Source organism: Paenarthrobacter sp. 10L420, assembly GCF_056395385.1.
Map to the genome: position 1 here is coordinate 1 of NZ_JBFTJK010000011.1, position 57671 is coordinate 57671.

Consider the following 57671-nt stretch of genomic DNA (forward strand, 5'->3'; position numbering starts at 1 on the left):
TTGTGTGTGGTGTAAGTTGTTGGCCTATTAGTACCGGTCAGCTTCACGAGTCTTTAGTCCTCGCTTCCACATCCGGCCTATCAACCCAGTGGTCTGGCTGGGGGCCTCTCACACAAATTGTGTATGGAAATCTCATCTTGAAGCGAGCTTCCCGCTTAGATGCTTTCAGCGGTTATCCCATCCGAACGTAGCTAATCAGCGATGCACTTGGCAGTACAACTGACACACCAGAGGTTCGTCCGTCCCGGTCCTCTCGTACTAAGGACAGCCCTTCTCAAATTTCCTGCGCGCGCAGCGGATAGGGACCGAACTGTCTCACGACGTTCTAAACCCAGCTCGCGTACCGCTTTAATGGGCGAACAGCCCAACCCTTGGGACCTACTCCAGCCCCAGGATGCGACGAGCCGACATCGAGGTGCCAAACCATGCCGTCGATATGGACTCTTGGGCAAGATCAGCCTGTTATCCCCGAGGTACCTTTTATCCGTTGAGCGACGGCCATTCCACAATGTACCGCCGGATCACTAGTCCCGACTTTCGTCCCTGCTTGAGATGTCTCTCTCACAGTCAAGCTCCCTTGTGCACTTACACTCGACACCTGATTGCCAACCAGGCTGAGGGAACCTTTGGGCGCCTCCGTTACTTTTTAGGAGGCAACCGCCCCAGTTAAACTACCCATCAGGCACTGTCCCTGACCCGGATCACGGGCCGAAGTTAGATGTCCAAAGTGACCAGAGTGGTATTTCAACGATGACTCCACCCGAACTGGCGTCCGGGCTTCAACGTCTCCCACCTATCCTACACAAGCCACTCCGAACACCAATACCAAACTATAGTAAAGGTCTCGGGGTCTTTCCGTCCTGCTGCGCGTAACGAGCATCTTTACTCGTACTGCAATTTCGCCGAGTTTATGGTTGAGACAGCGGGGAAGTCGTTACTCCATTCGTGCAGGTCGGAACTTACCCGACAAGGAATTTCGCTACCTTAGGATGGTTATAGTTACCACCGCCGTTTACTGGGGCTTAAATTCTCAGCTTCGCCCTTACGGGCTAACCGGTCCTCTTAACCTTCCAGCACCGGGCAGGAGTCAGTCCGTATACATCGTCTTGCGACTTCGCACGGACCTGTGTTTTTAGTAAACAGTCGCTTCCCCCTGGTCTCTGCGGCCCACACCCGCTCCACAGAGCAAGTCTGTATCACGGGGCAGGCCCCCCTTCTCCCGAAGTTACGGGGGCATTTTGCCGAGTTCCTTAACCATAATTCTCTCGATCGCCTTGGTATTCTCTACCTGATCACCTGTGTCGGTTTGGGGTACGGGCGGCTAAAACCTCGCGTCGATGCTTTTCTAGGCAGCATAGGATCACCGGATCCCCCCGAACGGGGGTCCCATCAGATCTCAGGATCGTGCTCGAAACACACAGGAACGGATTTGCCTATCCCTGACCCTACATCCTTGGACCGGGGCAACCATCGCCCGGCCCGGCTACCTTCCTGCGTCACACCTGTTAATACGCTTACCTCCCGGGATCAGATCCCGCGCTCGGCCAAAACCCACACACCACAAGGGTGATAGGGCAGGCTCCGGGCGGTTAGTATCCCCCGCTTGGCATGGGCGGTTTTTCGCCGGTACGGGAATATCAACCCGTTGTCCATCGACTACGCCTGTCGGCCTCGCCTTAGGTCCCGACTTACCCAGGGCAGATTAGCTTGACCCTGGAACCCTTGATCATTCGGCGGACGGGTTTCTCACCCGTCTTTCGCTACTCATGCCTGCATTCTCACTCGTGTAGGCTCCACCGCTGGTTTCCACCGCGACTTCACTGCCCACACGACGCTCCCCTACCACTCCACACCCCTGAACCACGAAGGCTAGGGTATCGTGTGAAATCCACAACTTCGGCGGTGTACTTGAGCCCCGCTACATTGTCGGCGCGGAATCACTTGACCAGTGAGCTATTACGCACTCTTTCAAGGATGGCTGCTTCTAAGCCAACCTCCTGGTTGTCTTCGCAACTCCACATCCTTTCCCACTTAGCACACGCTTAGGGGCCTTAGTTGGTGGTCTGGGCTGTTTCCCTCTCGACTATGAAGCTTATCCCCCACAGTCTCACTGCTGCGCTCTCACTTACCGGCATTCGGAGTTTGGCTGACGTCAGTAACCTTGTAGGGCCCATCGGCCATCCAGTAGCTCTACCTCCGGCAAGAAACACGCAACGCTGCACCTAAATGCATTTCGGGGAGAACCAGCTATCACGGAGTTTGATTGGCCTTTCACCCCTACCCACAGCTCATCCCCTCCATTTTCAACTGAAGTGGGTTCGGTCCTCCACGACGTCTTACCGTCGCTTCAACCTGGCCATGGGTAGATCACTCCGCTTCGGGTCTAGATCACGCCACTACACTCGCCCTGTTCAGACTCGCTTTCGCTACGGCTACCCCACACGGGTTAACCTCGCGACGTAACACTAACTCGCAGGCTCATTCTTCAAAAGGCACGCCGTCACCAGAATCAGACTGGCTYCGACGGATTGTAAGCACACGGTTTCAGGTACTGTTTCACTCCCCTCCCGGGGTACTTTTCACCTTTCCCTCACGGTACTGGTCCGCTATCGGTCATTAGGAAGTATTTAGGCTTATCAGGTGGTCCTGACAGATTCGCACGGGATTTCTCGGGCCCCGTGCTACTTGGGATCCTCTCCAGGCGGTACACAACATTACGGTTACGGGGCTCACACCCTCTCTGGCCGGCCTTTCAAGACCGTTCACCTATGCCTGCACTACACACCCCACCAGTCCGGCAGAACCAGTACGGAAAGTCCCACAACCCCGCCCATGCAACGCCCGCCGGCTATCACACATGGAAACGGTTTAGCCTGATCCGCGTTCGCTCGCCACTACTAACGGAATCACTCTTGTTTTCTCTTCCTGCGGGTACTGAGATGTTTCACTTCCCCGCGTTCCCCCCACGCACCCTATGTGTTCAGATGCGGGTCACACAATCACCTCACAGCGTTGTGCGGGGTTTCCCCATTCGGACATCCTGGGATCAACGCTCGGTTATCAACTCCCCCAGGCTTATCGCAGATTCCTACGTCCTTCTTCGGCTCCTAATGCCAAGGCATCCACCGTGTGCCCTTAAAAACTTGACCACACAAAGATCAAAAACTTACTCGAGAGAACCACGACCACAAGGGCCAGGTTCATTCATAAGAAATTGCTGTAAGAACACACACAAGTGTGTGTTCTAGATGCTCGCGTCCACTATGTAGTTCTCAAACAACAACCCCATCAACCACACCCCACCCACCACAACCCACACACCCACACAACGCGGGGCAGGGRCTGATAACAGTGACCGGGACGCCGGAAGCAGGAACAAAAGAAACACCAGAAGATGCCCCCMTGCATTGCTGCAAAAAGGTCCTGTTGCCTCAGGACCCAACAGTGCGCCAAACACAACCCCACACCAGCCACGCCCCGGCAGCGTTCCACACAACACCACACCCCAAGGGGGCACGGGTTGCCGTACTGGCACCAGGACACAACCGGTAAAGGCCATGCCAAAGAAGTTTGATTCGTTGATGTTTCCACCCATGAGCACCCACCGCAGAACAGACGCCTGCGCAATGGGCAACACTGACAACCCGTCATCCACCCATGCAGGCAAACAACACAGCTGTTAGCAGCTCCTTAGAAAGGAGGTGATCCAGCCGCACCTTCCGGTACGGCTACCTTGTTACGACTTAGTCCCAATCGCCGGTCCCACCTTCGACGGCTCCCCCCACAAGGGTTAGGCCACCGGCTTCGGGTGTTACCAACTTTCGTGACTTGACGGGCGGTGTGTACAAGGCCCGGGAACGTATTCACCGCAGCGTTGCTGATCTGCGATTACTAGCGACTCCGACTTCATGGGGTCGAGTTGCAGACCCCAATCCGAACTGAGACCGGCTTTTTGGGATTAGCTCCACCTCACAGTATCGCAACCCTTTGTACCGGCCATTGTAGCATGCGTGAAGCCCAAGACATAAGGGGCATGATGATTTGACGTCGTCCCCACCTTCCTCCGAGTTGACCCCGGCAGTCTCCTATGAGTCCCCGCCATCACGCGCTGGCAACATAGAACGAGGGTTGCGCTCGTTGCGGGACTTAACCCAACATCTCACGACACGAGCTGACGACAACCATGCACCACCTGTAAACCGACCGCAAGCGGGGCACCTGTTTCCAGGTCTTTCCGGTTCATGTCAAGCCTTGGTAAGGTTCTTCGCGTTGCATCGAATTAATCCGCATGCTCCGCCGCTTGTGCGGGCCCCCGTCAATTCCTTTGAGTTTTAGCCTTGCGGCCGTACTCCCCAGGCGGGGCACTTAATGCGTTAGCTACGGCGCGGAAAACGTGGAATGTCCCCCACACCTAGTGCCCAACGTTTACGGCATGGACTACCAGGGTATCTAATCCTGTTCGCTCCCCATGCTTTCGCTCCTCAGCGTCAGTTACAGCCCAGAGACCTGCCTTCGCCATCGGTGTTCCTCCTGATATCTGCGCATTTCACCGCTACACCAGGAATTCCAGTCTCCCCTACTGCACTCTAGTCTGCCCGTACCCACTGCAGAACCGGAGTTGAGCCCCGGTCTTTCACAGCAGACGCGACAAACCGCCTACGAGCTCTTTACGCCCAATAATTCCGGATAACGCTTGCGCCCTACGTATTACCGCGGCTGCTGGCACGTAGTTAGCCGGCGCTTCTTCTGCAGGTACCGTCACTTTCGCTTCTTCCCTACTGAAAGAGGTTTACAACCCGAAGGCCGTCATCCCTCACGCGGCGTCGCTGCATCAGGCTTTCGCCCATTGTGCAATATTCCCCACTGCTGCCTCCCGTAGGAGTCTGGGCCGTGTCTCAGTCCCAGTGTGGCCGGTCACCCTCTCAGGCCGGCTACCCGTCGTCGCCTTGGTAGGCCATTACCCCACCAACAAGCTGATAGGCCGCGAGTCCATCCAAAACCACAAAAGCTTTCCACCCCCCACCATGCGATGAGGAGTCATATCCGGTATTAGACCCAGTTTCCCAGGCTTATCCCAGAGTCAAGGGCAGGTTACTCACGTGTTACTCACCCGTTCGCCACTAATCCCCCAGCAAGCTGGGATCATCGTTCGACTTGCATGTGTTAAGCACGCCGCCAGCGTTCATCCTGAGCCAGGATCAAACTCTCCGTTGAACCGGAGCAACTTTTCAAACTTACCGGCTGGATCTCTCGGAGTCAAATCGGCAAGCTTGACTTGATTTTTCCTTGCGGTTTCTTGTCAGCTTGGCGATCTCCACTCGGGGACCAGCGCGGGTACTAACTATACCCCTACTCAGCCGAGATGGCAAAGCCACTCAAAGAGGGGCACCTTGGCGCCACAACTACCCCGGAAACCCGGCTAAGCACCCAAACCCAACAACCCCCGGACGCAGTCAGGGAGCGTCCGGAGCATTGTTGCCCCGGACCCTCCCTGACCTTGAAGAACTGTTCGGCTTGAAGAACTACTCAGCCAGCGTGAACCAGGACGCGCCAAGCGGCGGGAGTGTTACGGTCAATGCCGCCGGCTGGCCGTCCGTTCCAGGTGAGGTGGCTTTCAGCGTTCCAGCGTTGATGACGCCCGAGCCACCGTAAGTCTCGGAATCGGTGTTCAGGACTTCAACCCACTCCCCTGCTTCCGGCACTCCCAGGATGTAATCGTTGTGCGGGCCTCCGGAGAAGTTCACTGCGCACACCAACGGCTTGCCATCGTGGTCCCAGCGAATGAAGGTCAGCACGTTGTGGTCGGCGTCTCCACCGTTGATCCACTGGAAGCCGGCAGGTTCGTTGTCGCGGACATGCAGTGCAGGCGTTGACTTGTAGAGGCCGTTAAGGTCACGGACCAGGAGTTGGAGTCCACGATGCGCCGGGATGTCAGCAAGGAACCAGTCGAGTCCGTACTGCTCGGACCACTCCGCTTCCTGGCCGAATTCGGTACCCATGAAAATGAGCTGCTTACCAGGGTGTGCCCACTGGTAGGCGAAGAAGGCGCGGAGGTTTGCCAGTTGCTGCCAACGGTCACCGGGCATCTTGCGAAGCATTGATCCCTTGCCGTGGACTACTTCATCGTGGCTGATGGGCAGGAGGAAGTTCTCCGAGAAGGCGTAGACCATGGAGAACGTGATGGTGCCGTGGTGCCAGCGGCGGTTGATGGGGTCTTCGGAGATGTATTTCAGGGAGTCGTGCATCCACCCCATGTTCCATTTGAGGCCAAAGCCGAGCCCACCGTGGTTGGTGGGTGCCGTGACACCGGGGAATGCGGTGGATTCCTCGGCAATGGTGACCGCGCCAGGGTGCGTCTTGTAGACGGTGGCGTTCACCTCCTGCATGAAGGAAATTGCCTCGAGGTTCTCGCGGCCACCGAACTTGTTGGGTCGCCACTGCCCTTCCTCGCGGGAGTAGTCGAGGTAGATCATGGAGGCCACAGCGTCCACGCGAAGTCCATCGATGTGGAATTCTTCGAGCCAATACAGCGCGTTGGCAACAAGGAAGTTCCGTACCTCGGTGCGCCCGAAGTCGAAGATCAGTGTGCCCCAGTCCGGGTGTTCGCCCAGGTTGGGATCTGAGTGCTCGTACAGTGCCTCGCCGTCAAAGCGAGCCAGCGCCCACGAATCCTTGGGGAAGTGGGCCGGGACCCAGTCCAGCAGGACGCCGATGCCGGCCTGATGCAGGGAATCCACCAGGAAACGGAACTCGTCGGGGTGCCCGAACCTGGATGTCGGGGCAAAGTAGGACGTGACCTGGTAGCCCCAGGAACCACCGAAGGGGTGCTCTGCCACGGGCATGAATTCCACATGGGTGAAACCGAGCCACTTCACGTAGTCAACCAGTTCCTTGGCCAGCTCCTTGTAGCCCAAGCCAAGGCGCCAGGATCCCAGGTGCACTTCGTAGACACTCATGGGTGAGTTGTGCGGGTCCTTTTCTGCGCGCGCAGTCATCCACTCGGCGTCCTTGAAGCGGTAGCTGGAGTCCACCACGCGGGATGCGGTCAGTGGCGGAACTTCCGTGCCGAAGGCCAAGGGGTCAGCCTTTTCCAGCCAGTGCCCGGACTTGCTCAGGATCTCGTATTTGTAGCACGCCCCTGCTACAACCCCCGGAATGAAGACTTCCCAAACACCGGACGAGCCGAGGGAACGCATTGCGTGGCTACGGCCATCCCAGCCGTTGAAATCACCCTTGACCCGGACCGCCTGGGCGTTCGGGGCCCAGACAGCAAAGGAAACACCATCTACTTCGCTCAACGAAGAGCGGTAGTGCTGGATGTGGGCGCCAAGGACATCCCAGAGGCGCTCGTGCCGGCCTTCGCCGATGAGGTGCAGGTCCACCTCACCCACGGTAGGCAGGTAGTGGTACGGATCATCAATGGTGACCGGTTCGGCGTCGTACACCACTTCCAGACGGTAGTCCGGAACATGGCCATGTTGCAGTGGATCCAGGACGACGGCCCAAATGCCGTTGGCCTCGTGCTCCATGGCAGCGCGTCCGGCCTCCGTCACCACCGTTACCGACTTGGCGAGGTGCTTCACGGTCCGGATGGTGACGTGGCCGTGATCGTCCAGGTGGGCGCCGAGCACGGAGTGTGGTGCGTGGTGGGCTCCAGCTGCCACGCGGGCCAAGGTCTCGGAGTCCACATGCAGGGGAACTCGGGGCCGTTCGGTGCGTGCAGAGCCTGTCATTTCATTACCTTCCGCTGTAGCCGCGGCGTGCTTGCCGCGGCTCGTGTTGTCGAGGATTTGCCGTGATGCGTTGACCGGAATGGACAGCCAGTCCGGCCGGTTCCGCAACTCATAGACCACCTCATATAAGGCCTTGTCCAGCCACAATGCCACAAAGAGTGGCGAGCGGCGGTCAATGGTTCCCGGCATGACTTCGCTGTAACCAGCCAGGAACGCGGTGGAGCAGTCGTCCGCCCATGTCGAGGGCACCTTGGCTTCGGCGTTCTCACGAACAGCGGCTCCTGCCGCGTAGTCGAAGGAGCGGAGCATTCCCACAACGTCCCGCAAGGGGAGATCGGGAGTGTTGCGCTCGTTAATGGTCCTGAGGGGCTCGCCTTCGAAGTCCAGGATGGCCCACCGACCCGGTGCCCCATTCTTTCCGGGAACCTTGAGGATCTGGCCAAGGTGGAGGTCGCCGTGGACGCGCTGCAGCTGACCCACATCGCGGGGATGCAGCGTGGCCAGCAGCTCTTCGAGATTGCCCTCATAAGGCCCGACGGCGGAAGCCGCTTCCGCCCATGACTGGCGGACACGTCGGGCCAGGGTACCAATGATGTTGGCGCCCTCCGTCTGGCCATCCAGTGTGCCGAAAGTTTCCGCGAGCCTGGCGTGGACCGTAGCTGTAGCAGCACCCAGTTCATGGGCCTCGTGTGTGAAATCGGCACCGGCTGCGGCCGCTTCGACAGCCAGCCGCCAGGCGTCCAGTCCGCGCAACAGGAATTCGTGGGCAACCGTGAGCTCGCCAGTGGCCGGACCGCTTGGGCCCTGGCTCTCCCAGGAACCCGTGATCCAGCCGAGCGTGGCCGGGACCTCGGTGGTCCCCGCCGCCGTCAGCGCGGCACCCAGCTCCACTTCGGGATTCCTGCCGGCCGCCAGCACGCGGAAGATCTTCACGATCGCCATTGAACCGCCGTCGTCAATGATGACGGACGTGTTGGACTGTTCCCCGGAAAGCACGCGGACCGAGGTGGGCCCTTCCGGAAGGGCCACGCGGCCACGCGTGAGATGGCCCGCGGCAAGACCGTCACCCACGGCGCCCTCGCGCCGCATGAGATCCAACCACGCGGTAATGAACTCGGGGTCGTAGACGGCGTCGTACACCAGTCGCAGCCCTTGTTCCGGGTCCGTGACCTCCCCCAGCAAAGCTGTGGGGGCCTCCGGCAACGGCTGGCTTCTGAAGCTCAACGGGACCTGGACAACGTCGGTCCGGTGACCGCCGTCGGCCGTCCGATACGTGACGGCGAGCAGTTCAACCTGCAATCCGGCGCTACCTTCCGGGTATGGGAGGTTGAAGCCGCCAACACGCTCCAGCGCAAAGTCGGGACTCTTCACCGGGAACCAGCGTTTGGTGGGAAGCCAGCTCCGGAGAAGACTTTCGATCGAGGGGTCAAGTGTTCCCTTTTTCATCTCATCCTTTGGTCGACACCACGGGAATCGCCTGGGTAAATGGCGATGAGGGGTTGGAAAACGCAGAGCGCAGCCGCAGCCAATAGAAGTTGTGGCTACCCAGCATGACCGTCAGTTGGCCGTTGTCCCCCACAGGCGGGAATGTTTGGCCACCGAAAATGTCGCGGAAGCCTCTGCCCGCGAATTCGGGCAGATCCAGCGTGGCGGCCACCGGGTGCTGCGACAGGTTGAAGACGCACAGAATCGTCTCTGCGTCCTCGCCTTCAGGATTGCCCGCCGGCAGTTCCCGGACATAGGCCAGAACAACCTCGTTGTCCGCTTCGATGTGGCGGAAACCTCCCAGGCCGAACACAGGGTGGTTCCTTCGCACGCTGAGGATCTGCCGGGTCCATCGCAACAGCGAGCCTGAATGCGCGGCCTCTGCTTCAACGTTGGCCATGCTGTAGTTGTAGACGAGGGACTGGATCACCGGCAGGTACAGTTTGCCCGGGTCCGCGCCTGAGAAACCCGCGTTCCTGTCCGGGTTCCATTGCATGGGGGTGCGGACGGCGTCGCGGTCATCGAGCCAAATGTTGTCCCCCATGCCGATTTCGTCCCCGTAATAGAGGAAGGGGCTTCCCGGCAGGGAGAGCAACAGAGCGTTAATGAGCTCAATCTCAGCCCGGGAATTGTCCAGCAGCGGAGCCAGCCTCCGTCGGATACCAATGTTTGCGCGCATCCTGGGGTCCGGTGCGTACCAGCCAAGCATGGCGGCGCGGTCGTCCGCACTGACCATCTCCAGCGTGAGTTCGTCGTGGTTCCGCAGGAAGGTCCCCCACTGGGCGCCCTTGGGAATCTCCGGAGTTTCCCTCAGGGTCTGGATGATCGGAGCCGCCTTCTGGTCCCGGAGGGCGTAGTAGAGCCGGGGCATGATCGGAAAGTGGAAGGCCATGTGGCATTCCGGGGCTTCGTCGGTGCCGAAGTACTCCACAACCTCCTGGGGTGGCTGGTTTGCCTCGGCGATGATCACGCGTCCGGGGTAATTGGCATCCACCATCCGCCGCAGATCTTGCAGGAAAGCGTGGGTGGCCGGCAGGTTCTCGCAGTTGGTCCCTTCCTCCTCGAAGAGGTACGGAACGGCGTCGGCGCGGAAGCCATCGATTCCCTGGTCCAGCCAGAACCGGATCACGTCATAGAGCGCCTCGATGACTTTGGGGTTCTCGAAGTTCAGGTCCGGCTGGTGGCTGAAGAAGCGGTGCCAGAAAAATTGGCGCCGGATGGGGTCGAAGGTCCAGTTGGATTCCTCCGTGTCCACAAAGATGATGCGCGCATCCTGGTATTTCTCATCCGTATCGCTCCAGACATAGAAATCGCCGTAGGGACCCGTGGGGTCCTTCCGCGATTCCTGGAACCACGGGTGCTGGTCCGAGGTGTGGTTCAGCGGGAGGTCGATGATCACCCGGACGCCGCGGGCGTGCGCCTCCGCCACGAGGCGTTTGAAGTCGCTGATGGTGCCAAACTCGTCCAGCACCGAGGTGTAGTCAGCGATGTCATAGCCGCCATCACGCAACGGTGAATGGAAGAACGGCGGCAACCAGAGGCAGTCGACGCCCAGCCATTGAAGGTAGTCCAGTTTCTCGATCAAGCCGTGGAAGTCACCGGAGCCATCCCCGTTGGCATCCGCAAAGGCCCGCACCAGTACTTCGTAGAAGACTGCCTTGCGGTACCAGTGCGGATCATGCTGGAGACCGGGGGCATTCAGCTCGAAGGTGTTCTTCGGAGTGAAGTACTGGCTCGGGTTTTGCGGAGAAAAACTCACTAAGGCTGCCTCCGGATGCTCAGGATGTGTGCGGGCTCCACGTGTGCGTCGAGCCTGACGTAGTTGTGTTCACCCCACCACCAGCTCTGCCCGCTGATCAAGTCATCCACCAGGAACCGGCCGTCCTCGTTGAAGTCCGCAGGGTCCAGCTGCAGGGCCGCCAAGTCCAGGGAGACCGTGCTTTCGCGGGCGCTGTGCGGATCCACGTTGACCACGATGATCAAGGTGTCCTTCGTGCCGTCCGGCAGCGTCTTGTGCTTGGAGTAGACGATCGTTGCGTCATCCGTGCTGCTGTGCAACGTCAGGTTCTGCAGGTCGCCCAGGGCAAGGTGGTCCTTGCGGATGGTGTTGAGCCTGGTGATGTACGGCGCGAGCGTGCGGCCGGACGCGGCAGCGCCTTCCCAGTCCCTGGCCTTGTACTCGTACTTTTCGTTATCGATGTACTCTTCCGCACCTGGCCGTGCCACGTGTTCGTACAGCTCGTAGCCGGCGTACACGCCCCAGAGCGGGCTCGCCGTGGCAGCCAGGACAGCTCGGATGCGGAAGGCCGCGGGACCACCGTACTGGAGGTACTCCGTGAGGATGTCCGGCGTGTTTACAAAGAAGTTGGGCCGGAAGAAAGCTGCGCTCTCGTGGCTGACCTCATGGAAATACTGCTCCAGTTCAGTCTTGGTGTTCCGCCAGGTGAAGTAGGTGTAGGACTGCTGGAACCCTGCCCTGCCCAATGCGTGCATCATGGGTGGACGAGTGAAAGCCTCGGCCAGGAAAACTACCTCTGGGTTCTTTTTGTTGATCTTTCCAATCAACCATTCCCAGAACCAGACAGGCTTTGTGTGCGGATTGTCCACGCGGAAAATCTTCACGCCATGGCTGATCCACAACTGGACGATCCTCAGGATTTCCTTGGAAAGGCCTGCGGGATCGTTATCGAAGTTCAGGGGATAAATATCCTGGTATTTCTTTGGCGGGTTTTCGGCATAGGCGATCGACCCATCCACACGGGTGGTGAACCATTCCGGGTTTGACGTCACCCAGGGGTGGTCGGGGGCTGCCTGCAACGCCAAGTCCAGTGCAACTTCGAGTCCGAGCTCGCGGGCGTGGGCAACAAAAGCGTCAAAATCTTCAAAAGTGCCCAAATCCGGGTGAATGGCATCATGGCCACCGTCCTTGGAACCAATGGCCCACGGCGAACCCGGGTCCTGGGGGCCCGGTGTCAGGGTGTTGTTGCGGCCCTTGCGGTGCTGGAAACCGATCGGGTGGATAGGCGGCAGATAGATGACATCGAAGCCCATCTCCGCAACGGCCTCCAGGCGCTTCGCTGCGGTGCGGAAGTTGCCCGAGGTCCAGATACCTGAGGCGTGATCCAAAACCGCGCCCTCGGAGCGGGGAAAGAACTCGTACCAGGAACCACGGCCCGCGAGGTCACGTTCCACCTGCAGCGGGAACGGCTCCGAAACCGTCACCAGCTCACGGATCGGAACGCGTCCGACGGCGGCCAGCACCTCTGGGCTGAAACCGGCGCCAAGGCGCTCCTCGGCAGATTTGGTGGTGTCGGCGAGGACGACTGAAGCGGCACGCAGGGTGCGCTTCTCCGCCGCGGTGCGACCGGCGTCGTCGTCGGCTGCTTCCGAAAGGAGGGCAGCGCCTTCGGCGAGCATCAACTCGACGTCAATGCCGGCGCCCACTTTGACTTCAGCGTTGTGGTGCCACGTTCCATAACGGTCGTGCCAAGCCTCAATGACGAAAGACCACGCGCCCGTGCCGGACGGCGACAGCAAACCCTCCCAGCGGTCCAAGCCTTTCCAGCGCTCATCCTTGGCCGGTGCCATGCGGACCCGCTGGCGCTCCTTGCCCTTGGGATCGAGCAGGACGGCGGAGACGCCGAGTTGATCATGTCCTTCACGAAAGACGGTCGCCCCGATGGCGAGATCCTCACCCGGAAGGGCCTTCGCGGGGAACCGGCCACCCTCAACCACCGGCTGGACGGCCGTGATGGGGAACCGGCCGAAGCGAAGTCCGGCGGTGATGTCCGTTTTCGTCTTGGATTTCAAAGCGGTCATGGTTCGCGAGGTATTCGTCACAACCACGACGTTAGCGACAAAAATCCAAGAATGCTAAGCACACGAGCCATCTTCACGACGCAAGATGACTTTTACCTAAAAGAAACCCAAACAAGTTCCGACTGCCATGTGAGTCCGTTAGTGTGGCGCTCGTGAAGGCAATTCGAAGATTTACAGTCCGTACCGTCCTCCCTGAGCCCATTCGGCCCCTGGCCCGCTTGGCGACCAACTTGCGCTGGTCCTGGCACCGGCCCACCAGGGAACTTTTTGCGAGCCTTAACCCGGCTCTCTGGGAGGCCGCGCAGCACGACCCCATCGCCCTCCTGGGGTCCATCAGCAGGGAGCAGCTGCAGGACCTGGCCAGCAACGGCGAAGTCGTAAACCGGGTGCAGGAAGCTGCAGCCGATCTGGACCGCTACCTCAGCGAGCCCCGCTGGTACCAGGGCCTGGGTGAAGAAGCCCCGGCCTGCATCGCTTACTTCTCGCCGGAATTCGGCATCACCGAGGTTCTCCCCCAGTACTCCGGTGGCCTGGGCATCCTCGCTGGTGACCACCTCAAAGCCGCATCGGACCTCGGGGTGCCGTTGATCGGCGTCGGGCTCCTTTACCAGGCCGGCTACTTCAAGCAGTCGCTGTCCCGTGACGCCTGGCAGCAGGAAACGTACCCGGTACTGGACCCGGACGGCCTGCCGCTGACGCTTCTGCGCCAGCCCTCCAAGGACGGCGCTCCGGGCAAGCCCGTGCACATTTCGCTTCCGCTTCCCAACGGCCGCGAGCTTCACGCGCACGTGTGGCGTGCCGACGTGGGACGCGTTCCGCTGCTGCTGCTGGACTCCAACGTCCCCTCCAACGACGAAGCCGCGCGCGGCATAACCGACCGCCTGTACGGCGGTGGCGGCGATCACCGCCTCCAACAGGAACTGCTGCTGGGCATGGGCGGCGTCAAGGCCCTGCGCGTCTACCAGGAACTGACGGGCACACCCGCACCGGAAGTCTTCCACACGAACGAAGGCCACGCAGGATTCCTGGGAATCGAACGCATCCAGGAAGCGATGTCCGACGCGACTGATCCCCTCACCTGGGACGAAGCCCTCGCTGCAGGCCGTGCATCCACCGTCTTCACCACGCACACCCCCGTACCGGCAGGGATCGACCGTTTCGAGACCCTCCAGATCAAGCACTTCTTCGAAGCCGGGCTCGCCCCTGCTGTGCCTGTGGACCGGATCCTGGAACTCGGCCGGGAAAACTACGACGGCGGCAACCCCTCCGTCTTCAACATGGCAGTCATGGGCCTGCGCCTCGCCCAGCGCGCCAACGGCGTCGCCAAGCTGCACGGCGTGGTTTCGCGGGAAATGTTCTCCGGCCTCTGGCCCGGATTCGACCACTCCGAAATCCCCATCACCTCCGTGACCAACGGCGTCCACGTCCCCACCTGGGTGGACCCGCGGATATCGACCCTGGCACGGCAACAATTCGGTCCAGAAGCCGAAGCCTTGGGCCGCTGGGACCTCGCCTACAACGTCAGTGACGAGGACGTCTGGGGCCTCCGCAAGCAACTGCGCACCCAGCTCGTCGAAGACGTCCGACGCAGGCTGCGCGCCTCGTGGAAGACACGCGGCGCCGCCGACGCCGAGCTTGGCTGGACGGACAACGTACTGGATCCGGACGTGCTGACCATCGGCTTCGCCCGACGCGTGCCCACCTACAAGCGGCTCACGCTCATGCTGCGCGACCCCGCACGTCTGAAGGCCCTCCTCCTGGACCCCAAGCACCCCATCCAGTTGGTTATCGCAGGCAAATCCCACCCCGCAGACGACGCCGGCAAGAAAATGATCCAGGACCTCGTCCGGTTCACCGACGACCCCGAAGTGCGCCACCGGATCGTGTTCCTCCCGAACTACGACATCGCCATGGCCCGCACCCTCTTCCCCGGCTGCGACGTCTGGCTCAACAACCCACTGCGGCCGCTGGAAGCCTGCGGCACATCCGGGATGAAGGCAGCCATCAACGGCTCACTCAACCTCTCCGTCCTGGACGGCTGGTGGGACGAAATGTACGACGGCGAAAACGGCTGGGCAATCCCCACAGCCAACAACGGCGCATCCGCCGACGAACGCGACGACATCGAAGCTTCCGCACTCTACGAGCTGCTGGAAACCCAGGTAGCACCGCGCTTCTACGGAACCACCGTGGCCCAAGGCGCCGGCGCAGCAGGACCCTCCGAATCCAGCCGCGAAACAGTTCCCACGCACTGGGTGTCCATGATCAAGCACACCCTGGCGAACCTGGGTCCGGCAGTCTCAGCCGAACGCATGCTCCACGACTACGTCAACAACCTGTACTGCCCCGCAGCAGTAGCCGGGCGTCGGGCCACCGCTGAATCGTTCAAGGAAGCCAAGGAACTCGCAGCCTGGACCTCCAAGGTCCGCAGCGCCTGGCCTGAGGTCGTCGTGGAACACGTCGACTCGGTCGGAGTGTCCGAAGAACCCCAGGTTGGCGACAGCCTGCAGGTCAACGCCTACGTGGCGCTGCACAACCTAACCCCCGACGACGTCTCCGTGGAAGTAGCGTTCGGACGCGCCGAGGAATCCGACGAGCTCGAGGACATCGTCGTAGCCGAACTGGAGTCCCTGGAGAACCTCGGCGGCGGACGCCACCTGTTCCACGGCGACCTGGTCATCAACCGCTCAGGCTCCTTCGGCTACACCGTCCGCGTGTTCCCGAAGCACTCGGCGCTGGCTTCCAAAGCTGAACTTGGGTTGATCGCGAACGCCTGATCCTTGCTTCGCCCGTTGGGCGGCCGTAACCCTCGGCGTGCTAGCTCGTTCCTCGCTTTTGACGCACGCTGCCGGGTCACGGTCGCCCATTGGGGTTTAGCTCTGCCGTGGTTCGCGGTCAATTCCGCTTTTGTGGCGCCTCGTGTCCTTCGGGTTCTCGGAGGTCCTTGCAGGAGTGTGCGGTCTTTCGTTCTTTAATTTTCGAAGACGGCGATGACGGCGAGGTCGCGGCCTGCGTAGCGCTCTGCGTCCTGCAGGATTTCGCAGACTACGGCGAAGGAGCGGTCCGTGCGGTAGGCCGCCGGGACTTGCCAGATCATCGTGACGGGAGTGCCGCCGTCGTCGGACAGGGCGTCGGCGAAGTCATGCAGGGAGTCATTGAGGGCGTCCAGGTTCACGCCGTAGTACTCCGGGAAGTCCAGGACCTGGGCGAAGACTTCCAGGACTGACTGCTTTGTTGCTGCCGGGGGGACCATCACGGTCCTGCGGCCTGCATCTGCTACCTGGTCCTGAAGTTCTTCGAGGGTCCAGGTGTCTGCGGAATAAATCTTCATGGGCTCCTACTTGCCTTCGACGATGAACTTGAACGAATCGTAATGGTCAGCGGTGTAGTACTTCGCCGTGTCCTTGCCAACAATGATTCGGCGGGCGCCGCGGTTGGACGCACCAGGTGTTTCGACTGTGTATTCCTTGTAGAAACCGCTGGATTTCTTGGGCAAGAGTCCTTCGAAGTTGCCGAAGTTTCCGTCGTCTTCCCGGTACGGGTAGGGGCCGCCTTTCGCGATCAGGGCAAGCGTCTGTTGCGCTTCCTTGGGCAGCTGCGAGGCGTTGATGGTGGGCAGCGCAGAGGGGTTTGCCACGGACGGCGGCGTTGACGCGGAGCCAGGCTCCGCCGTCGTGCTTTGCACGCTTGACGTTTCCTGAGGGGCTGTCAGCGGGCCGCCGCCCACCATTGCGACCACAAGCGCGACGACGGCAATCACCAGCGCTGCGAAGGCCAGCAGTTTACTGCTGCTCCGTTTCATGCAGGGGCTCCTAGGTGCGGTAAATGTTGATGGTGTTGGCTTGCAGGATATCCCGCTCGCCTGACGCCACCAGCGCACCCTTCCGGCGTTCATGCAGCACCGAGGTTGTGAAACGGAGTTCGAACATACGCTTGCCGATGCCCGTTTCACTGAGGATCTCGGGAAGCACCATCTTCACGTCCTGGTTGCTGCCGTTCACCACGACCAAGCCGCGGATTTCGCTGTCCTCGTGCCCCATCAGGAGCTGGATGGAGCGCGCGTTGGGATCATTCCAACGCGCGGGCGTCATGCGCTTTCCCTTGTCGTCGAACCACTGCAGGCTGGAATCATTAGTGTGGGCCGGGAAGTTCTCGGGCTGGTGGCGCAGGAACCACCGGCGGAGCCTCACAAGCTCCCTGGTGGTCTGGAACATGGCGTTGGCTTCCTGGGTACGGCTCCAATCCAGCCATGCCGTGGGATTGTCCTGGCAGTAAGCGTTGTTGTTGCCGTGCTGCGTGCGGCCGATCTCATCACCAGCGGTGATCATGGGAACGCCAATGGACAGCAGCAAGGTAGCCATCAGGTTCCGGACGGAAAGCGCGCGGGCCGCCACGATTTCCTCGTTCTCGCTGCGGCCTTCAACGCCATGGTTGTAGCTGCGGTTGTCTCCGTGGCCATCGCGGTTCTGCTCGCCGTTGGCTTCGTTGTGCTTGCGGTCGTAGCTCACCAAGTCCTTGAGCGTGAAGCCGTCGTGTGCGGTGATGAAGTTGATTGAGGCCAAACGTGTGCGGCCGGACGGCGCAAACAGGTTCGCCGAACCTGCCATCAGCTCAGCCAGCGACGCGACTGAGCCGCCTTGGCCGCCAGCCTCCATGGCAGCGCGATCGGAGAGCCAGAAGCGCCGGACGCCGTCGCGGAAATGATCGTTCCAATCGGACCATCCCTGCGGGAACCGCCCTGTCTGCCAGCCGCCGTAACCCACATCCCAGGGCTCGGCAATGAGCTTGACCTCTGACAGCACCGGATCCTCGGCAATGGCCCGCAGGAAGGGATGGTTGGGATCGAATTGGTTGCCAGCGTCCCGGCACAAGGTCACGGCGAGGTCAAAGCGGAAGCCGTCCACGTGGAAGTCGTTCACCCAGTACCTCAGGGAATCCAACGCCAGGTCCACCACCACGGGATCGCTGAAATCCAAGGTGTTGCCGCATCCAGTGGTATCCAGATAGCGCCCATGTGCATCGTGCCGGTAGTAGCGCTTCTCCCCGAGGCCACGGAAACTCAACGCGGGCCCGTCCGGTCCGGCTTCCGCGGTGTGGTTGTAGACCACGTCCAGAAGGACCTCGATGCCGGCCGCGTGGAGCAACTTAATCATGCCCTTGAGCTCGTCCTGCACAGCGTGGGGGCCTGCGTTCCGCGCAGCCTCCGTAGCGTAGTCGGAGTGAGGGGCGAAGAAGGCAGCAGTGTTGTAGCCCCAGTAGTTCGTCATGCCCAGGTCCTGGAGGTGGGACTCGTCCAGGTGGAAGTGGATGGGCAGGAGTTGCACGGCAGTGATTCCAAGCTCGGTCAGATGCTGGATCATCACGGGGTGTGCCATCCCGGCATAGGTGCCGCGGAGGTGCTCCGGGATATCCGGGTGGAGCATCGTCTGACCACGGACGTGGGCCTCGTAGATCACCGACGTACGCATGGGTGTCCGCGGCGGCGCGTCGTCTCCCCAGTCAAAATCCGATGCCATATGGACACTGGTGAGGAATTCGCCCCGCTGATCCACAGCGCGACCATAGGGATCCAGCAACAGCGACTGTTCGCCGTCGTCATCAACATCCAGTGCCGGTACTGACATCGGCAGCCCGCCCTCAGCTGGAGCGGCGCGGAAACCGTAGCGTGTGCCCGGCGGCATGCCGCTGACGATGCCAAAGTGCACACCATCCTCCAGGTTGGGAAGGGTGTGAACCCGCCAACCATCACCCGGTGCCTGGTACGCCACTTCAACGCGTTCCATGTCAGGTGCAAACACTGCAACGTTCACGTTGTCTGTCTGCTGCGTGACGGCATCAAAGAAGTCGGGCTGGGGCTTGCTCAGTCCGAATGGCCTGGGGCGCGATGCATCCAGGGCGGCTGCTGGGTCCAAAATAGGCATAACCATTGCTTGCAAGTTTAGTTCCATACAGGATGAGTGCTGAGTCAGCCTCCCGTGTGACGGCGCGCACCACGTCAAATTTCCGGTACGTACCGGCCGCGGTCGTAGTTCCGGGCCGCTCACGTGCTGCAACGCTTTGCCGGGGCAACAGCACATTCGTATCGGCTCCCCCGAATATGTCGCTGCGGCTGTAGGTTGACTGCAGCCTTGCCATACTGGGACTGACAGAACTGGAGGTTCAATCGTGCGCGTTGCACTCGCTCAAGTCATCACCGGCCGGGACCTGGCTGACAATCTGCGGCTTCTGGAAGAGTACGCCCGCCGCGCCAAGGACGGCGGCGCGGAGCTTGTTGTTTTCCCAGAAGCAATGATGCGCGCGTTCGGTAACTCCCTGACGGACATCGCCGAACCTCTCGACGGCCCCTGGGCGGGCCGGGTGCGCGAGCTCGCCAACGAATTGCAGCTGGTGATCGTGGCCGGCATGTTCACGCCCGGCTCTGCTTCGGACTCCGGTGGGCCCCGCGTGCGGAACACTCTCATGGTCACAGGCCCCGGCGTGGAGACCAGCTACGACAAGATCCACCTCTTCGACGCGTTCGGCTTCGCGGAGTCGGACACGGTTGAGGCGGGAACAGACCCAGTGACGTTCGACGTCGGCGGCGTCACCTTTGGTTTGGCCACCTGCTACGACATCCGTTTCCCGGCACTGTTCACAGCCAACGCGTTGCGCGGTGCCGTGGTGAACATCGTTGCGGCGTCGTGGGGAGCCGGACCGGGCAAGGCCGATCAATGGCAGCTCCTGTCCCGCGCCCGGGCGGTGGACACCACGACGTTCGTGCTTGCCTGTGGCCAAGGAGATCCTGCTACGCAAGGTGCTGAGGTCAAGGGTGCCGCGCCCACAGGAGTGGGGTACTCCGCTGTCGTGTCCCCCTTCGGGCAAGTCCTGGAAGCCCTCGACGGCGAACCTGGGCTCCTCTTCGCCGACCTCGACCCCGCCGTGGTGGAAGAAGCCCGTCAGAAGCTCCCAGTCCTGGCCAACCGCCGCGACTTCTGACGTTCTCTCACGTCCTGCGGCTCCTGGCCGGATCTTCTCTCACATCCGGCTACCTTTGGGGCCGATGCTCTCTCACATCCGCCCAAAGGGGACCGGACCCCCCGCGCCCGCGCCGGGTGCCGCCGTCGTCGTCATTCCTGAAGAACAGCAAACGCTCCCCCACGATGACGACGTGAGAGAGCGCTTGCCGAAACGGTCAGGAAGTGAACGAGCATCCGTAAAAAACCCGCGGGAAGCGATAGAGCATCCATAAAAAACCCGCGGGAAGCGATAGAGCATCCATAAAAAAGCCGCAGGAAGTGAGAGAGCATCCAAAGGCGGCGCAAGCGGCATCCGGAAGCGCGCGTCTAAGCGAGGAACGAGCGAGCGCGCGGAGGATGGCGCTTGCGCCGCCGCCCCGGGGGACTCGCTTGCGCCGGCCTCGGCGGACTGGCGCTAGCTAGCGCGCTGCCTCGACACCTCGTACAGCGAGATACCCACGGCCATGGATGCGTTGAGCGACTCCATGGCGGAGTCGATCGGGATCGAGACGATTTGGTCGCAGTTTTCGCGGACGAGCCGGCTCAGGCCCTTGCCTTCTGAGCCGACCACGATGCAAACGGGCTCGGTGGCTACCGTGAGGTCGGGCAGTGAGACGTCGCCGTCGCCGTCCAGGCCGAGGACGTAGATGCCCATGTTCTTGAACTGCTTGAGGGCGTTGTTCAGGTTGGACGCGCGGGCCACGGGTACGCGGACTGCTGCGCCGGCACTGGTCTTCCATGCCGATGCCGTGACGCCGACGGACCGGCGCTCGGGAACGATGACACCGTGGCCACTGAACGCGGAGACTGAGCGGATGATCGCACCGAGGTTGCGGGGATCGGTAATGCCATCGAGGGCAACGAAGATCGGGGCGTTGGAGATGTGCCCCTTCTTCCACTTGGCGATGGTGGTCTCGGCGAGGTCGTAAGCGTCCTCGTACTCGTACGGCGGGATCTGCAGGACCAGGCCCTGGTGGACTGCGTCCTCGGTCATGCGGTCCAGTTCGGGCTTGCCAGTTTCGAGGAGCGGGATGCCGCGCTCTGCTGCAAGCTTGAGGGACTCCTTGACGCGGTCATCCATTTCGATGCGGATCGCAACGTGGAGGGCCTTGGCGGGGATGCCGGCGCGCAGCGCTTCCACTACCGAGTTGCGCCCAGTGACCAGCTCTTCAGTTGCGCGACCCTTGGGGCCGGAGCGGGCGCCGGTACCCGGGCGTGCCGGACCGCGCTTAGCGGCCGAACGCTCCGAAAGCTGCTTGTTCTTGTACGCCTTGTGGTAGGTCCGCTCCTCGGCCTTAGGGGTTGGCCCCTTGCCTTCGAGGGCCTTGCGACCGTGGCCTCCGGTACCCGTGGAGGGGCCCTTCTTGCTCTTGCGGATTGCACCCGGGCGACCGTGGTTGGCCATTCTGTCCACCTTGCTTGAAATTAATGAGTCTGCATTCCAGTCTACTGACCCAATGCAATTCGGCGGTGGCGGCGGTTTGTCAGTCGCGTTTCAGGCTCCACGTAGCGCCTTCCGCACCATCTTCGACGACGACCCCGGCGGCCGCGAGGGTGTCGCGTATGGCGTCGGACGCGGCCCAGTCTTTGTTGGCTCTGGCGGCGGCGCGCGCCTCGAGTTGTGCTTCCACCAAAATCTCCAGTGCGGCATGTTCGCGGCTTTGCACGGCCTCCGGGCGCTTCACGGAATCCAGGCCAAGGACATTTGTCATGGCGTGGACGCTGGAGAGGGCGTCCTTGACGGCGCCCAGGTCGCCGGCGGCCAAGGCTGTGTTGCCCGCCCGAACGGTCTCGTGCAGCACACCCAGCGCCTGCGGGACGTTGAGGTCGTCGTCCATAGCAGCCACGAAGGCGGTGGGCATCGCGGCCTGGGCACCCTCGGTGTAGCTCGTCGGCTCACCGACCTGCTGCCCCACCTTCGCCGCGGCCTTGGCAATGAAGCCATCAATACGTTCGACGGCGGCGGCTGCTTCCTGAAGCGACGTAGGCCGGTAGTCCAGCACCGAACGGTAGTGGGCCTGCCCAAGGTAATACCGGACCACCCGGGGCGAGGCCAACTCAAGCATTTCGGCGGGACTCACCGTGTTGCCGATGGACTTGGACATCTTTTCGCCCTCGTAGGTGACCATGCCGTTGTGCATCCAGAAATTGGCGAATTCGTCGCCTGCAGCCTGGGACTGGGCCATCTCGTTTTCGTGGTGCGGGAAGCGGAGGTCCAGTCCCCCACCATGGATGTCGAAGCGCGTGCCCAGATATTTGGTGACCATGGCGGAGCATTCGAGGTGCCATCCGGGTCGTCCCGCTCCCCAAGGGGATTCCCATTTGGCGGTGACGGGTTCGCCGTCCTTGTAACCCTTCCACAGCGCGAAGTCGCGCGCATCGCGCTTGCCGCGGGGGTCGGCGTCGGGCGCTCCCTGCATGTCATCAATGTTCTGCCGCGTCAGCGAACCGTACTTGCTCCAGGAGCGGACGTCGAAATAGACGTCTCCCGAGTCGTCCAGTGCGGGGTAGGCATGGCCGCGGTCGATCAGCCGCTGGATCAGCGCGTGCATTTCCGGAATGTGCCCGGTGGCACGGGGCTCGTACGTCGGCCGCTGGACGCCGAGGGATTCGTAGGCGTTCTCGAATTCCTGCTCGTAGCGGTAAGCCAAAGCCCACCACTCCTCGTCTTTCCGCGCCGTCGGCTCGGCAGCCCAATCGGGGCCGAAGGATTGCTCGGACTTGGCCAGGATTTTGTCGTCGATGTCCGTGACGTTGCGGACTACTGTGACGCGGAGGCCACGGAATTCGAGCCAGCGGGTCAGTTGATCAAACGCGATTGCGGACCTGACGTGCCCAACGTGCGGCATGCCCTGGACAGTAGCCCCGCAGTAGTACACGCTGGCCTTGCCCTGTTCGAGGGGAACGAAGTCGCGGACTTCGGCGGAGGCGGTGTCATAGAAGCGCAGGGTCACCGCTCCAGATTAGCCGATGACGCGGCGTGACTTGCCTACTTGCAGTACTCGCCGATTTTGTTGAAATGCACGGTCAGTTGTTGTTGCTGTTCCTGAGTGGTTGCTCCCAGCGAGGAAGCCGCCGCTTTGTCCATGATGGCGGCCATCTCCTTGATGGGATCGCCGATTTCCGGAGCCAGCTTGTCCGCGATCTCGTGATAGTGGGCAGCGATCTGCTTGGACTGCTGCTGTTGGTTGCCGTCGGGCTTGAAGGTGTCACTGTTGAGAAACTCGCAACTGGCCTTCACATCCATCTTCGGCGTCCCTGCACAGCCGCCAAGCAGGAGCGCAGCAGCCACACTCGCGGACAAGAGTACGGCGGAACGCACGACGCCGGAACGCACCTTAGTCATTCAGCCCACCTTCAGTGGAACCGGGCTGGGTTTCTCCTTGGACGGGGTAGACGAGGGCGGTGGCAATCGCAGAAATCCCCTCGCCGCGGCCAGTAAATCCCAAACCATCGCTGGTGGTGGCTGTGACGCTGACTGGTGCGTTCGCGGCTTCGCTCAGGACCCTTTGGGATTCTTCGCGGCGGGGGCCGAACTTGGGGCGGTTGGCTACAAATTGGACGGCGACATTGCCGATCTCGAACCCTGCGCCCCTGACTATCCGTGCAGCCTCACCGAGGAGCTTTACCCCGGAGGCGCCGGCGAACTCGGGGCGGTCAGTGCCGAAATGGGTGCCAAGGTCACCAATTCCACACGCGGAAAACAGAGCGTCGGCAGCCGCATGGGCGACGCAATCGCCGTCGGAATGTCCTGACAGCCCCTGCTCACCTTCCCAAAAGAGGCCACCCAACCAGAGCGGCTGGGGATCGTCCTCCGGTGCGAATGCGTGCACGTCGATGCCGATTCCGGTACGAGGCAGGACCAGGTGTCCGGGAAGGCCTGCAGCTTGCGGAGCCGCCATCAGCCTTCCACCCAGCGCATTCCGAGAGGGCCCTCCAGGAGGCCTTCGGCAATGATGAGATCCAGGGGCGTAGTGATCTTCAGCGACTGGCTGGCCCCGCGGACGGCATGGACTGGAACGCCCAGAAGCTCAACCAGCATGGCGTCATCGGTGACGGCGGCGGCCTGCTTGTCATCGAAGAGCTCAGCGGCGTCGTGGGCGCGCCGCAACGTGGCGAGGTCGAAACCCTGGGGAGTCTGAACTGCTCTGAGCTGTTCTCTGGGCGCTGTTCCCGTGACTACTTCCGGGGCGATGCCAGAGTCTGAAGCGCTGGTCTGGGCCACCGTCTTGATGGTGTCCACCACAGGCATGGCCGGAATAACGGCCTTGGCGCCGGAGGCCAAAGCATCGGCCACGCGCTGGAACACTCGCTCGGGAGTCAGGGCGCGGGCTGCGTCATGAACGAGCACGGCTTCCGTCCCGTCCTCCAAAGCAGCCAAAGCCGCGCGGACGGAATCAGCACGGGTGGAGCCGCCGTCGACCACTGTTATTTCAGGGCCACCATCTACCAGTTCAACGGTGAACCCGGCAATCAGTTGGCGGAGTTCCGTATCCCCCTTGGGCACGGCGACGCAGATCTGGCGCGCAACATCGGCAGCGACAACGCCACGAAGGGCGTGCATCAGGATGGTTTCGCCACCCAACGGAACTTTGGCTTTGGGCATACCGTAGCCGAGGCGCTCGCCCGAGCCGGCAGCCACCACGATCACCGCCGTAACAGCGCGCTTGGAAGGAATACTCATGCGCCCAAGGTTATGCGGAATGTGCATGGAATACCCACATGCCCGGTAATTCCGCGCAGCTGCGGCTGGCTTGTGGCAAAAAGAAACCCGGCGGCGCTTTCGCACCACCGGGTATCAATTCTTAGGAAGCCAAGACTTCGTCGAGAACGCTTGCTGCCTTCTCTTCGTCTGTCTTCTCAGCCAGGGCCAGTTCTGAAATCAGAATCTGCCGCGCCTTGGCCAGCATGCGCTTCTCACCTGCGGAAAGGCCGCGATCGTGATCACGACGCCAAAGATCGCGAACGACCTCCGCCACCTTGATGACATCGCCCGAAGCAAGCTTCTCCAGGTTTGCCTTGTAACGACGTGACCAGTTGGTAGGCTCCTCAGTGAACTCGGCGCGGAGAACGTCAAATACGTGCTCCAAGCCTTCTTTGCCCACTACGTCCCTGACCCCAACAAGGTCAACGTTCTCTGCTGGAACTTCAATGGTCAGATCACCCTGAGCCACCTTTAGCTTGAGATACATCTTCTCTTCGCCCTTGATGGTGCGCATCTTGATTTCCTCAATTTTTGCTGCACCGTGGTGAGGGTAAACTACTGTCTCGCCGACCTCAAAAACCATGTGGACTTTCCCCTTTCCCGCAGACTAGTCTATCACGATTAAGGCATACGACTGGCACCCGACGGGGCCTCCAGCCGCGCCAATAAAGGGAAATAGGCCCCAAACGAGCTCGCGATACCCCTTGACGTGAGCCAGGAAAGATGCTTCACGGAAGCAAGCTGCGCGCCGGATCTTCCCGGTCGCGTTCGCCACAATGCCTTCTCGAATCCTTATTTCGGCCGCTTTGCCGATAGGCTATGGCTGAAAAGTGTTCCAATGACTCTTGAGGAGTAGGTGTCGTGCGCATTACTGCGATGAACCCTGTCCAGCGCGGCAAGCTGGCAATTGCGGCGGCTGCAATCGGCGTCGGTCTTCTGTCCGTTACCGGCTGTGGCTTCGTCAACGCCCAGCAGACTTCCCACCAGTACTCAGCATCGGACGGGATCAGAGCAGATCTCGGCCAGCTGCAGTTGCGCAACATGCTGATCGTCGCTTCCGGCGAGAACCAGCCCGGCCGCGTGATCGGCGCAGTGTTTAACAAGTCCAACTCGGATGCAACCCTGACCATCAGTGGTGCAAATGGGGCCCAGACGGAAATTCCCGTCAAGGCGAACTCGGAGACGTACCTGAATAGCGAATCCGACGCCGCGGTCCTTAGCTCCGCCGGCACCAAGCCCGGTGGACTGAGCCCGGTAACCATTCGCAGCGGTTCGGACACCGCAAAAATCAACGTTCCCGTAGTTGATGGCACGCTCCCGGAGTACAAGGAATACCTGCCCTCCTCAAGCGCCTCGGCAACCCCGTCTTCGACTTCCACGGCAACGTCGACTGCGACGCCGACGGCCACCGAATCTGCAGCTGCCGGCCACTAGCAGGCGGCGAGCTACAAGCAAGACAACAAAAGGAAGGGTTCCGCTGCGGCGGAACCCTTCCTTCGTCGTTGTCTGCCGTCAGTCTGCTGACTAAAGGCCGGCCGACTGAAGCTTTACGGCTCGAACTTGTAGCCCAGTCCACGCACCGTCACCAGGTACCTCGGAACGGACGGATCCGGCTCAATCTTGCTGCGCAGGCGCTTTACGTGGACATCAAGGGTCTTGGTATCGCCTACGTAGTCTGAACCCCACACGCGGTCGATCAGCTGGCCCCGGGTCAGCACACGCCCGGAATTGCGGAGCAGCATTTCAAGGAGTTCAAATTCCTTCAACGGCAGTGATACCTGTTCGCCGTTTACGCTCACCACGTGGCGCTCAATATCCATGCGGACGGGTCCGGCCTGCACGGTGGAGGTGATCAGCTCTTCGGGTTCACCCTGCCGGCGGAGCACTGCACGCACCCGCGCTACGAGTTCGCGTGAGGAGTACGGCTTGGTGACGTAATCGTCTGCACCCAGCTCCAGGCCAACCACTTTGTCGATCTCCGAGTCCTTGGCGGTCAGCATGATCACCGGCACGCTGGAACGCTGGCGCAGTTGACGGCACACCTCCGTGCCCGGCGTTCCAGGCAGCTGGAGATCCAGCAGGACGAGGTCGGCCCCATTCCGGTCGAATTCCACCAAGGCGTCGGTGCCGTTATCCACTACCTCGACGTCGAAACCCTCTTTGCCCAAAAGGTAGGACAGGGGGTCGCTGAAGGACTCTTCGTCCTCCACTATCAAAATCCTGCTCAAGCGCTGGCTCCTTGCTCTTGGGCGCCGCCGGCGCCCCTTGTTGATTCCCGTGATGCGGTTGTTTCGCGTGATGCGGTTAATTCGCGTGATGCGGTTGCTGAGTCGCGTGGTGGGTTTCGACGGCGGCACCCCCCGCTGGTAGCTCCGGGGACTCAGCAGTGGACGCAGCATGAGCCGGGAGGCCGGCGTCGTCGTCCTGGCCTTCCATCTCGGGCAACCGGATGGTGAACGTTGAGCCTTGACCAGGCTGGGACCACACGGTGACCTCGCCACCATGGTTGGACACAACATGCTTAACGATGCTGAGGCCCAGGCCGGTGCCACCGGTATGCCTGGAGCGTGCAGCATCCACCCGGTAGAAGCGTTCGAAGACGCGTTCCTGGTCCTCCGGTGTGAGGCCCTCGCCCTGGTCCGTGACTGAAATAGCCACGACCCCCTCCCGCGTCCGGACTCCAACGCCCACGCGGGTGTTCTCCGGCGAGTAGCGGATGGCGTTGTCGATCAGGTTGCGCAGGGCGGTAACCAGCAGGTCCCTGTCACCGAACACCAGGGAATCTGAATGGCCACCCACCAGGATCTGGATATTCTTGCTCTCGGCCGGGAGCTGCGAGCGGTCCACTGCCTCGGTAATCACAGTGTTGATGTCCACCGTGTGGCCCTGCTGGGCAACATTTGCGCCCTGAAGCCGGGAAAGCTCAATGATGTCCTGGACCAGTGCTGCGAGGCGTCCGGATTCTTTATGCATGCGCTTGGCGAAGCGGCGAACCGCTTCCTCATCGTCAGGCGAGGCTTCCAGTGCCTCGGCCAACAGCGAAATAGCGCCCACCGGTGTCTTGAGTTCATGGGAAACGTTGGCCACGAAGTCGTTGCGGATCTCCTCCGTCCGGGTGATCTCGGTACGGTCGTCGGCCAGGAGCACGATGTACTCCCAACCCAACATGGCTGCCCGCACTTGGACCACGATGGTGCCCTTGCCGAGCGGGCCGCGGGGAAGTTCGTATTGTTGCTCCAGGATCACGCCATCGCGGCGTACCTTTGCGGTCATGTCCAGGAGCTGCTTGTGAACCACCGTGTGGCCGCGGACCAGGCCGTAGGCATACGCTGCCGGACTCGCGCGGACCACGCCATCGATCGCATCGACCACCACAAACGCGCGGCCGACGACGGCAAGCACCTCCGCTGCACCTTCCGGAAGCAGGGGCTCGGTAACATCCAGGTCGACGATCCTGCGCTGCCGCTCGCTGATCCTGAAAGCGAGCATGCCAAAGACGCCCAGTGACAGGCCAACCAAGCCTGCAACGACACCTATAAGCAACGGATCCACGTGTCCAGCTTATGCTCTTGAATCTCGCCAAAGTGTTGATCCGATGCCAAACGGGGGCGGTTCAACTAACGTTCATCTAAAGGTGCGCAACCGTTCACTGGCTGCTGACACAGTTACTGGTTGGACTGCCAATGGTATTTGAAATCCGCGCCCCACCATGGGACAGGATTTCCAAGGAAAGGACGCCTTAGTGCGCAAGGTTTTTCAGGAGGAGCTCACCCAGGTCGGTGACGACCTCGTCGAGATTTCCAAACTGGTTCACGAAGCAATCACGAAGGCCACTACGGCCTTCGAAGGCGCCGACGTCGATCTTGCCCAGGACGTCATCGCTGCAGACGCACGCATCGACTTCCTGCAGAACAGCCTCGACGAACGTGCGATCGACATCCTGGCATTGCAGGGCCCCGTTGCCAGCGACCTCCGCATGATTGTTGGTTCGCTCCGCATGAGCGCATCGCTGGAGCGGATGGGTGACCTCGCCCGCCACGTAGCGCAGCTGGCCCGCCTCCGCTACCCCGCCACCGTCATTCCGGCGCCGCTGACCCAGACCTTCAAAGCGATGGCCCAGCACGACATCGACATCACGGCCAAGGTCATCGAACTCCTCGAGACCCGCAACCTTGAGGTGGCCCGGGACATCCTCAAGATCAACATCGCCGTGGACGACCTCCACCTCAGCGTCTTCAAGGCGATCGCTTCCCCGGACTGGAACGAAACTGCCTCCACCACCGTGGACGTGGCCTTGGCCAGCCGCTACTTCGAGCGCTTCGCCGACCACGGCGTCTCCGTTGCCCGCAAGGTCACGTACCTCGTCACGGGCGAATGGCAGCCTGAGGGCTTCTAGCAGCTTCCCAGCAACGTAAACAGCGACGGCGGCCGGTCACCAAAGGTGACCGTTGATCGGCTGGAAGTCCTCGTCCAGTTCGTAGACCAGCGGGATGCCCGTGGGGATGTTCAATCCTGCAATGGCGTCATCGCTGATGCCATCAAGGTGCTTGACCAGGGCGCGCAGGGAGTTGCCGTGCGCGGTGACCAGGACGGTCTTGCCAGCCTTGAGGTCTTCCTTGATGTCCGATTCCCAGTACGGGAGGAGGCGGACAAGGACGTCCTTGAGGCATTCGGTGCGCGGAAGGGCGTCGCCGAGGTCCTTGTAGCGGACGTCGTGTGCCTGCGAGAATTCGCTGTCGTCGGACAGGGGCGGCGGCGGGGTGTCGTAGCTGCGGCGCCATTCCATGAACTGCTCTTCGCCGAACTCGGCGAGCGTCTGGGCCTTGTCCTTGCCCTGCAGCGCACCATAGTGGCGCTCGTTGAGTCGCCAGTCGCGCTTGACGGGGATCCAGCCGCGGTCGGCCTTGTCCAGTGCCATGTTGGCAGTGTTGATGGCCCGCTTCAGGAGCGAGGTGTACAGGATGTCCGGGAGGATGTTGTTCTCAACCAGGAGTTCCCCACCGCGCACTGCTTCTTCGCGGCCTTGGTCGTTCAGGTCTACGTCCACCCAGCCGGTGAACAGGTTCTTGGCGTTCCAGTCGCTGTGGCCGTGGCGCAGCAGAATCAGCTTGTAAGTCATGGTTTTCATCCTAGCCGAGGGGTCCTGTGCCTTGCCGGGCGTTACGTTTCTCAACGCGAGGTCACTTATGGCCCATTAGACGGCTCCGAAGGGGCCATAAGTGACCCCGCGTTGCAGGATAAAGTGGGGATCGTGGTGCAAAAAGCGGAACGGGTCAGTACGTCCCGAAGTCGAAGTGGGAAGCCTGTTGGCAACGTCACCCGCGGCACCACCAATCCGAACCGTATGCGCCGCCTCGATCGGTGGCTCGCCGGTCCGCAGGCGTGGCGGCTCCGCGCCGCCGTCGACCCCTTGGTTGTGGACCTGGGCTATGGCGCCTCGCCGGCCACCGCCGTCGAACTTTTTGAGCGTCTTCAGGCCGTCCGCGCGGATGTGCGCGTCTGCGGGATCGAGATCGAGCCTGACAGGGTGCGAACCGCTAAGGCGCTGGAACGTCCCGGGCTCAGCTTCCACGTGGGTGGTTTCGAACTGCCGGTTCCCGGTGACCCCATAGTTGTGCGGGCCTTCAACGTGCTCCGTCAGTATGAGGAAGCCGATGTGGCCGGGATCTGGCGGCTGGTTCAGTCCCGCTTGGCTCCGGGCGGCCTGTTCATTGATGGCACCTGCGATGAGATCGGTCGGTGCGTCACGTGGGTGGCACTGGATCCGGAAGGGCCCCGGAGCCTCAGTTTCTCAGTGCGGTTTGGCAATTTCGAGCTGCCGTCGGAAGTGGCCGAGAGGCTGCCTAAGGCCCTTATCCACCGCAATGTGCCTGGCGAACCCATCCATACATTCCTGCAGGCCATGGACAAGGCCTGGCTGGAAGCGGCGCCGCTGGCATCGTTCGGCAACCGGCAGCGCTGGACAGGAATGTGCCGCTTACTGCGCGACGCCGGATGGCCGCTTCAGGATGGTCCGTCGCGGTGGCGCCTGGGTGAAGTTACGGTGGACTGGGACGCGGTTGCGCCGAGGGCTGTTTACCAGGGGCCGTAAGGACCGACGTTGCGGTTGCCGCCGCTGCCTGCTTCCCGGACTGCTGGACGGACGTCCGCAAGGTACACACAGGAAGCCGTCACCGCGGCGATGCCGAACAGGCCGAGGCCGCTTCCACCGCTCAACAGGGTCAGCGCGCCGATGGCAAAGGCAACGCCGGTAAGGGCCAACCAGAACGTCTTGGTGCGCTTGGATGCGGCCACGAACAGCGTGGGCCGGTGGCGCAGGCAATCCACAAAAGCCCACAGTTCAAGGACAACGGCCACCAAGCCAAGGATGAAGTAGACCGCGTTGGTGACAATCGCGATCAAGAATTTTCCGTCCACGCCCCTTAGCCTAACTGTCCAGCGACTTCAGTGCTTGCTCAAGGTCGGACCAGAGATCTTCCACGTTCTCGATCCCGACGCTCAAACGGACCAGGTTCTCCGGGACACTGACCGGCTCAGCTGCGTGCCGACGTCGACGTTCGATCAGCGACTCAACCCCGCCCAAGGATGTCGCCGGGAGCCAGAGCTGAAGGGCACGGACCAATTCGTCGGCAGCTTCGGCGCCAGTGCGCGCATCGTCTCCGGCGATCTGGATGCAGAGGATGGAACCGAAGCCCTTCATCTGGTCCTTGGCGCGCTCATGCCCCGGGTCCGCGGGTAGGCCCGGATAGCGGATGGACTCGACCCTCGGATGGGTGCTGAGGCGCTCGGCCAGCACTGCCGCGGATGCTTGCGAACGTTCGATCCGCAGCGCAAGCGTGCGGAGTCCCCGCAGCGCCAGCCACGCTTCGAACGGGCCGGCGATGCCGCCGTGGATGATGCGGTGGTGAAGGAGCGTGGCCCGGAGTTCCGGATTGGAGGTCACCAAGGCGCCCAGGACGACGTCGGAATGGCCGGCGAGGTATTTGGTCACCGAGTGAAGCACGACGTCGGAACCCAGGCTGAGCGGCTGCTGCACCAAGGGCGTGGAGAAAGTGTTGTCCGTGACCACGATCGCGCCTACAGCGTGGGCGGCGTCGGTGAGTGCCCGGACATCGGCAATGCCAAGCATGGGGTTGGTGGGACTTTCCAGCCAGAGCAGGTCCGCGGCTTTGCCATCTGCCGGGCTGATCAAGGCCTTCACTGCTTCCGTGTCCGTAATGTCCACAATCCGGAGGTCCAGGAAGCCCTTCTCCGCGAGTTCGGTCGCCATGACCAACGAGCCCGAGTAGCTGTGTGATGGCATGACAACAACGCCACCGGCAGGTACCAAGGAGAGGGCCGAGCTGACGGCCGCAAGCCCGGATGCATAGAGCAAGCCGGGCAGGGCAGCGCCTTCCAGCTTGCCCAGGGCGTCCTCGAACGGGTCCCAGGTGGGGTTGGCGTAGCGACCATAACCGCGATCGCCGTCACCCAGAGAACCAGTTCCAAAGTATGTGGAGGACAGGACGATGGGCGGATTGACTGGCTCATCGTGTTTACGCTCGGGGCGGCCAGCGGCCACCACAACGGTTTCCGGGGACAAATCGGCAGCGCGCTGATCGGAAAGGCTCATGGTTTCAGGGTAGTCGTGGGCGAGCCTGTGGATGAAAGCCGTTACGGTTTGCCCCTGATCGGTAGGCTAGACAGGTGAGTATTCAGAGCCCCGGTCTTTTCATCGCGTTCGAAGGCGGAGACGGAGCGGGCAAGTCCACCCAGGCTGCCCGGCTCTGCGACGCCCTTGAAGCGCGGGGCCTGTCCGTGCTGCGCACCCGCGAACCGGGCGGGACTCCCATTGGAGAAAAGCTGCGCTCCCTTGTCCTGGACCATGGCCACGGCACCATCGATGCCCGCACGGAGGCCCTGATGTTCGCCGCGGCGCGTGCAGCGCACGCCAGCCAGGTGATCCGCCCGGCGCTTGCAGCAGGGCGGGTGGTCATCACGGACCGCTACATTGATTCGTCTGTTGCCTATCAGGGGGCTGGCCGCGGGCTTGGGGCAGAAGGCGTTTTGTCCCTCAACGAATGGGCCACGGAAGGCCTGCATCCGGACCTGACAGTACTGCTCGACGTCGAGCCTTCCGACGGCCGCGAACGCCGCACCGCCGGGGCGGCTGCTGAGGACCGTTTGGAATCCGAACCCGACGCGTTCCATTCCACCATCCGCCATGCTTTCCTCGACCTCGCAGCCGCTGCTCCCTCCGGTTACATGGTGCTGCCGGCCAAGTCCGACATTGCCTCGCTGGCCGCGCAGATCCTTGAACGGGTGGAGGCCTTGCTGGCTGAGCGCGGGCTGGGCGAGCGGGTTTCAGGGAACCATCTGTGAGCGTCTGGGACGACCTCCAAGGCCAGGCACCGGTCGTTGCCCAACTGAAGCAGGCAGCCCAGGGCGAATCCGGCCTCACTCACGCCTGGCTCTTTACCGGCCCTCCGGGCTCGGGCCGTTCCAATGCTGCCAAGGCTTTCGCTGCCGCGCTGAACTGCGAGCAGGACGACGTCACTTTGCGGGGCTGCGGCGAGTGCGCCGCATGCCACACGATCCTCGGCGAGACCCATTCTGATGTCACGTTCGTGCGGACCGAAAAGGTCACCATCACCATTGACGAGGCCCGCGAACTTGTTTCAAAGGCTGGTGACCGCCCCGCCACTGGCCGTTGGCGGATCATCATCGTTGAGGACGCGGACCGCATGGCGGAACGAACCACCAACGTCCTGTTGAAGGCCATCGAAGAACCAACTCCGCGTACCATCTGGATGCTGTGCGCGCCATCGCCAGCAGACGTATTGGTCACCATCCGTTCGCGCTGCCGTCCCGTCAGTCTGCGACTTCCGCCAGCCTCCGACGTCGCCGCACTGCTGGTGAGGCGCGACGGCATTGATCCCGAACTCGCGGACCGGGCAGCACGCGCCGCGCAAAGCCACATCGGGATCGCTCGCCGCCTGGCCCGGGATGCGGACGCCCGCGAACGCCGCCTCGAAACGGTTCGCATCCCGCTTGGGCTCCGTGGGGTTACGGCAGCGGTGATGATGGCGGAGAAGCTCGTCAAAATCGCCACCGATGAAGCCAACAGCTCCAATGATGAGCGCGACGCCGCCGAAAAAATCGCGCTCCTGGCAAGCCTTGGTGCCCCGGAGTCGGGCACACTGCCACCGTCCATGCGGAGCCAGGTGAGGCAGCTTGAGGACGACCAAAAGCGCCGTGCCAAGCGCTCCATCACGGACTCGCTGGACCGCACGCTGACAGATCTGTTGTCCTTCTACCGGGACGTCCTGATCATCCAATTGGGGAACGCGGTAGAGCTGGTCAACGTTGAGCTCAAGAGCGATCTTGAAGAATACGCCGCCCGCTCAACCCCGGAAGCGACCCTCGCCCGGATGGACGCGATCAACAAGGCCCGTGTCCGCATTACCACCACCAACGTTGCGCCGCTGTTGGCGGTCGAGTCCATGGCGACGAGCCTCATCCAGCAATAGGAGAATCCATGAAGTCCGCACCTCGCCGGCCCGCCGGTACCCCCTCAAGGGACCGGTCTGTCCAGCCTGCTGCGGCCGGGGGTGGCCGGCGGGGTTTCGCGGCCCTCTGTTTGGCCCTTGCTTCCGTGCTGGTGCTCAGTGCCTGCTCCTTGCCGTTCCTTCCAACACCAACTGCGAAGCCGAGCACCAGCACTGTCGACCCGTCCATTGCAGCGTCCGCGCCTAAAGGCCTCGAAAAGTACTACTCACAGTCCGTGAAATGGAGCTCGTGTGAGGACGGCTTCCAGTGTGCTGAGGTCAAGGTTCCCTTGGATTACGGCAATCCGGACTCCGCCGAGATCACGCTGTCCGCCATTAAATTGCCCAGCACTGGCACCAAGAAGGGCTCCATCCTGGTCAATCCCGGAGGCCCGGGCGGCTCGGGTGTCGATTTCGTCAAGGACGCGGGAAACACCCACTTCACTGAAAAGCTCCGCGGCAACTTCGACATGGTGGGCTTCGACCCCCGCGGCGTCAAGCGGTCTGCTCCGGTCACGTGCCTGTCAGATGCAGAACGCGATGCCGCCCGTGCGAAAGTATTCCGGGAGGACACTGACGAGGGCCTGGCCGCCGCTTTGGCCTTCAACAAGTCCCTGGCTGAGAAGTGCGTAGAGAAGACCGGACCCGTGCTGGAGCACATTGATACCGTCAGTGCTGCCAAGGACCTGGACGTCCTGCGTGCCGTTGTCAACGATGCCAAGCTCAATTACCTTGGCTATTCCTACGGCACTTTCCTCGGCTCCACGTACGCGTCGCTGTTCCCAGAGAACGTCGGGCACCTGGTATTGGACGGCGCCGTTGATCCGTCCATCAGCAATGAGGAACTGACTGCGGGGCAGGCAAAAGCGTTTGAAAAGGCCCTCCGCACGTACGTTGACGACTGCCTTGGTCAAAAGGACTGCCCCCTCAGTGGGTCCGTTGACAACGGGGTCCGGGAAATCAGGGATCTCATCAACGCAGTGGACCAGAACCCCCAAACAGCCAAGGACGGGAGGCTGGTGACCGGGACGGAGTTTGTCAACGGGCTCTTCCTCCCGCTCTACGACAACCAAAGCTGGCCAGCATTAACCCAGGCCCTGGACAGTGCCTTCTCCGGTGACGTCTCCCAGATGATGCGCATCGCCGATCTCGGCGCGGACCGCGAGGCCAACGGTACGTACAGTTCAAACTCCGCATTCGCGTTCCAGGCCATCAACTGCCTCGACTACCCGATGGTCACTGACACCGCGGGGATGAGGGCCGAGGAAGCCCGGCTCAAGCAGGAATCTCCAACTTTCGGCGCATTCTTCGCCTACGGAGGGGTCACCTGCAAGGACTGGCCGTACAAGAACACCCGCACACCTGCCCCGGTGGACTACAAGGGCTCCGCCCCTATCGTCGTTATCGGCACCACTGGAGACCCGGCCACTCCCCTCGAGTGGGCACAGTCCCTGCGCAAACAGCTTGAAAACGCCGCGCTGGTCACGTGGGAAGGCGAGGGCCACACAGCCTACGGTCGCTCGAACTCCTGCGTCAGCACCGCCGTCGACGATTACTTTGTTGACGGCAAGCTGCCGCAGGACGGGCTCCAGTGCTAGGTCCGCGTTGACCTAAGCCGTGCCGTTAGAGGTGCCTGGCTTCGCGTTTCTCCAGCAGGAGCGGGAGCTGCTTGATGGAATCCACGACGACGGTGGCCCCCGCTGCGCGGAGCGTCGCCTCCGAGTGGGAGCCTGTGAGGACGCCGGCAATCAGCGACGCGCCTGAGCGAACCCCAGAGAGCATGTCCGAGCTGGTGTCTCCGATCACGGCCACCTCACGAACATCGTCCAGGTCCAAGGCCAGCAACGCCGTCAGGATCATGTCCGGGTAGGGCCGGCCACGTCCGGCATCTGCCGGGCACAAGCTGAGATCAGCCAAGCCCATCCAACCCAGGGATTCGAGGACCATGTTCTGCGTGTGGCGGCCAAAGCCCGTGGCGAGGCAAACCTGCATGCCGGACTCCCGCATCCAGATAATGGCGTCCTCCGCGCCTGGAATCGCGCGGATACCACCATCTTCAATCAACTCGTCGTAAGCCTTCTCGAAGACCTTGTTTGCGCTCTCGGCCACTGTGGGGTCGCCAAAAAGGTCCCCGAAGACGGCCATTTTCGAAAAGCCCATGGTGTCGCGTGCGTAACCGAGCATGCTCTCGAAGCGGCTGCTGCCGGGTTCTACGCCGTGCTCGGCCAAGGCACGGGACAGGGCCCGTTCCGTCCGCCCCTCGTCAGTAATGGTTGTCCCCACCATGTCCACCACAGCCAGCCGCAGCCGGGTGGGAGTGTTGTTGGTGTCCCTGGTCATTGCATCCCCGGTCATAGAGCGGCTCCTTCGGCTGGTTTGCGTGGCTGGATGTAACCGACCATCGTTGATTTCCCAGCCTCCGGCGGCGGAGAGAAGGCCGCCTGAACCCGGCCCGACATGCAGGTGAACATCCCCGCAACGGCCGCCACCGCCCTCGTTTTGACCCGGGCGCGGTGCCTCTATTACAGTTATGTCTTGCGTGATCGCCCGGGAAACCGGTGATGAACGCGGTGCTTCCTTAGCTCAGTCGGTAGAGCGTTTCACTCGTAATGAAAAGGTCATCAGTTCGATTCTGATAGGAAGCTCGGTAGAAGAGGCCCCGATCCCACTAACCACAAGGGATCGGGGCCTCTTGCATTCCCTCGCCAATCACTCGGAAGCTGCCTAAGGGTAGCCAATGGTGTAGCCGGCGACACCCATATTCATCCACGCCATACCAATTGGGTGACGCCCCCGAAATCCAAGCGTCCTCAGTCCGTTTCCGCGTCCTCAGGGAATTTGCGCGTCATCAGCCGAAATCTGAGGTGGCGCGCGCGGCCAGGCCAGTACCGCCGTCGCGCGTTAACGGCAGGTGCCCCGCCCCAGGTAAGGGAGCGGGGCACCTGGTTCAGGCTTCGGGCTTAGGCGAAGTCGGAGACTGCGGGGTCGGGGCCGATGCGGCCTTCGGCACCGCGGTCCAAGCCATTGATGGCCTCGACGTCGGCGTCGTCCAGCTTCACGCCCAAGGCGGCGAAGTTCTCCTGGATACGGGATTCCGTAACGGACTTGGGGATCACGACGTTGCCGATGGCCAGGTGCCAAGCTATGACTACCTGGGCCGGGGTGGCGTCATGCTTGGCTGCGATTTCGGCCACCGTGGCGTTCTCCAACAATTCCCCACCTTGGCCAAGCGGCGACCAAGCCTGCGTCAGGATGCCCTTGGAGGCGTTGAACGCGCGCAGTTCCGCCTGGTTGAAGAAGGGGTGAAGTTCCACCTGGTTGATGGCCGGAACAACTCCGGTTTCATCGATGATGCGCTGCAGTCCCTCAACCGTGAAGTTGGAAACACCGATGGACCTGACCCGGCCGCGCTTCTTCAGCTCGATCAGGGCCTTCCAGGTGTCCACGAACTTGTCCTGCTTGGGCTGCTGCCAGTGGATGAGGTAGAGATCCAGGGTCTCAAGGCCCAGGCGGTCCATGGATTCCTCGAACGCGGCCAGCGTGGGCTCATAGCCTTGGTCGGCGTTCCAGAGCTTGGTGGTGATGAAGATTTCTTCGGCGGAAAGGCCAGAGGAAGCGATAGCGCGGCCCACTCCGGACTCGTTTCCATAAATCTTTGCGGTGTCGATGTGGCGGAAGCCCGCTTCGAACGCCTGGCGCACAACTTTTTCGGCTACATCGTCTTCAACTTGCCACACCCCGTAGCCGAGCTGGGGGATGGTGTTGCCGTCGTTGAAAGTAAGTGTTGGTGACGAAGTCATGTGTGCCATCCTGCCAGCAACGAGTTGCCTGAGGCACCAAATATTACAGAGATCAGCTATCCGCTTAACTGCTTGCAATCTGCAAATACAGGCGAGCGCCAGTATTTGCAAACGCTTCGTTTATTGGATCCCTTGCGCCTGCAGTTGGCGTTCGGCGTCGGCCACCTGCTCGAAGACCGACTCCGCCCGGCGCCTAACGGACAATGCGCCCACCGGTACGGGTCCAACGGCGAGCCGAAGCATGGCCGCCGCTTCTGCCGTAGTGGCCAAGGAATTTCCAGCCTTGGACAGAGCGCGGTGAACACCGGCGAGTGAACCAGGAACGTCCAAGCCATCGCTCGGCGCCCTCTTTTGGGCTTCGACACAGATGATCCTCACACGAGGAGACAACTCAGCCAGCTCATTCGCGATCTCCACGAGCTCGTTGTAGAGCTGGTCGTCGTCGACACCCTCAAGGACCTGGTGGTACCGGTCCAATCCGCGGTGAAAGCGATCGTGGGCGCGGCGCCAGAGCCCCTTACCCAGCTCAAGATCGTCCTTCCGCCCTTGCCGGACGGCCCCAAAGAAACCCACAGTCAAGCTCAGAGGTACTGGCCCGGGCCATGGTCCGGATCTTCGGGCCGGCCCTGGGGCGCGGCGCCGGGCGCACCCGGTGCAGCGGCCCGCTGGGGTTGACCGTTTTCGCCGATGACAATACCGGGCGCAATGACAGTTCCCGGGGGAAGCTGACGCAGTTGCATCTGCGCCTTGGCGGCCTGCTGTGCCGCTACAGCAGCCTGGATGCCATGGAACAGGCCCTCCAACCAGCCGACAAGCTGGGCCTGGGCGATACGAAGCTCTGCATCCGATGGTGCCTTTTCATCGGGGAAAGGAAGACTGATGCGTTCCAGCTCTTCTATGAGCTCCGGAGCCAATCCATCCTCGAGTTCCTTGATGGAGCGCTCGTGAATCTCTGCCAGCCTGCCCCGGGCTGCATCGTCCAGCGGCGCACTCTTCACCTCTTCAAGGAGCTGGCGGATCATGGTCCCGATCCTCATTACCTTGGCGGGCTCGTCAACGAGTTCCTGGAGGTTCGCGCCCTTGGGCTTGCCATCCTTGACAGGGACTCCCTTGCCAGGCTGCTGTTCGCCGGGCGCGACTGTGCCCTCCTCCAAGGTGGTTCCCTCCACGGGGGTGTCGTCCGAAGCCTCATCCGTGGGCTGAATGTCGTTCAGATCGCTCATCCGTTCATACTCTCATGCGGTTTACGGGAACCAGGGTCCAGGACCGGATTTTGGACTTCGTTCGTAGCGAAACTTCAGCAGCAGCGGCCCTGGGGATTGCTGTCCTGCCGGTCCATCCGGTCCCGCCAGAACTCGCGTTCGGTCATGGCAGGACCGGAGTGGCCCGTGGACGTGAAGTGCTCAAGGTACTTCCGGTAAGCGTCAGCGCCCATGAGTGAGCTCATGTACGCTGCTAAGCCCCGTAACCCCTTTGCTATGGAAATCACTGGTGATGCCCGGCCTTTTGTGTCCGCTGCGCGGCCGGCAAGGCATTCCATTCGGCCAGCAAATCCTTCTCTGCGGAGGTCGGGAACAGCCCGGCAGGGGCAAAGACCTTGGACGGCAAGGCCGGATCCTCGTGGTCCTTCCCGCCACCGGCACGGAAAGCCCTGACTGTCGCCACCACTGCAGTGATGATCACAACGATGCTCAAAGCGACAAAGATGACCGAAAGCACGCCTTGAATCGCAGTGTTGCGGACCACCGCTTCCATGGCTGCGACTGTCTTTGCCGTCCCGAACTGCGTTTTGCCATCTGCCAGGGCTTTCGCAAATGCCTGGTTGTTGGCGAAGTAGCCCACAGCCGGAACCGGCGAGAAGATCTTGTGAAAGCTGGCCGTGATGGTGACAACGGCTGTGAAGGCCAAGGGGACCGCCACGATCCACAGGTAACGGAAGGCCCCGCGCTTGGCCGCGATGGCCATGCACACCGCCAGGGCAATTGCGGCCAGGAGCTGGTTTGCGATGCCGAACAAGGGGAAGAACGTATTGATGCCGCCCAGTGGATCCGTCACGCCCAGCAACAGTACCGCGCCCCAGGCTCCCACCATGATGGCCGTGCACAGCCAAGCGCCCGGGCGCCAGGCGGGCTCCTTGAACTTTGGCACGAAGTTGCCGATGGAGTCCTGCAGCATGAAGCGCGCCACGCGGGTTCCGGCGTCAACGGCCGTCAGAATGAAGAGTGCCTCGAACATGATGGCGAAGTGATACCAGAAAGCCATCATTGCTGGGCCGCCAATGAACTGCTGCATGATGTGGGCCAGGCCGACCGCCAAGGTAGGGGCTCCACCCGAGCGCGAAATGATGCTCTCCTCTCCCACGTCCTTGGCAGTCTGCGCCAGAAGGTCAGGAGTGATGTTGACGTTGGCCAGGCCAAGGCTGTTCACCCACTGGGCAGCCGATTCAACCGTGCCACCGGTAAGTGCCAGTGGCGCGTTCATGGCGAAATAGATGCCGCGATCGATCGAAATGGCAGCTACCAGCGCCATGATGGCCACGAAAGACTCCATCAACATGCCGCCGTAGCCGATGAAGCGGGTCTGACGTTCCTTCTCGATCAGTTTGGGAGTGGTTCCCGACGAGATGAGTGCATGGAAACCGGACAAGGCACCACAGGCGATGGTGACGAAGAGGAACGGGAAGAGCGCCCCGGAGAAGACCGGGCCGTTCTCACGGCCAGCGAACTCACTGAACGCCGGGACGCTGATTTCCGGGCGAACCACGATGATGGCGACAGCGAGCATCACGATCACGCCGATTTTCATGAACGTAGACAAGTAGTCACGCGGCGCAAGGAGCAACCACACAGGCAGGATGGCCGCGATGAAACCGTAGACGATGAGGCCCCAGGCGATGGTGACCTTGTCCAGGTGGAAGAAGGCCGCGCCCCATTCGGTGCCAGCCACGGCACCGCCACCAATAATGGCTGCCATCAGGAGAACGAAGCCAATGATGGAGACTTCCATGACCTTGCCCGGACGAAGATAACGCAGGTAGACGCCCATGAAGAGTGCAATGGGAATTGTCATGCCCACCGAGAACACGCCCCACGGGCTTTCACCCAGGGCGTTGACCACCACCAAGGCAAGAATGGCCACGATGATGATCATGATGAGCAGCGTTGCCACGAGCGCCGCAGTGCCACCAATGACACCGAGTTCCTCGCGGGCCATCTGGCCCAGCGAACGGCCACCACGGCGCATGGAGAAGAACATGACCAGGTAGTCCTGCACCGCACCGGCAAGAACGACGCCGATGATGATCCAGATAGTGCCGGGGAGATAGCCCATCTGTGCTGCAATGATCGGACCCACCAACGGTCCCGCGCCTGCAATGGCGGCAAAGTGGTGACCAAACAAGACGTTGCGGTCAGTACGGACGTAGTCCTTGCCGTCGGCCTTGTATTCGGCCGGAGTGGCGCGGCGGTCATTGGGCTTGAGGAGGTACTGCTCAATGACCTTCGAGTAGAAGCGGTAGCCGATCAGGTAGGTGCACACGGCTGCGAAAACAAACCAGATGGCGTTGACGGTCTCGCCGCGGACCAATGCCAGCATGAACCAGGCCACGGCCCCCAGCAGGGAAATCGCCGCCCAGATTGCGATCCTCGCCGGAGTCCACCTTCGGTCATCGGCCTCCAGAACAGACTCGTCCACGGCGGTTGGGGGCAGCGTACGATCGGCGCCCTTCTCTTCTTCTGTTCGATCAACTTCTGTTCGATCGAGTTCTGCTCGGTCAAGTTCCGTTTGGTCAGGTTCTGTATGGTCAGGGGTCATGCCCGTGTCTCCTCCTTGAGAACTGCTGCGGTGGTGGCCGCGGGTGCGCTGAACAGTCAGGGCACGCTAACAAAGAGGACATACAGAACGTGCAGGTGACACCGGAACGCCCATGGTCCTGCGATAAGCGGTAGTACCCCTGCGGTGGGCGTACTAACTGAGCCCTCTGTTGCCCTGCGACTGGACCATGCGCGCCTCACAAAGATCCAGCCAGCGCACTTCCGCCTCGGCTTGAAAGATGAGGGAATCGAGCACCAGGAGCCATGCGGTGTCTGAGGAGCGTTGGTTGGCTGAGACGGCCTTCCGCGTCTGCGTATGTTCTTGCAGGGCGCGAACGGAAACTTCGCGTTGGGACTGGATGACAGCCGAGGCGTCCACGCCCGGCAGTGTCACGGCGAGCGCCAGCTTGATCGCAATTTCATTCCGCGGCGGGTTGTCTCGGTCCACCGCTCCCTCAAACCAAGCCGCGACCTCCTCCACCCCGGCGTCCGTGATGCTGTAAACGACGTGGCCGCCGCCGTCGTCGCCGTCGTTGCTGACGAGGCCGTCGCGCTCAAGCCGGTCCAGCGTGGTGTACACCTGACCGATGTTCAGCGGCCAGGCGGCACCCGTGCGGTCCTCGAACTCGACGCGCAGCTCATAGCCATACCGGGGCTGGTCCTGAAGCAGGGCAAGCAGACTGTGCCGGATGGACATGAGGCTCCTCGCTACTGGGGGGTGGTTGGCGGACGTCCTGCGTGGAAGGGGCTGCTGTGACTGTTAGAGGAGCAGGAGGACCTTTCCTACGTGCTCTCCGGAATCAAAGTATTCATGTGCCTCGCGGACCCGATCCAGCGGAAATGATTTGGCCACCAGGGGCTTGATGCGGCCATCAGCGAGCATCGGCCACACGGACTCCCGTACGGCGGACATGATGATGCCCTTTTCGGCCACCGGGCGGGGTCGAAGGGCCGTGCCGATCACGGCGGCGCGCTTGCTGAGTAGTTGGCCCAGATTTATCTCGGCTTTGGTTCCGCCCTGCAGGCCGATGACGATCAGCCGGCCGTAGTCGGCGAGCGCTTCGATGTTCTGTTGCAGGTACTTGGCGCCCACGACGTCGAGGATCACGTCCGCGCCTTTGCCTCCGTTTTGAGCCTTGAGGCTTTCTGGGAAGTCTTCCTCGTTGTAATTGATGGCGATGTCGGCACCGAGGAAGGCCTTTGCTGTGCCAACTTTTTCGTCAGAGCCGGCGGTGGTGGCTACCTTTGCCCCGTACGCCTTGGCGAGCTGGATGGCCATGGTGCCGATGCCGCCGGTGGCGCCGTGGATGAGGACAGTCTCCCCGGGTTGTAGCTGGGCCGTCATGACGAGGTTCGAGTACACGGTTGCCGCCACCTCGGGCAGTGCCGCAGCGGTGACCAGGTCTACGCCGTCGGGTAGTCGCAGTACTTGCTCTGCGGGCACGGCGACCTGCTGGGCATATCCCCCGCCCGACAACAGCGCCACTACTTTGTCCCCCACTGAGAATGCTTTGGTGACTCCTGGGCCGAAAGCCGCGATGCGGCCGGAGACCTCCAGCCCGGGAATTTCCGAGGCCCCTGGCGGCGGTGGGTAGAAGCCGCGGCGCTGCTGGACGTCGGCACGGTTGAGGCCAGCAGCTACGACGTCGATCAGTACTTCGCCCTCGCCCGGCACCGGTGCCGGTACGTCACGGACTTCGAGGACTTCGGGTCCGCCTGGTTCGGAAATAAAGACGGCTTTCATGACGAACTCCCGGTTTCTTGCTTGTACATCCAGGCCCGGGGCAGGGACTGGAGCACGTGATGTTTTGGAACAGCCAACTCCCTATGAAACACTACTAGGCAGGGAAGGTTGTCCGAGCGGCCTAAGGAGCTGGTCTTGAAAACCAGTGTGCGGTAACCCCGTACCAAGGGTTCAAATCCCTTACCTTCCGCCAGCAGATGCCCCGGGTTCACGAACCCGGGGCATTTTCGGCGTAAAACCGGGGCCAGATGTTGGACTCTCATCCGGATCTGAGAACTGACACCCAGAAAATCATTGAAACTGTCATAGCCCCCGCATAGTGTTCTGCTTGTCCTCACAACCGCCGACAAACAGCCGTGGCTTTCGCCGCGGAGCAAACACAGGAGCCTCACTTATGCCTACGCCTGACATCACCACCGGCGCACCGTGCTGGATTGATCTGATGACATCTGATACGGAAAAAGCCAAGTCCTTCTACAGCGCACTCTTTGGCTGGACTTACCAGACGGGCGATCAGGAGAAGTACGGGGGCTACATCACAGCTTCCAAAGATGGGCGCATGGTTGCGGGCATCATGCAGAAGCAGGAAGACATGGGTGCCATGCCGGATGTGTGGTCAACGTACTTGCGCACGGACGACATCAAAGCCACCACCGAGGCCGCTGCCGCCAACGGTGGCCAGGTCTACCTCGAGCCCATGGATGTTCCCGAACAGGGCAGCATGGCCATGTATGGCGACTCTTCAGGTGCCTCAATCGGAGCCTGGCAGTTCGGTGAAATGAAGGGCTATGAGGTCGCCGCAGAGTCCGGTGCCCCGGCATGGCACGAGCTACTCGCGAAGGACTACGAGTCGGCCGTCAACTTCTACCAAAACGTCTTCGGTTGGGATACTTCGGTCATGAGCGATACCCCGGAGTTCCGCTACACCACTCTGGGGGCTGGCGACGATGCCAAGGCCGGGATTATGGACGCAGCCGGTTTCCTCCCGGAGCAGGTTCCATCCATGTGGAGCGTGTACTTCGCGGTTGACGATACCGACGCCACCGTGGAACAGGCCACAGCCCTGGGCGCTACCGTTATGGAAGCTGCAGAAGATACTCCCTTTGGACGGTTGGCCACGTTGTCGGACCCTACAGGTGCCGTCTTCAAGGTGATCCAGAATATGACGCCAGCCAGCTAAACCACTGAACGCCCGGTTCCTGCTGGCTGCCTCCCGAGCAGAGGCAGCCATCAGGACCCGTGCAGTGCCGGTTACTCCTTAGCCAGCTCGGGTTCCTCCCCGCGCTTGGCGTCCTTCTCGAGCCGCGCTTGGAACTCCTCATAGCGAACCAGATGCGCAGCAAAAGCAGCTAGCTGCCCAGAATGCTACGAGCGATTTCGTCCGCATCCCGCAGGGTTCGCTGGCCGCTGGCGAAAGCCTTCCCTGTCGCTGGACGCGCCTCTGCGGCAATGGCTGTTCCCCACTGGGTGGCCGACAATTGCAGGCCCAAAACATACATCCCCCGGGTCACAGAGCCGTTGGACGCCACAGGCCGATACGGGTGCGGTTCCACATCCAGTCCCGTTGTCTGCACCGGCGTACCCTCGGCGCTCATCATGATTTTGGTTCGGACAAGGCCGTCGGCCATGAGTTGTTCCAGGAGTGGAGAAATATTCATGCCCACCCGGTTGGCCGGCGACATCGCTTCAATCAAAGTGGGCGCCTCGGCGGGCTTGTCGTGGACCCACGGCGAAACCGCCCGGAAAACCTTGGCGCTTCTATCCACGCTGAACTTCGGGTCGGGCCCAACGAAACCAACGACGCCGGCACGCGCCAAAGCAGCCAGCTGCTCCGAACGCAGTGCCGGGGCCCCGCTCGCAAGGCCTTCGACGAACGATTCGAACCATCCTCGCAATTCAGCGACCCACGATTCGTCCGTGATACCACCATCAGCCACAACCGACTTCAGGATCGCCCTGCCAGTGTGCAGGGCGCCAATTGCCATCTTCACGGGATCCGCTTCGCCCAGTGCGGAGCGCCGTGCATCGTCGTCGAGGTATGCCGTTACCGCCAGATCCAGCTCTCGGCGGGAGGCGAACGTGCGGCCCGCCAACGGCGCAGCAAGTCCGCGGACATTGAGTCGGCGGGAGGCAACCACGTGCTTGTCCACCAGGGCGGCGACGTCGCTTTCCCACTTGGCAGTGGTGTGGGCGTGGGGCTGCAAAGCATCCACGAGGTCTGCGAGGAACTGCGCCGCATCGCGAATAGCGGCAGGCTGCGACCTGGCCAAAGTGGAGTAGTAAGCCCACAAGGCGTCGCGATGCAGGAGCGGCCAAAGATCATGGTCGAATCCGGGCTGGATACCGGCTGCTCTGAAACGGTCCACGGCCGCCTCGGTCAAGTAACGCATGGTGATGCTGCTGGGGTAATACCTGGTCAGGCCGGCCTTTGCCCGATACGGGGTTCCGCGCCGGGACGCTGCGATGATCTTAGGTTCCCTGCCCGACGGCCTGTACTCGAGAACTCCGGCTCCCGGTACGCCGGCTTCGACGAACTTGCCCCCGCGCCCCTCAGTCAGCTGGCCCATGACATCGAAGAAATTCAGTCCCATCCCACGCACCAGGACGGGCTCGTTATCCGGCACCCGCTGCCAGTCGACGTCGGCCGGCGGTGCAGGCGGGAAATAGAGGAGGCCGTGTTCATCGGCCGCCCGTTGGAACGAACGCTGCTCGGGATTCAAACGGGACTCGATATGCCCCAGCGCGAGGACCACGGAGCCGACGGTGAGCGTAGAGCCGTCGGCGAGTTCGACGTCGAACGCTTGCCCAGTTGTGATGCCTGAGCTGGCCGGGACCGGGCGTGCCGCTACGGCCGACGTGTCATGGAAGGTGACCTCCACGCCGTCGGGTATTCGCTGAAGCAGCTCTGCCAAAGTCTGCCGCAGGTACCTCCCATACAGTGCCCGGCTGGGAAAATCGTGGGATTCGAGGGTGGCCAACTCCGCCTTTTCGGCATCGTCCAGGCCCTCTCCATCACGACGTCGGGCGGCACGCCACTGGTCGAAGGAACCGCCTGCGAGGGGCGGCGCGAGCTTGGGGTCTTCAGGGATGAGCGTCGGATAGAACGCCTGCGTGTTCATCAGGTACAGCCTGGACTGCTCCGGCTGCCACACATGGCCTGACGCGGCAGGAAAAGGATCCACAACGTGGATGTGCAGTGTGCGGGACTGTGTATCGGTCCCGCTCGTGGCCCCCGCAGCCCAATTCGCGAGCAACCGCTCAAGGACACTCGTGCCCCGGGGGCCGGCCCCAATGAGGGCAACACGATTGATTTGCGATTTAGCCACGCTCAAGCCTAACTTCTGCGTGACTTGCTTCCAGTTGAAAAGTGTTGCTTGGATGGGGCGATGACCACCACAGAAGCTGATCAGACGCCCCTTCCTGACAATGACACGGATCCGGAGACCAAGTCCGGGCCTCGTCATGCTGCGACCATTGCGCCCGAGCCCACGGATGAGAACGTGTGGTTGGAGGACATTCACGGCGAAGAACAGCTGGCCTGGGTCCGCGAACAAAACGCGCGAACCGAGGATTTGCTGGAGGACGCAGAGTACGCAGCGGTTGAAGCCGGCATTCTGGAGGTCCTGGACTCGACGGACCGGATTGCCATGGTGAACAAGCGCGGCGATTACTACTACAACTTCTGGAAGGACCAGGAGCACCCCAAGGGTCTTTGGCGGCGAACAACCTGGGAGAGCTACGTTTCCGAGGCACCCGAATGGGACATACTGCTGGATATCGATGCCCTCGCCGCCGCGGAAGGCGTCGAGTGGGTGTTTCATGGAGCCGGGTTCCTCCGCCCTTTGGACGCGGACACGTACCGCTTCGCGATGGTATCGCTGTCTCCCGACGGCGGCGACGCCAACCGCCACCGCGAGTTCGACGTCGAATCCCGCACCTTTGTTGACCCTGCCGCTGGCGGATTCGATCTGCCCACGGCAAAAGGCAACGTGAGTTGGCTGGATGCGGACACGCTTCTGGTCTCCAGTACGGCAGAGGGGTTGCCTGCAACCACCTCCTCGTACGCCCGAACCGGCGTGAAGCTGCGTCGCGGCCAGTCCCTTGCGCAGGCCGAGCGGATCTTCGACATCCCCGAAGACCACATGCTGGCCATCGTGGCCCACGACTCAACCCCGGGCTTCGAACGGACCTTCGCCGTAGATTACATCGACTTCTATAACCGCAAAACGTGGCTGTTGCGCGACGACTCATGGGTCGCAATCGATGTGCCCACCGACGTGAACATCAGCGCGCACCGCGACTGGCTGATGTTCCGCCCACAGAAGGACTGGGACGTTTCCGGCATAACCTACCCGGCCGGTTCCTTGCTGGCCGCTGACTTCGAGGGCTACTTGTCGGGATCGCGGCAATTTGTGGTGCTGTTTACCCCCGATGATCACACGTCGCTGCAGTCATGGAGTTGGACCAAGGACTATCTGCTGCTCAACCTCCTGCGCGACGTCTCTTCCGAAATCAGGGTGCTGGACCCTTCCCGTGTGGATTCCGACGCCGGCTGGGTCGCCACCGTACTGGACGCGTGCCCGCCGCTTCACGACGTCAATGCGTATGCCGTGGACGACGAAGACGATTTCGGGGCGGGAAATGACTACTGGTTGGTCGCCACGGGTTTCACTACGCCCACTACCCTCACCCGCGGCACCCTCAGCGCTGGCGAGGTTCCTTCATCCGGCGTGGCTTCATCCGGCAACCCGACTGCAGGCGTGGCGAGCCAGCATGCGGTGGTAAAGCGTTCCCCGTCGTTCTTCAACGATGGTGACTATGAGGTCCAACAACATTTCGCGGTCTCGGCGGATGGGACCAAAGTCCCCTACTTCCAGGTGGCATCCAAGAACCTGGTCCTCGATGGACAGAATCCTACGCAGCTTTCCGGCTATGGCGGCTTCGAAGTTTCACGCACCCCCGCCTACAGTGGCACCATTGGCAGGGCTTGGCTGGAGCGCCGCACTTCCGCTGCTGCCTTGGCTGACGGTCCCGGCTCGCACACACGCGGCGGCGTATATGTTGTGGCGAACATCCGTGGCGGCGGCGAATACGGACCCTCATGGCACCGGGCCGCGCTGCAGGAAAGGCGGCACCGCGCCTACGAAGACTTTGCCGCCGTGGCACAGGACCTGATCTCCCGCGGCGTGACCAGCCGCCGTCGACTCGGTTGCGTGGGCGGCTCAAATGGCGGGCTGTTGGTGGGCAACATGCTGACCCAGTACCCCGAATTGTTCGGTGCGGTGTCCTGCGGCGTGCCATTGCTGGACATGCGCCGCTACACCAAACTCTCCGCAGGATATTCATGGATCGCGGAATATGGAGACCCCGACGTGCCCGAGCAGTGGGAGTTCATCCGCACCTTCTCGCCATATCACCTGCTTCATGACGGCGTCGAGTACCCCGAAACCTTCATTTGGACTGCGACCTCGGATGATCGGGTAGGCCCCGTCCAAGCCCGAAAGATGGCAGCGCGGATGCAGGCAATGGGTATCCCGAATGTCTGGTTCCACGAGGCACTCGAGGGCGGGCATGCGGGCGCCTCGGACAACAGGCAGGCCGCCGCACTCCAAGCGCGAAGCAACCACTTCCTCTGGCGTGTGCTGGCCGGGAGCAACTGACGTTCCATTTCGATGGCTCGCTGCACGCTATGCCGTGCGAACGGCATGTCCGGCAGCGAGGCATCGAAATGGGCAGCTTATCGAAGGCGGTTTTGCACTGGACGGCACGTTCTGCGTATCCTTGGTGGGCTAGCAATAGCAAATGGAGACGTGCCAGAGCGGCCGAATGGGCTTCACTGCTAATGAAGTGTGGGGCACAACTCCACCGGGGGTTCAAATCCCCCCGTCTCCGCGAATTGGTCCCGGTTTTCGAACCGGGACCTTTTGCGTTTAAGACCCCCTGCTCCGCGAAACCTCCCATAATCAAGCGGTACCACGGGCGTGGCACCCACACGGACCACTCACACCACTTGAGCGGTACAACAAGGCAGTTCCATACGGGCTGACAGACCAAGAGCGGCAGGCTCTTGAGCCTCTGCCACAGACACACCAACAGTTCGACACGACTATCTGACACGAGACTCTCACGTCTTGATAGGCTCCGATCACCAGTCGGGGCCTTTGTCATGCCCCTGGAAGGACCAACGTGACTTCATCTTTGCCGCCCTACAGCCTGCCAATCATTGAGCCGAACGTGGACCTGATGCTGGCGATGTCAATGCTCTTGCCATGGCAATGAATGCGGCGCTTGCTGCTTTGCTCGCTGGCGCGTCGTTTTACCAGCGGACGCTGGCAGCCACAGACGACATGGACGCCCTCAAGTCTGGTGTCTATGGGGTTACCAATGGAAGGATCGCCGAGAGGCTAGGTCTGCCCAGTTCTCGCCCTGGCGCTCTTACTACGGTGTCGGTGGGTAGTTCGGGTGCGCTCACTCGCATCTACCAGTCCATTGAAGTGTCTGGCACCAGACTGTTCCTTCAGTCCCGACTCAGCGGTCTCACGTCAGCATGGACAGAGGTGCCCAGCTCAATATTCTGGCACGACACCGCACTCACCTCGACCGCCGACCTCGCCACGATTGCCCCCGGCGTCTACGTCGTGTCCAATGTAGTGGTCGCCCGCGCGCTAGGTCTGCCACGCGAACGGCCCGGAATCTTCGTGAAGTTCCCCGTCGGCGACGGAAGCATTCAAACGTTCACCTCAATGGAGGATGGCGACGTCGCACCGATTGAGTTCAAACGAGCCCGCACCCTCGCCGGTGCAGATCAGGCGTGGGCGCCAGCCGACGGCGTTGGTTCCAACGATCCCGGTCCCATTCGTCGTTCGATCCTTCAACAGCGGCTAACTGCTCGCAAAGGTGGCCGGATAGGCACCAACGGTAACGGTGCTATTGCCCTCCGCTTCGACGACGCCCCAGTGGAATTTCGTACCAGGGTCCTACCGGAACTAGTAAAGCGTGGACTTCCGTTCACTCGCGTCTCAACCTCAGAGTCGATCTGTGGGACACCGATTGATCCGTCCGAGTTCACGACAATGCAAAAATACTGCATCGAGAGCGGCGGCGAAGTGTGGAATCACGGCTCCAACCATCTCAATGCAACAGGCGACGCAGCCATCGAAACCACCCTGATCGGCGCCCTGCAGACACTCCGGGTAAAAATGCCACGCATTCCGATCGACTGTTTCGCACCCCCAGGCGGCTCGGCCATGTCCTACGACGGGTACATGCCTTCGGACACCATCGCCGGTTGGACCGACACGTACGCAGGGTCACTCATCTCGGCATATCACGCACTCGCCTCCGGGTACTTCATGGATTCCTACTACCGACCCATCGACGGCGTCCTCCGAGACGGCCAAATCCACTACAGCGTCGATTCCTACACCCTCACCGCAGCCAAAACGCTGATTGACCGATCACGGGACTGGAAGGTCGGCGTCGTGATGATGTGGCACTCCAACAACATCGGCTCCCCGGGTATATGTCTCTGGCTGACTTCACAGCAACCATGGACTACCTCGATGCAGCGCGCGACGCCGGCCACGTCATGGTCCTGACGAAGTCCGGGCTTGCCGTGGCTGACAGCTCCACAAGTCACCGTGACGACATCCTCACCGCAACCTCAGGCAACCCCTACTCGGCAACCATCTTGTACCCGCAGTACCGGCAGAACATACCCGGATCCACGCGCGAGCTCACGGCCACGGTGACGGGCGCTGCTGGAGCAACTGTGACATCGATGGTGGGCGAGTCCACGAAAACCCACACGATCCCGGCCCGTGGCACGCTCCAGCTCAGGCACCCCGCCACGATCCCCAATGATCTAACCAGCCTCAAGGTGAGCATCGACGCGACCACCACCAATGCACACCTGTATGCGGTGTGACCCTTAGGCGGACCAGTGAACGAATGGCTCGCCAGGGCTAGTCTTGGACCTTCACGACGAGGGCCCACTCCTCGTGCAGCCCGTCCACGTCCATGTCCGAATGCACCCAATGATTGTGTGTAAGAAGCGTCCTACATGCGACATTGTCCGGATGAACGAGTGCAGTGACAGTCAGAGACTTGAAGTCCGACGCGTCTTGCGCCAGCTCAATAAGATCGCCTATCACGTGCGTGGACGTCTGTTGTCCGGCGCCCTGCCGAGTGAACAGCAGGTGTGTGGCGAGTACGTAGAACGATGCACGATGGTGTCCATCCGTAGACCCTACGAACCTGGCCCAGGCGACGGATTTCACGAGTTCATACTCATCCAGGTAGCAGATGTGCATTCTCTCCGGATACTTCGCACGGGGGCGAAGGTTGCGAACGATGGATTGGACTTCGATCGCGTACTGCTCTGGATGCGGTGTTCGGCGCTGTTTCGCTTCACGAAAAGGTATGGGACCGCACCAGAATAGGTGTAGGAACTGACGATGCTTATGCTCGGCTTCGACTAGTTCAAGCAAAGGTCTAGCGGCGACGCGGTACGGTGAGAGCTGCAGCTATGTGCTTGCGCTTCTCGATGCGGTGAGGGTCGTTGGTAATGGTATCGACTCTCTCCGCATACTGCTCAGGGGTTTCCCGCGCCGGGCCAACGTCCAGAGAGCGAGCGCCCTGGTGGTCGCATGAGGATGTGTGCGAGTGCTTGTGATCATCATCCCAATCGCTGATATCGCTCATCGTGCACCTCGTCTCGTTAGATCCTGACAGTAGTTGAAAACGCGTGTTACGGCAATGCAACATTCCTCACACGACGCCATGCACGGCGTCGAACCGCTGCCCAATCCGGCCAGCTACGAGCCTTTGAGGATCTGGCTGTATTCGTTGGCAGCCTCCACTGCTTCCAACGTCGACTTGTCGACTTCGGGGATGACTTCCACGACGAAGTCTGTTTCTGGACGACCCGTCATCAGCGCTGCCGCGTCTTTGACCATCGTTTCCACCTGTTCCAGGCGCTTTGCCTGCGTGTAGAGGCCCTGAATTTCGGGTACCTCGATTGCCCACCGGCCGCCGGAGCGCTGAGCTTCATGTCATTCTCCAATTTGCTCGATGAATTTCTTGGCAGTGATCTCGTTGTGGCGGGGAACGGGGACCGACTTTCCGTTGTCAATTCTGTGGACGCTGCGGTTGCTACCCTCGCGGACTAACTCCAGGGGGTAGCTGCGCCACGTCACCCCCGCTTGGCTCCGTGGCTGACTTCCGCGCCAGCGTGCCGGTGCAGGGTCAGGCTGTCCACTGTGCTGACCAGCATGAGGACAGCCATGGCTATGAAGGCCCCCTTGTAGGCCGCCACGTGGTCCGCCCCGAGCACATCCGTTGTCTCGAACAGCCTCAGGAACAAGGCCCCCACGGCGATACCTGCCGCAGCCGCCAACTGTACGAGCGTGGCGGAGATAGCGTTTGCCGAGGGCAGCTGCCCCGGGACGATATCGGCATACTGCACGGACGCGTAAGCGGAGAATCCGATGGATCGGAAGGCACCGCTGAGCAGCAACAGAGCGAAAATCAGGGGCTCGGGTGTTTGGGCATTAAGGAACGCACACAAGGCAAACGTCACGGCTGACGCGAACGATGCAAAGACGAGCACCGGCTTAAACCCGAAGCGCCTTATCAGGGGTGTGGTGGCCGGCTTGATCCCGATGTTGCCCACGAAGACTGCGGCGACCATAACCCCGGCCTTCAAGGGATCCCAGCCAAATCCATCCTGAAACATGAGAGGCAGCAGGAACGGAACCGAGCTGATGGTGAGCCGGTAAATGAATCCGCCCGTGGATGTCGCCCTGAAAGTCCTGGTGCCAAATACGCTGAGGTTGAACAGCGGAACCCTTGCTTTGCTCATCCACCAGACGGCGCCAGCCAGGGACACCACGCCGGCAGTCACCACCACACCAGCCAGCACATTGGATGCGTGTCCACCCAGCGTCTCCAGTCCCACCACAAGGGAACCCACGCCCAAGGTAGTCAGCAACAGGCCAAACCAGTCAAGTCGGCGGTTGGCATCAAATTGAGTCCGCGGAACCAACCTCAGTGCCGCAATGAAGGCAGCCAGGCCGAGGGGCACGTTAATGATGAAGATCCAGTGCCATGACAGGAAAGTGGTGAGCGCGCCGCCAACCATGGGAGCCAAAACGGGGGCAAGGAGGCCTGGCCATACCAAATAGGCGGTGGCGCGGAGAAGCTCGGATTTGGGCGTGCCCCGCAAAACGACCAGAGTGCCCACAGGAACCATCATGGCGCCGCCCACGCCCTGCGCCACCCGACTCAACGTCAGCATGGTCAAGTCGGTGCTTACTGCGCAGAAAAGGGAGGCAATAGTGAACACCGATATCGCCAGGCAGAATATCCTGCGGGCGCCGAACCGCTCGGCAAGCCAACTGCTCAACGGGATCCCCATAGCCACCGTCACTAAATAGGCGGTCATCGTGATGTTGATATCAGCAGGCGCCACCCGGAAATCGGCCGCAATGCTGGGGATGGCCGTGGTGAGGATAGTTCCGTCGAGAAACTCCATGAAGAACGTTGCCGCGACCAGCAGTGCCAGGCGCGGGCGCCAACTTGTTTCATTGGCCGCTTCGACGTCGGTGTTGCTCGGGTTTGTGCTCATGGCTCCGGTCCAAGTCTTGTCTGGTGGCCCGCAGCAGCAGGCGGGCGTGTTTGCTCGATCCTCGTGTTTGCTCGATCCTATAGAGACACCGTGGGAGCGTTCACAACATGACGCTTTTCAGCGCACAACCGCCCTTGAAGCACTACCCCCGTTAAACGTTTCCCAGTTGAGCGTTTCCCGCCAGCGCCCTACGCCGAGTGCGCGCTACCCCGCCTGGGCCAGGGCGAGCGGTAGCACGGCACCTACTCCGGACCGCCTGAGCGCCCTCGCCGCAACGGTCACTGTCCAGCGGCTGTCGATGAGGTCATCCACCAAGAGCACTGGCTGGTCACCAATGCCTGCCAGGGCCTGTGCCAGTTCCGGGCCGACGGCCAAACGGTCCCATACTCCCGCGAGCCTGTAAGCGCTGTTGCCGCCACGTGATCCTGTGGGACCACCGTGCTCTGGCTGCAGTTGACCCAGGTATGGCATCCGCCCTATGCCCGCGATTCCCTGCGCCAGGGAGTCCACAAGTTGTGGCTTGCTCCTTGAGGGAATGCTGACAACGGCTGCCGGGCGCCCCACCCCGCTCCAGGCAGTTCCACCGTCGGCCCCCGACCATTCGCGCAGCACCTGAACGCAGGCCTGCAGCATAGCGGGGTCCACGGCCCTATCGGGTGCTCCGGCGGCAAAGAGCTCGCGGAGCGCACCACCCCAACCCAGGTCTGTCAGCCTTGCCAGGACACGGCCTTCGGAAATGCTTTCGTCCGGCTTGATCTTGCCTTTGACTCCCACACCCAGCCTGTCCATCCCGCTGGGCCACTGGAGCCGCGGTTCCACGGCGATCCCGGCTCGACGAAGCGTCTGGCCTGCTGCATCAACCGCGGCAGCTGCGATGTCCACTGGGAACCAGCGTCCAGCACAGTTGTCACAACGGCCGCAAGGGGCGGCGGTCTCGTCGTCGAGCACCGAGGTGATGTATTCCATGCGACAACCTGCGGTGTCCTGGTAAATCACCATGGAATCCTGCTCATCCACCCGCGCTTCCGCAATACGCGCGTATCGCTCTGCATCGTAGCTCCATGACCGTCCGGTCGCCCGCCAACCGCCACCCACGCGTTCAACTGCCCCGTCAACGGCCAGGACCTTGAGGAGGAGTTCCAGAGGCGTGCGCCGAAGGTCCACGCGGGCTTCCAGCGCCACCGTGGACATGGCCGAATTCGCCTCACCAAGCACCCTCAAGACGGCGTCGGCCTTTTCTGCTGAGGGCATGGATGCGGTGGCAAAATACTGCCATATTTCGCGGTCCTCGGAGCCTGGAAGCAACAGGACGTCGGCGTTGGCGGCGCCTCGGCCAGCTCGGCCAACCTGTTGGTAATAGGCAACCGGCGAGGACGGCGCTCCGAGGTGAATCACGAACCCAAGGTCGGGTTTGTCGAATCCCATCCCTAATGCCGAGGTGGCCACAAGCGCCTTGACCTGGTTGTCCTTGAGGAGTTGCTCTGCCCGCTCCCGATCGGCAGGATCCGTGCGGCCGGTGTAGGACAAGACATTGTGTCCAGCCTCGGAAAGAAGCCGGGCAGTGTCCTCTGCGGCTGAGACGGTCAGCGTGTAAATGATTCCGCTGCCAGGGAGGTCCGCCAGGTGCGTCAGCAGCCAGCCCAGGCGATCACGGGAGTCGGACAAGTTGAGAACGCCGAGCCGCAGTGACTCGCGGCCCAGTGCACCCCGGATGGTCAACACTCCGTCTCCGAGTTGTTCCTCAATATCGTGAACCACACGGGAGTTGGCGGTAGCCGTGGTGGCCAGGACTGGAACCGACTCGGGCAGTTGGGCAATGAGATCCGCGATGCGCCGGTAATCGGGTCTGAAGTCGTGGCCCCAATCGGAGATGCAGTGGGCCTCATCAATAACGAGCAATCCGGTCCTCCGGATCAGCTCGGGCAACTGGTTCTCCCTGAACGAGGGATTGGTGAGGCGCTCGGGCGACACCAGGAGAACGTCTACCTGGTCAGCTGCCAACTGGGCCAGGACAGTATCCCACTCAAGCGCGTTGGCCGAGTTGATGGCCACTGCCCGGACTCCCGCCCGTGCGGCCGCTGCCACTTGGTCCCGCATCAGCGCGAGAAGAGGAGACACGATCAGCGTGGGACCCGCGCCCCGTTGGCGCAGCAACAATGAGGAGACGAAGTAGACGGCGGATTTTCCCCAACCCGTGCGTTGAACCACCAACGCACGGCGCCCGGCGTCCACCAATGCCTCTATGGCCTCGAACTGGCCGTCATGGAAGTCTGCTTCCGGATGCCCCACAAGCTCACGAAGACAAGCCAAAGCCTTCTGGCGGGTAGGGGATTCCACGGAAACAGCAGCATTTGGGGAGTTGTTGGCCATGGATCCAGTATTCCAGCAGCCCCTGACAGCCAGAACCGGTGGTCGCGGCTATGTGGAAAACTGCCCGTCACCGGACTGGCTTTCCACATAGCAGCTTCCCCGGTTCATGCTCAATTGCGCTGCCACAGTAGGATTGAGCCCGTGACTAGCGAGCAGAACAAGAACTTCGACCTCTCGGCTTCCTTCAAGGCGTACGACGTCCGGGGCATCGTGGGGGAATCCATCACGGCTGAAATCGTCGAGGCAGTCGGTGCTGCCTTCATCGACGTTCTGGGCCTTGAGGGTGAAACTGTCCTTGTTGGCGGAGACATGCGCCCGTCCTCGCCGGAGTTCAGCCAGGCCTTCGCGAACGGTGCTGCCAGGCGCGGCGCCAACGTCCAGTTGCTGGACCTGATCTCCACCGACGAGCTCTACTATGCCTGCGGTGCCCTGAACGCAGCCGGTGCCACATTCACCGCCAGCCACAACCCCGCCGAGTACAACGGCATCAAAATGGCCAAGGCCGGGGCTCAACCGATTTCCTCCGAGAGCGGCCTGAAGGAAATCCAGGCCCTCGCCGAGCAGTACCTGAACGAAGGCAGCATCCCCGCCGCGGCTACGCGCGGGCAGATCGGTGTTCGGGACGTGCTGAAGGACTACTCCGAATACCTGCGCCAGCTCGTGGACCTTTCCGGTTCCCGTCCGTTGAAGATCGTCGTGGACGCGGGCAACGGTATGGCCGGGCTGACCACCCCGGCGGTGCTCGGTAACAAACTCCTCCCGGCCCTGCCGTTCGAGATCATCCCGCTCTATTTCGAACTGGACGGCTCGTTCCCGAATCACCCGGCCAACCCGCTGGAACCGGAAAACCTCCGCGACCTCCAGGCGGCCGTGATCAAGCACGGCGCCGACATCGGCCTTGCCTTCGACGGCGACGCTGACCGCTGCTTCGTGATCGATGAAAAGGGCGAGCCCGTCTCGCCGTCGGCAATCACCGGCATGGTCGCGCGCAGGGAGATCGCCCGCGCCCAGGCTTCCGGGGAACAGGCCCCGGTGATCATCCACAACTTGCTCA

General features: G+C 61.7%; 44 protein-coding genes, 3 tRNA genes and 2 rRNA genes (1 of these 49 running past the window's edge). 16 read left to right on the top strand and 33 right to left on the bottom strand.

What is annotated here, in order from left to right:
* Positions 1-6: 6 nt before the first annotated feature.
* The 5 genes from AC1DD5_RS15870 to AC1DD5_RS15890 all read right to left on the bottom strand — a co-directional run bounded on the left by AC1DD5_RS15870 (position 7) and on the right by AC1DD5_RS15890 (position 13037).
* Positions 7-3149, bottom strand: a 23S ribosomal RNA gene (locus AC1DD5_RS15870).
* A gap of 545 nt (positions 3150-3694) precedes the next feature.
* Positions 3695-5214: ribosomal RNA gene (locus tag AC1DD5_RS15875) — 16S ribosomal RNA — on the bottom strand.
* Together the 16S and 23S rRNA genes form the textbook arrangement of a ribosomal RNA operon.
* Before the next feature lie 308 nt (positions 5215-5522).
* A complete protein-coding gene (locus AC1DD5_RS15880; protein ID WP_477522104.1) occupies positions 5523-9179 on the bottom strand; it encodes a 1,4-alpha-glucan branching enzyme in 3657 nt (1218 codons plus the stop codon).
* A gap of 1 nt (position 9180) precedes the next feature.
* Positions 9181-10977: a maltose alpha-D-glucosyltransferase gene (treS, locus tag AC1DD5_RS15885; RefSeq protein ID WP_442019344.1), complete on the bottom strand. Its 1797-nt coding sequence runs from the start codon at positions 10975-10977 to the stop codon at positions 9181-9183.
* Entirely contained in the window at positions 10977-13037 is a 2061-nt protein-coding gene (locus AC1DD5_RS15890; protein ID WP_477522105.1) for an alpha-1,4-glucan--maltose-1-phosphate maltosyltransferase, read from the bottom strand. The genes treS and AC1DD5_RS15890 overlap by 1 nt, the downstream gene beginning before the upstream one ends.
* Positions 13038-13189: 152 nt before the next feature.
* On the opposite strand from AC1DD5_RS15890, the gene glgP reads away from it, so the two are divergent.
* A complete protein-coding gene (gene glgP, locus AC1DD5_RS15895) occupies positions 13190-15814 on the top strand; it encodes an alpha-glucan family phosphorylase (RefSeq protein ID WP_477519184.1) in 2625 nt (874 codons plus the stop codon).
* Positions 15815-16008: 194 nt separating this feature from the next.
* Here glgP and AC1DD5_RS15900 read toward each other — a convergent pair whose 3' ends face one another.
* The 3 genes from AC1DD5_RS15900 to glgX are packed head-to-tail and all read right to left on the bottom strand — an operon-like array spanning position 16009 to position 18964.
* Positions 16009-16368: a barstar family protein gene (locus AC1DD5_RS15900; protein WP_477519185.1), complete on the bottom strand. Its 360-nt coding sequence runs from the start codon at positions 16366-16368 to the stop codon at positions 16009-16011.
* Between the two features lie 6 nt (positions 16369-16374).
* A complete protein-coding gene (locus AC1DD5_RS15905) occupies positions 16375-16839 on the bottom strand; it encodes a guanyl-specific ribonuclease (protein WP_477519186.1) in 465 nt (154 codons plus the stop codon).
* A 10-nt stretch (positions 16840-16849) separates the two neighbouring features.
* Complete coding sequence (glgX, locus tag AC1DD5_RS15910; protein ID WP_477519211.1) at positions 16850-18964, bottom strand: glycogen debranching protein GlgX; 2115 nt, start codon at positions 18962-18964, stop codon at positions 16850-16852.
* 238 nt (positions 18965-19202) lie between these two features.
* On the opposite strand from glgX, the gene AC1DD5_RS15915 reads away from it, so the two are divergent.
* A complete protein-coding gene (locus tag AC1DD5_RS15915; protein ID WP_477519187.1) occupies positions 19203-20012 on the top strand; it encodes a carbon-nitrogen hydrolase family protein in 810 nt (269 codons plus the stop codon).
* 435 nt (positions 20013-20447) lie between these two features.
* Here the strand turns inward: AC1DD5_RS15915 and rlmB are convergent, their stop codons facing one another.
* The 6 genes from rlmB to AC1DD5_RS15945 all read right to left on the bottom strand — a co-directional run bounded on the left by rlmB (position 20448) and on the right by AC1DD5_RS15945 (position 25320).
* Positions 20448-21437: a 23S rRNA (guanosine(2251)-2'-O)-methyltransferase RlmB gene (gene rlmB / locus AC1DD5_RS15920; RefSeq protein ID WP_442004785.1), complete on the bottom strand. Its 990-nt coding sequence runs from the start codon at positions 21435-21437 to the stop codon at positions 20448-20450.
* Positions 21438-21516: 79 nt separating this feature from the next.
* Entirely contained in the window at positions 21517-22986 is a 1470-nt protein-coding gene (cysS, locus tag AC1DD5_RS15925) for a cysteine--tRNA ligase (protein WP_442019338.1), read from the bottom strand.
* A 35-nt stretch (positions 22987-23021) separates the two neighbouring features.
* Positions 23022-23378 (bottom strand): hypothetical protein, encoded by a 357-nt coding sequence (locus AC1DD5_RS15930; protein WP_442019337.1) that lies wholly within the window; start codon positions 23376-23378, stop codon positions 23022-23024.
* Positions 23371-23934, bottom strand: coding sequence for a 2-C-methyl-D-erythritol 2,4-cyclodiphosphate synthase (gene ispF / locus AC1DD5_RS15935; protein WP_477519188.1), 564 nt, complete (start codon positions 23932-23934; stop codon positions 23371-23373). The genes AC1DD5_RS15930 and ispF overlap by 8 nt, the downstream gene beginning before the upstream one ends.
* A complete protein-coding gene (gene ispD / locus AC1DD5_RS15940; RefSeq protein ID WP_431118420.1) occupies positions 23934-24716 on the bottom strand; it encodes a 2-C-methyl-D-erythritol 4-phosphate cytidylyltransferase in 783 nt (260 codons plus the stop codon). The genes ispF and ispD overlap by 1 nt, the downstream gene beginning before the upstream one ends.
* Before the next feature lie 121 nt (positions 24717-24837).
* The gene (locus AC1DD5_RS15945) at positions 24838-25320 is read right to left on the bottom strand and encodes a CarD family transcriptional regulator (protein ID WP_011690592.1); all 483 of its coding nucleotides are present in this window, start codon (positions 25318-25320) and stop codon (positions 24838-24840) included.
* 293 nt (positions 25321-25613) lie between these two features.
* On the opposite strand from AC1DD5_RS15945, the gene AC1DD5_RS15950 reads away from it, so the two are divergent.
* On the top strand, positions 25614-26171 hold the full coding sequence (locus AC1DD5_RS15950) for a hypothetical protein (protein WP_442004801.1): 558 nt from the start codon (positions 25614-25616) through the stop codon (positions 26169-26171).
* Between the two features lie 113 nt (positions 26172-26284).
* On the opposite strand, the gene AC1DD5_RS15955 is transcribed toward AC1DD5_RS15950, so the two are convergent.
* Positions 26285-26965, bottom strand: coding sequence for a response regulator transcription factor (locus AC1DD5_RS15955; RefSeq protein ID WP_216921232.1), 681 nt, complete (start codon positions 26963-26965; stop codon positions 26285-26287).
* A 76-nt stretch (positions 26966-27041) separates the two neighbouring features.
* Positions 27042-28280: a sensor histidine kinase gene (locus AC1DD5_RS15960; RefSeq protein ID WP_442019346.1), complete on the bottom strand. Its 1239-nt coding sequence runs from the start codon at positions 28278-28280 to the stop codon at positions 27042-27044.
* 199 nt (positions 28281-28479) lie between these two features.
* On the opposite strand from AC1DD5_RS15960, the gene phoU reads away from it, so the two are divergent.
* Complete coding sequence (gene phoU / locus AC1DD5_RS15965; RefSeq protein ID WP_442019334.1) at positions 28480-29133, top strand: phosphate signaling complex protein PhoU; 654 nt, start codon at positions 28480-28482, stop codon at positions 29131-29133.
* Positions 29134-29169: 36 nt separating this feature from the next.
* On the opposite strand, the gene AC1DD5_RS15970 is transcribed toward phoU, so the two are convergent.
* Positions 29170-29856 (bottom strand): phosphoglyceromutase, encoded by a 687-nt coding sequence (locus AC1DD5_RS15970; protein ID WP_477522106.1) that lies wholly within the window; start codon positions 29854-29856, stop codon positions 29170-29172.
* Positions 29857-29988: 132 nt separating this feature from the next.
* Between AC1DD5_RS15970 and AC1DD5_RS15975 the strand changes: the two genes are divergently transcribed.
* On the top strand, positions 29989-30828 hold the full coding sequence (locus tag AC1DD5_RS15975) for a class I SAM-dependent methyltransferase (protein WP_442017330.1): 840 nt from the start codon (positions 29989-29991) through the stop codon (positions 30826-30828).
* Here AC1DD5_RS15975 and AC1DD5_RS15980 read toward each other — a convergent pair.
* Together AC1DD5_RS15980 and AC1DD5_RS15985 are read right to left on the bottom strand one after the other, a co-directional pair.
* A complete protein-coding gene (locus AC1DD5_RS15980; RefSeq protein ID WP_216921243.1) occupies positions 30813-31154 on the bottom strand; it encodes a DUF2516 family protein in 342 nt (113 codons plus the stop codon). The two genes, AC1DD5_RS15975 and AC1DD5_RS15980, sit on opposite strands and share 16 nt — an antisense overlap.
* Positions 31155-31164: 10 nt before the next feature.
* Positions 31165-32349 (bottom strand): trans-sulfuration enzyme family protein, encoded by a 1185-nt coding sequence (locus AC1DD5_RS15985; protein ID WP_442017331.1) that lies wholly within the window; start codon positions 32347-32349, stop codon positions 31165-31167.
* 74 nt (positions 32350-32423) lie between these two features.
* Here AC1DD5_RS15985 and tmk point away from each other — a divergent pair, with 74 nt between their 5' ends.
* From tmk to AC1DD5_RS16000, 3 genes are read left to right on the top strand one after another with little or no spacing between them, the layout of a single operon-like run.
* Positions 32424-33098, top strand: a complete 675-nt coding sequence (gene tmk, locus AC1DD5_RS15990) for a dTMP kinase (protein ID WP_442017332.1) — start codon at positions 32424-32426, stop codon at positions 33096-33098.
* Positions 33095-34246 carry a DNA polymerase III subunit delta' gene (locus AC1DD5_RS15995; RefSeq protein WP_442017333.1) on the top strand — a complete coding sequence of 384 codons (1152 nt, stop codon included), beginning with the start codon at positions 33095-33097 and terminating at the stop codon, positions 34244-34246. Before tmk ends, AC1DD5_RS15995 begins: the two co-directional genes overlap by 4 nt.
* A gap of 8 nt (positions 34247-34254) precedes the next feature.
* Positions 34255-35862 carry an alpha/beta hydrolase gene (locus AC1DD5_RS16000; RefSeq protein WP_442017334.1) on the top strand — a complete coding sequence of 536 codons (1608 nt, stop codon included), beginning with the start codon at positions 34255-34257 and terminating at the stop codon, positions 35860-35862.
* A 25-nt stretch (positions 35863-35887) separates the two neighbouring features.
* Here the strand turns inward: AC1DD5_RS16000 and AC1DD5_RS16005 are convergent, their stop codons facing one another.
* Positions 35888-36619 (bottom strand): HAD family hydrolase, encoded by a 732-nt coding sequence (locus tag AC1DD5_RS16005; protein ID WP_442004774.1) that lies wholly within the window; start codon positions 36617-36619, stop codon positions 35888-35890.
* A gap of 217 nt (positions 36620-36836) precedes the next feature.
* Between AC1DD5_RS16005 and AC1DD5_RS16010 the strand changes: the two genes are divergently transcribed.
* Positions 36837-36909, top strand: a tRNA-Thr gene (locus AC1DD5_RS16010).
* A gap of 315 nt (positions 36910-37224) precedes the next feature.
* Here AC1DD5_RS16010 and AC1DD5_RS16015 read toward each other — a convergent pair.
* From AC1DD5_RS16015 to AC1DD5_RS16045, 7 genes are all read right to left on the bottom strand, one after another.
* Complete coding sequence (locus AC1DD5_RS16015) at positions 37225-38064, bottom strand: aldo/keto reductase (RefSeq protein WP_477522107.1); 840 nt, start codon at positions 38062-38064, stop codon at positions 37225-37227.
* Between the two features lie 120 nt (positions 38065-38184).
* Positions 38185-38637: a hypothetical protein gene (locus AC1DD5_RS16020; RefSeq protein WP_442017443.1), complete on the bottom strand. Its 453-nt coding sequence runs from the start codon at positions 38635-38637 to the stop codon at positions 38185-38187.
* Between the two features lie 8 nt (positions 38638-38645).
* The gene (locus tag AC1DD5_RS16025) at positions 38646-39287 is read right to left on the bottom strand and encodes a bacterial proteasome activator family protein (RefSeq protein ID WP_477522108.1); all 642 of its coding nucleotides are present in this window, start codon (positions 39285-39287) and stop codon (positions 38646-38648) included.
* 74 nt (positions 39288-39361) lie between these two features.
* Positions 39362-39604: a YbdD/YjiX family protein gene (locus tag AC1DD5_RS16030; RefSeq protein ID WP_477522109.1), complete on the bottom strand. Its 243-nt coding sequence runs from the start codon at positions 39602-39604 to the stop codon at positions 39362-39364.
* The gene (locus AC1DD5_RS16035) at positions 39550-41877 is read right to left on the bottom strand and encodes a carbon starvation CstA family protein (protein WP_477522110.1); all 2328 of its coding nucleotides are present in this window, start codon (positions 41875-41877) and stop codon (positions 39550-39552) included. The genes AC1DD5_RS16030 and AC1DD5_RS16035 overlap by 55 nt, the downstream gene beginning before the upstream one ends.
* 153 nt (positions 41878-42030) lie before the next feature.
* Positions 42031-42573, bottom strand: a complete 543-nt coding sequence (locus AC1DD5_RS16040) for a PadR family transcriptional regulator (RefSeq protein ID WP_477514362.1) — start codon at positions 42571-42573, stop codon at positions 42031-42033.
* A gap of 63 nt (positions 42574-42636) precedes the next feature.
* Positions 42637-43620, bottom strand: coding sequence for an NAD(P)H-quinone oxidoreductase (locus AC1DD5_RS16045; RefSeq protein WP_477514363.1), 984 nt, complete (start codon positions 43618-43620; stop codon positions 42637-42639).
* Positions 43621-43722: 102 nt separating this feature from the next.
* On the opposite strand from AC1DD5_RS16045, the gene AC1DD5_RS16050 reads away from it, so the two are divergent.
* Together AC1DD5_RS16050 and AC1DD5_RS16055 are read left to right on the top strand one after the other, a co-directional pair.
* Positions 43723-43813 (top strand) — tRNA-Ser (locus AC1DD5_RS16050).
* Positions 43814-44014: 201 nt separating this feature from the next.
* A complete protein-coding gene (locus tag AC1DD5_RS16055; protein WP_477514364.1) occupies positions 44015-44800 on the top strand; it encodes a VOC family protein in 786 nt (261 codons plus the stop codon).
* Positions 44801-44969: 169 nt separating this feature from the next.
* Here AC1DD5_RS16055 and AC1DD5_RS16060 read toward each other — a convergent pair whose 3' ends face one another.
* Positions 44970-46946, bottom strand: coding sequence for an FAD/NAD(P)-binding protein (locus AC1DD5_RS16060; RefSeq protein ID WP_477522111.1), 1977 nt, complete (start codon positions 46944-46946; stop codon positions 44970-44972).
* 60 nt (positions 46947-47006) lie between these two features.
* Here AC1DD5_RS16060 and AC1DD5_RS16065 point away from each other — a divergent pair, with 60 nt between their 5' ends.
* From AC1DD5_RS16065 to AC1DD5_RS16080, 4 genes are all read left to right on the top strand, one after another.
* Complete coding sequence (locus tag AC1DD5_RS16065; protein WP_477522112.1) at positions 47007-49280, top strand: prolyl oligopeptidase family serine peptidase; 2274 nt, start codon at positions 47007-47009, stop codon at positions 49278-49280.
* A 144-nt stretch (positions 49281-49424) separates the two neighbouring features.
* Positions 49425-49512 (top strand) — tRNA-Ser (locus AC1DD5_RS16070).
* A 377-nt stretch (positions 49513-49889) separates the two neighbouring features.
* Positions 49890-51218: a polysaccharide deacetylase family protein gene (locus AC1DD5_RS16075; RefSeq protein WP_477519193.1), complete on the top strand. Its 1329-nt coding sequence runs from the start codon at positions 49890-49892 to the stop codon at positions 51216-51218.
* A complete protein-coding gene (locus tag AC1DD5_RS16080) occupies positions 51170-51547 on the top strand; it encodes a hypothetical protein (RefSeq protein WP_477519194.1) in 378 nt (125 codons plus the stop codon). Before AC1DD5_RS16075 ends, AC1DD5_RS16080 begins: the two co-directional genes overlap by 49 nt.
* A gap of 37 nt (positions 51548-51584) precedes the next feature.
* Here AC1DD5_RS16080 and AC1DD5_RS16085 read toward each other — a convergent pair whose 3' ends face one another.
* The 5 genes from AC1DD5_RS16085 to AC1DD5_RS16105 form a co-directional block, all read right to left on the bottom strand.
* Positions 51585-51899 carry a hypothetical protein gene (locus AC1DD5_RS16085; RefSeq protein WP_477522113.1) on the bottom strand — a complete coding sequence of 105 codons (315 nt, stop codon included), beginning with the start codon at positions 51897-51899 and terminating at the stop codon, positions 51585-51587.
* A 214-nt stretch (positions 51900-52113) separates the two neighbouring features.
* Positions 52114-52323, bottom strand: coding sequence for a hypothetical protein (locus AC1DD5_RS16090; protein WP_477522114.1), 210 nt, complete (start codon positions 52321-52323; stop codon positions 52114-52116).
* Between the two features lie 113 nt (positions 52324-52436).
* On the bottom strand, positions 52437-52577 hold the full coding sequence (locus tag AC1DD5_RS16095) for a hypothetical protein (protein WP_442004741.1): 141 nt from the start codon (positions 52575-52577) through the stop codon (positions 52437-52439).
* Between the two features lie 236 nt (positions 52578-52813).
* Complete coding sequence (locus AC1DD5_RS16100) at positions 52814-54247, bottom strand: MFS transporter (RefSeq protein WP_442004740.1); 1434 nt, start codon at positions 54245-54247, stop codon at positions 52814-52816.
* 204 nt (positions 54248-54451) lie between these two features.
* Positions 54452-56617, bottom strand: coding sequence for a RecQ family ATP-dependent DNA helicase (locus tag AC1DD5_RS16105; RefSeq protein ID WP_442004739.1), 2166 nt, complete (start codon positions 56615-56617; stop codon positions 54452-54454).
* Between the two features lie 141 nt (positions 56618-56758).
* Between AC1DD5_RS16105 and AC1DD5_RS16110 the strand changes: the two genes are divergently transcribed.
* Positions 56759-57671 carry the 5' portion of a phosphomannomutase/phosphoglucomutase gene (locus AC1DD5_RS16110; protein ID WP_442004738.1) on the top strand. The gene runs 506 nt beyond the window's last position, so only the first 913 of its 1419 coding nucleotides appear in the window; the start codon lies at positions 56759-56761; the stop codon falls past the right edge of the window.

Bases quoted from the DNA above. Each gene is read 5' to 3' on its own strand.
- AC1DD5_RS15905 (WP_477519186.1), bottom strand. From the start codon at position 16,839: ATGAAACGGAGCAGCAGTAAACTGCTGGCCTTCGCAGCGCTGGTGATT.
- AC1DD5_RS16005 (WP_442004774.1), bottom strand. From the start codon at position 36,619: ATGACCGGGGATGCAATGACCAGGGACACCAACAACACTCCCACCCGG.
- AC1DD5_RS16100 (WP_442004740.1), bottom strand. From the start codon at position 54,247: ATGAGCACAAACCCGAGCAACACCGACGTCGAAGCGGCCAATGAAACA.
- AC1DD5_RS16040 (WP_477514362.1), bottom strand. From the start codon at position 42,573: ATGTCCATCCGGCACAGTCTGCTTGCCCTGCTTCAGGACCAGCCCCGG.
- AC1DD5_RS15880 (WP_477522104.1), bottom strand. From the start codon at position 9,179: ATGAAAAAGGGAACACTTGACCCCTCGATCGAAAGTCTTCTCCGGAGC.
- AC1DD5_RS16015 (WP_477522107.1), bottom strand. From the start codon at position 38,064: ATGACTTCGTCACCAACACTTACTTTCAACGACGGCAACACCATCCCC.
- AC1DD5_RS15945 (WP_011690592.1), bottom strand. From the start codon at position 25,320: ATGGTTTTTGAGGTCGGCGAGACAGTAGTTTACCCTCACCACGGTGCA.
- AC1DD5_RS16075 (WP_477519193.1), top strand. From the start codon at position 49,890: ATGGCAATGAATGCGGCGCTTGCTGCTTTGCTCGCTGGCGCGTCGTTT.
- rlmB (WP_442004785.1), bottom strand. From the start codon at position 21,437: ATGGCCAACCACGGTCGCCCGGGTGCAATCCGCAAGAGCAAGAAGGGC.
- AC1DD5_RS16030 (WP_477522109.1), bottom strand. From the start codon at position 39,604: ATGGAATGCCTTGCCGGCCGCGCAGCGGACACAAAAGGCCGGGCATCA.
- AC1DD5_RS16055 (WP_477514364.1), top strand. From the start codon at position 44,015: ATGCCTACGCCTGACATCACCACCGGCGCACCGTGCTGGATTGATCTG.
- AC1DD5_RS15900 (WP_477519185.1), bottom strand. From the start codon at position 16,368: ATGAAGATTTATTCCGCAGACACCTGGACCCTCGAAGAACTTCAGGAC.
- ispF (WP_477519188.1), bottom strand. From the start codon at position 23,934: ATGGCGGCTCCGCAAGCTGCAGGCCTTCCCGGACACCTGGTCCTGCCT.
- ispD (WP_431118420.1), bottom strand. From the start codon at position 24,716: ATGAGTATTCCTTCCAAGCGCGCTGTTACGGCGGTGATCGTGGTGGCT.
- AC1DD5_RS16090 (WP_477522114.1), bottom strand. From the start codon at position 52,323: ATGAGCGATATCAGCGATTGGGATGATGATCACAAGCACTCGCACACA.
- AC1DD5_RS16025 (WP_477522108.1), bottom strand. From the start codon at position 39,287: ATGAGCGATCTGAACGACATTCAGCCCACGGATGAGGCTTCGGACGAC.
- AC1DD5_RS16045 (WP_477514363.1), bottom strand. From the start codon at position 43,620: ATGAAAGCCGTCTTTATTTCCGAACCAGGCGGACCCGAAGTCCTCGAA.
- AC1DD5_RS16065 (WP_477522112.1), top strand. From the start codon at position 47,007: ATGACCACCACAGAAGCTGATCAGACGCCCCTTCCTGACAATGACACG.
- AC1DD5_RS16105 (WP_442004739.1), bottom strand. From the start codon at position 56,617: ATGGCCAACAACTCCCCAAATGCTGCTGTTTCCGTGGAATCCCCTACC.
- AC1DD5_RS15950 (WP_442004801.1), top strand. From the start codon at position 25,614: ATGAACCCTGTCCAGCGCGGCAAGCTGGCAATTGCGGCGGCTGCAATC.
- AC1DD5_RS15890 (WP_477522105.1), bottom strand. From the start codon at position 13,037: ATGACCGCTTTGAAATCCAAGACGAAAACGGACATCACCGCCGGACTT.
- glgX (WP_477519211.1), bottom strand. From the start codon at position 18,964: ATGGTTATGCCTATTTTGGACCCAGCAGCCGCCCTGGATGCATCGCGC.
- AC1DD5_RS16095 (WP_442004741.1), bottom strand. From the start codon at position 52,577: ATGGTCAAAGACGCGGCAGCGCTGATGACGGGTCGTCCAGAAACAGAC.
- AC1DD5_RS15930 (WP_442019337.1), bottom strand. From the start codon at position 23,378: ATGACTAAGGTGCGTTCCGGCGTCGTGCGTTCCGCCGTACTCTTGTCC.
- AC1DD5_RS15985 (WP_442017331.1), bottom strand. From the start codon at position 32,349: ATGAGCCTTTCCGATCAGCGCGCTGCCGATTTGTCCCCGGAAACCGTT.
- AC1DD5_RS16035 (WP_477522110.1), bottom strand. From the start codon at position 41,877: ATGACCCCTGACCATACAGAACCTGACCAAACGGAACTTGACCGAGCA.
- AC1DD5_RS16080 (WP_477519194.1), top strand. From the start codon at position 51,170: ATGGACTACCTCGATGCAGCGCGCGACGCCGGCCACGTCATGGTCCTG.
- AC1DD5_RS16000 (WP_442017334.1), top strand. From the start codon at position 34,255: ATGAAGTCCGCACCTCGCCGGCCCGCCGGTACCCCCTCAAGGGACCGG.
- AC1DD5_RS15970 (WP_477522106.1), bottom strand. From the start codon at position 29,856: ATGACTTACAAGCTGATTCTGCTGCGCCACGGCCACAGCGACTGGAAC.